Source organism: Bradyrhizobium sp. USDA3516 (assembly GCF_057651995.1).
Genome location: NZ_JBYGYN010000015.1, coordinates 1 through 57671 on the forward strand (window position 1 = coordinate 1; position 57671 = coordinate 57671).

General features: G+C 64.1%; 49 protein-coding genes, 1 tRNA gene and 1 pseudogene (1 of these 51 running past the window's edge). 36 read left to right on the forward strand and 15 right to left on the reverse strand.

Annotation, left to right across the window (positions count from 1 at the left end; genetic code table 11):
- The 3 genes and pseudogenes from AC24YW_RS34050 to AC24YW_RS34060 all read right to left on the reverse strand — a co-directional run.
- Positions 1-422 (reverse strand): annotated as a pseudogene (locus tag AC24YW_RS34050) (DUF2147 domain-containing protein); the annotation flags it as partial.
- Positions 423-621: 199 nt separating this feature from the next.
- Entirely contained in the window at positions 622-1122 is a 501-nt protein-coding gene (locus tag AC24YW_RS34055; RefSeq protein ID WP_487486800.1) for a hypothetical protein, read from the reverse strand.
- A 1-nt stretch (position 1123) separates the two neighbouring features.
- Positions 1124-1915: a transporter substrate-binding domain-containing protein gene (locus AC24YW_RS34060; RefSeq protein ID WP_487486801.1), complete on the reverse strand. Its 792-nt coding sequence runs from the start codon at positions 1913-1915 to the stop codon at positions 1124-1126.
- A 116-nt stretch (positions 1916-2031) separates the two neighbouring features.
- Here AC24YW_RS34060 and AC24YW_RS34065 point away from each other — a divergent pair, with 116 nt between their 5' ends.
- Positions 2032-2529, forward strand: a complete 498-nt coding sequence (locus AC24YW_RS34065; RefSeq protein ID WP_487486918.1) for a DUF1993 domain-containing protein — start codon at positions 2032-2034, stop codon at positions 2527-2529.
- 228 nt (positions 2530-2757) lie between these two features.
- Here the strand turns inward: AC24YW_RS34065 and AC24YW_RS34070 are convergent, their stop codons facing one another.
- From AC24YW_RS34070 to AC24YW_RS34095, 6 genes are all read right to left on the reverse strand, one after another.
- Positions 2758-3264 carry a hypothetical protein gene (locus tag AC24YW_RS34070; protein WP_487486802.1) on the reverse strand — a complete coding sequence of 169 codons (507 nt, stop codon included), beginning with the start codon at positions 3262-3264 and terminating at the stop codon, positions 2758-2760.
- Between the two features lie 169 nt (positions 3265-3433).
- Complete coding sequence (locus tag AC24YW_RS34075) at positions 3434-4423, reverse strand: hydroxyacid dehydrogenase (protein WP_487486803.1); 990 nt, start codon at positions 4421-4423, stop codon at positions 3434-3436.
- Between the two features lie 37 nt (positions 4424-4460).
- A complete protein-coding gene (locus tag AC24YW_RS34080; protein ID WP_487486804.1) occupies positions 4461-5561 on the reverse strand; it encodes an ABC transporter ATP-binding protein in 1101 nt (366 codons plus the stop codon).
- Positions 5562-5581: 20 nt separating this feature from the next.
- Positions 5582-6493 (reverse strand): carbohydrate ABC transporter permease, encoded by a 912-nt coding sequence (locus AC24YW_RS34085; RefSeq protein WP_157287623.1) that lies wholly within the window; start codon positions 6491-6493, stop codon positions 5582-5584.
- Positions 6493-7431: a carbohydrate ABC transporter permease gene (locus AC24YW_RS34090; protein ID WP_487486805.1), complete on the reverse strand. Its 939-nt coding sequence runs from the start codon at positions 7429-7431 to the stop codon at positions 6493-6495. Before AC24YW_RS34090 ends, AC24YW_RS34085 begins: the two co-directional genes overlap by 1 nt.
- 98 nt (positions 7432-7529) lie before the next feature.
- A complete protein-coding gene (locus AC24YW_RS34095; protein WP_487486806.1) occupies positions 7530-8870 on the reverse strand; it encodes an ABC transporter substrate-binding protein in 1341 nt (446 codons plus the stop codon).
- A 460-nt stretch (positions 8871-9330) separates the two neighbouring features.
- On the opposite strand from AC24YW_RS34095, the gene AC24YW_RS34100 reads away from it, so the two are divergent.
- Entirely contained in the window at positions 9331-10143 is an 813-nt protein-coding gene (locus AC24YW_RS34100) for a Spy/CpxP family protein refolding chaperone (protein ID WP_487486807.1), read from the forward strand.
- A 112-nt stretch (positions 10144-10255) separates the two neighbouring features.
- On the forward strand, positions 10256-10633 hold the full coding sequence (locus AC24YW_RS34105; protein ID WP_487486808.1) for a response regulator: 378 nt from the start codon (positions 10256-10258) through the stop codon (positions 10631-10633).
- A gap of 33 nt (positions 10634-10666) precedes the next feature.
- Here the strand turns inward: AC24YW_RS34105 and AC24YW_RS34110 are convergent, their stop codons facing one another.
- Together AC24YW_RS34110 and glk are read right to left on the reverse strand one after the other, a co-directional pair.
- Entirely contained in the window at positions 10667-10879 is a 213-nt protein-coding gene (locus AC24YW_RS34110) for a hypothetical protein (protein WP_487486809.1), read from the reverse strand.
- A 133-nt stretch (positions 10880-11012) separates the two neighbouring features.
- Positions 11013-11984, reverse strand: coding sequence for a glucokinase (gene glk / locus AC24YW_RS34115; protein ID WP_487486810.1), 972 nt, complete (start codon positions 11982-11984; stop codon positions 11013-11015).
- Positions 11985-12246: 262 nt separating this feature from the next.
- Between glk and pncA the strand changes: the two genes are divergently transcribed.
- The 23 genes from pncA to AC24YW_RS34230 all read left to right on the forward strand — a co-directional run bounded on the left by pncA (position 12247) and on the right by AC24YW_RS34230 (position 45688).
- The gene (gene pncA, locus AC24YW_RS34120) at positions 12247-12873 is read left to right on the forward strand and encodes a bifunctional nicotinamidase/pyrazinamidase (RefSeq protein WP_487486811.1); all 627 of its coding nucleotides are present in this window, start codon (positions 12247-12249) and stop codon (positions 12871-12873) included.
- A 16-nt stretch (positions 12874-12889) separates the two neighbouring features.
- A complete protein-coding gene (locus AC24YW_RS34125; protein ID WP_487486812.1) occupies positions 12890-14005 on the forward strand; it encodes an alpha/beta fold hydrolase in 1116 nt (371 codons plus the stop codon).
- Positions 14006-14147: 142 nt separating this feature from the next.
- The gene (locus AC24YW_RS34130; RefSeq protein WP_487486813.1) at positions 14148-16181 is read left to right on the forward strand and encodes an NAD(+) synthase; all 2034 of its coding nucleotides are present in this window, start codon (positions 14148-14150) and stop codon (positions 16179-16181) included.
- 31 nt (positions 16182-16212) lie between these two features.
- A complete protein-coding gene (locus AC24YW_RS34135) occupies positions 16213-16596 on the forward strand; it encodes a GrlR family regulatory protein (protein WP_487486814.1) in 384 nt (127 codons plus the stop codon).
- 104 nt (positions 16597-16700) lie between these two features.
- Positions 16701-17951: a DUF1236 domain-containing protein gene (locus AC24YW_RS34140; protein ID WP_487486815.1), complete on the forward strand. Its 1251-nt coding sequence runs from the start codon at positions 16701-16703 to the stop codon at positions 17949-17951.
- Between the two features lie 456 nt (positions 17952-18407).
- Entirely contained in the window at positions 18408-19223 is an 816-nt protein-coding gene (locus tag AC24YW_RS34145) for a sugar phosphate isomerase/epimerase family protein (RefSeq protein WP_487486816.1), read from the forward strand.
- A 29-nt stretch (positions 19224-19252) separates the two neighbouring features.
- Complete coding sequence (locus tag AC24YW_RS34150; protein ID WP_487486817.1) at positions 19253-20890, forward strand: ABC transporter substrate-binding protein; 1638 nt, start codon at positions 19253-19255, stop codon at positions 20888-20890.
- A gap of 2 nt (positions 20891-20892) precedes the next feature.
- A complete protein-coding gene (locus AC24YW_RS34155; RefSeq protein ID WP_487486818.1) occupies positions 20893-21876 on the forward strand; it encodes an ABC transporter ATP-binding protein in 984 nt (327 codons plus the stop codon).
- Positions 21873-22859 (forward strand): ABC transporter ATP-binding protein, encoded by a 987-nt coding sequence (locus tag AC24YW_RS34160; protein ID WP_487486819.1) that lies wholly within the window; start codon positions 21873-21875, stop codon positions 22857-22859. The genes AC24YW_RS34155 and AC24YW_RS34160 overlap by 4 nt, the downstream gene beginning before the upstream one ends.
- The gene (locus AC24YW_RS34165; RefSeq protein ID WP_487486820.1) at positions 22859-23788 is read left to right on the forward strand and encodes an ABC transporter permease; all 930 of its coding nucleotides are present in this window, start codon (positions 22859-22861) and stop codon (positions 23786-23788) included. Before AC24YW_RS34160 ends, AC24YW_RS34165 begins: the two co-directional genes overlap by 1 nt.
- On the forward strand, positions 23785-24648 hold the full coding sequence (locus tag AC24YW_RS34170) for an ABC transporter permease (protein ID WP_487486821.1): 864 nt from the start codon (positions 23785-23787) through the stop codon (positions 24646-24648). The genes AC24YW_RS34165 and AC24YW_RS34170 overlap by 4 nt, the downstream gene beginning before the upstream one ends.
- A 276-nt stretch (positions 24649-24924) precedes the next feature.
- The gene (gene ilvD / locus AC24YW_RS34175; protein ID WP_487486822.1) at positions 24925-26775 is read left to right on the forward strand and encodes a dihydroxy-acid dehydratase; all 1851 of its coding nucleotides are present in this window, start codon (positions 24925-24927) and stop codon (positions 26773-26775) included.
- Between the two features lie 220 nt (positions 26776-26995).
- Entirely contained in the window at positions 26996-27319 is a 324-nt protein-coding gene (locus AC24YW_RS34180; RefSeq protein WP_487486823.1) for a hypothetical protein, read from the forward strand.
- Positions 27320-27597: 278 nt separating this feature from the next.
- Positions 27598-27687 (forward strand) — tRNA-Ser (locus tag AC24YW_RS34185).
- Positions 27688-27848: 161 nt separating this feature from the next.
- Positions 27849-28070: an Arm DNA-binding domain-containing protein gene (locus AC24YW_RS34190; protein WP_487486824.1), complete on the forward strand. Its 222-nt coding sequence runs from the start codon at positions 27849-27851 to the stop codon at positions 28068-28070.
- Complete coding sequence (locus AC24YW_RS34195) at positions 28067-28498, forward strand: tyrosine-type recombinase/integrase (RefSeq protein ID WP_487486825.1); 432 nt, start codon at positions 28067-28069, stop codon at positions 28496-28498. Before AC24YW_RS34190 ends, AC24YW_RS34195 begins: the two co-directional genes overlap by 4 nt.
- A 642-nt stretch (positions 28499-29140) precedes the next feature.
- Positions 29141-29806: a LuxR C-terminal-related transcriptional regulator gene (locus AC24YW_RS34200; protein ID WP_487486826.1), complete on the forward strand. Its 666-nt coding sequence runs from the start codon at positions 29141-29143 to the stop codon at positions 29804-29806.
- 14 nt (positions 29807-29820) lie between these two features.
- Positions 29821-30135, forward strand: coding sequence for a hypothetical protein (locus AC24YW_RS34205; RefSeq protein WP_487486827.1), 315 nt, complete (start codon positions 29821-29823; stop codon positions 30133-30135).
- 520 nt (positions 30136-30655) lie between these two features.
- Positions 30656-38971 (forward strand): peroxidase family protein, encoded by an 8316-nt coding sequence (locus tag AC24YW_RS34210; protein WP_487486828.1) that lies wholly within the window; start codon positions 30656-30658, stop codon positions 38969-38971.
- A gap of 82 nt (positions 38972-39053) precedes the next feature.
- The gene (locus AC24YW_RS34215) at positions 39054-40823 is read left to right on the forward strand and encodes a type I secretion system permease/ATPase (protein ID WP_370157855.1); all 1770 of its coding nucleotides are present in this window, start codon (positions 39054-39056) and stop codon (positions 40821-40823) included.
- A complete protein-coding gene (locus tag AC24YW_RS34220; protein WP_487486829.1) occupies positions 40820-43279 on the forward strand; it encodes a calcium-binding protein in 2460 nt (819 codons plus the stop codon). Before AC24YW_RS34215 ends, AC24YW_RS34220 begins: the two co-directional genes overlap by 4 nt.
- A 10-nt stretch (positions 43280-43289) precedes the next feature.
- Complete coding sequence (locus AC24YW_RS34225; protein ID WP_487486830.1) at positions 43290-44642, forward strand: HlyD family type I secretion periplasmic adaptor subunit; 1353 nt, start codon at positions 43290-43292, stop codon at positions 44640-44642.
- Positions 44643-45475: 833 nt separating this feature from the next.
- Positions 45476-45688: a hypothetical protein gene (locus AC24YW_RS34230; protein WP_487486831.1), complete on the forward strand. Its 213-nt coding sequence runs from the start codon at positions 45476-45478 to the stop codon at positions 45686-45688.
- A gap of 146 nt (positions 45689-45834) precedes the next feature.
- Here AC24YW_RS34230 and AC24YW_RS34235 read toward each other — a convergent pair whose 3' ends face one another.
- Positions 45835-46068 (reverse strand): hypothetical protein, encoded by a 234-nt coding sequence (locus AC24YW_RS34235; protein ID WP_487486832.1) that lies wholly within the window; start codon positions 46066-46068, stop codon positions 45835-45837.
- A 749-nt stretch (positions 46069-46817) separates the two neighbouring features.
- On the opposite strand from AC24YW_RS34235, the gene AC24YW_RS34240 reads away from it, so the two are divergent.
- Entirely contained in the window at positions 46818-47558 is a 741-nt protein-coding gene (locus tag AC24YW_RS34240) for a DUF7168 domain-containing protein (protein WP_487486833.1), read from the forward strand.
- A 65-nt stretch (positions 47559-47623) separates the two neighbouring features.
- Here AC24YW_RS34240 and AC24YW_RS34245 read toward each other — a convergent pair whose 3' ends face one another.
- Positions 47624-48232: a sll1863 family stress response protein gene (locus AC24YW_RS34245; protein ID WP_487486834.1), complete on the reverse strand. Its 609-nt coding sequence runs from the start codon at positions 48230-48232 to the stop codon at positions 47624-47626.
- 189 nt (positions 48233-48421) lie between these two features.
- On the opposite strand from AC24YW_RS34245, the gene AC24YW_RS34250 reads away from it, so the two are divergent.
- The 6 genes from AC24YW_RS34250 (at position 48422) to AC24YW_RS34275 (ending at position 52887) form a co-directional block, all read left to right on the forward strand.
- Positions 48422-48718: a hypothetical protein gene (locus AC24YW_RS34250; RefSeq protein WP_487486835.1), complete on the forward strand. Its 297-nt coding sequence runs from the start codon at positions 48422-48424 to the stop codon at positions 48716-48718.
- Between the two features lie 190 nt (positions 48719-48908).
- Positions 48909-50942 (forward strand): VTT domain-containing protein, encoded by a 2034-nt coding sequence (locus AC24YW_RS34255; RefSeq protein ID WP_487486836.1) that lies wholly within the window; start codon positions 48909-48911, stop codon positions 50940-50942.
- On the forward strand, positions 50942-51616 hold the full coding sequence (locus AC24YW_RS34260; protein ID WP_487486837.1) for an endonuclease/exonuclease/phosphatase family protein: 675 nt from the start codon (positions 50942-50944) through the stop codon (positions 51614-51616). The genes AC24YW_RS34255 and AC24YW_RS34260 overlap by 1 nt, the downstream gene beginning before the upstream one ends.
- Positions 51617-51762: 146 nt before the next feature.
- Positions 51763-51954 (forward strand): hypothetical protein, encoded by a 192-nt coding sequence (locus AC24YW_RS34265; RefSeq protein WP_035999201.1) that lies wholly within the window; start codon positions 51763-51765, stop codon positions 51952-51954.
- 217 nt (positions 51955-52171) lie between these two features.
- Positions 52172-52492, forward strand: a complete 321-nt coding sequence (locus AC24YW_RS34270; RefSeq protein ID WP_487486838.1) for a DUF1476 domain-containing protein — start codon at positions 52172-52174, stop codon at positions 52490-52492.
- 104 nt (positions 52493-52596) lie between these two features.
- Positions 52597-52887, forward strand: coding sequence for a hypothetical protein (locus AC24YW_RS34275; protein ID WP_487486839.1), 291 nt, complete (start codon positions 52597-52599; stop codon positions 52885-52887).
- Positions 52888-52913: 26 nt separating this feature from the next.
- On the opposite strand, the gene AC24YW_RS34280 is transcribed toward AC24YW_RS34275, so the two are convergent.
- Positions 52914-53042: a hypothetical protein gene (locus AC24YW_RS34280; protein ID WP_487486840.1), complete on the reverse strand. Its 129-nt coding sequence runs from the start codon at positions 53040-53042 to the stop codon at positions 52914-52916.
- 791 nt (positions 53043-53833) lie between these two features.
- Here AC24YW_RS34280 and AC24YW_RS34285 point away from each other — a divergent pair.
- Positions 53834-54772: a septal ring lytic transglycosylase RlpA family protein gene (locus tag AC24YW_RS34285; RefSeq protein WP_487486841.1), complete on the forward strand. Its 939-nt coding sequence runs from the start codon at positions 53834-53836 to the stop codon at positions 54770-54772.
- Here AC24YW_RS34285 and AC24YW_RS34290 read toward each other — a convergent pair.
- Entirely contained in the window at positions 54769-55722 is a 954-nt protein-coding gene (locus AC24YW_RS34290) for an alpha/beta fold hydrolase (protein ID WP_487486842.1), read from the reverse strand. The genes AC24YW_RS34285 and AC24YW_RS34290 overlap by 4 nt on opposite strands.
- Positions 55723-55876: 154 nt before the next feature.
- On the opposite strand from AC24YW_RS34290, the gene AC24YW_RS34295 reads away from it, so the two are divergent.
- Together AC24YW_RS34295 and tmk are read left to right on the forward strand one after the other, a co-directional pair.
- Entirely contained in the window at positions 55877-57139 is a 1263-nt protein-coding gene (locus AC24YW_RS34295; protein ID WP_487486843.1) for a D-alanyl-D-alanine carboxypeptidase family protein, read from the forward strand.
- 2 nt (positions 57140-57141) lie between these two features.
- Positions 57142-57671 carry the 5' portion of a dTMP kinase gene (gene tmk, locus AC24YW_RS34300; RefSeq protein ID WP_487486844.1) on the forward strand. 157 nt of this gene lie beyond the right edge of the window, so 530 of the gene's 687 nt are visible here — the first part of the coding sequence; the start codon lies at positions 57142-57144; the stop codon falls past the right edge of the window.

The window sequence follows — 57671 nt, forward strand, 5'->3', positions numbered from 1 at the left end:
GGCGCGGCTTGCTGCTCGGCCGGAGCGGGGGCCGGAGGCGGTGCAGGCGGCGGTGCCACGGCCGTTTGGGCCGGCGTGTTGGTCGCGGTCGTGGCTGCGGGGGGAGCCGGCGGCGGCACAGGAGCCGGCGCGACGGCGGCAGCCGCAGGTGCCTGCACGGCTGCGGGCGGCGCGGTAGGAGCGGGGGCTGGGGCCGGAGCAGACGGCGCTTGCGGATCGACCGTGGCCTGCTGCGGCGCCGTCTCGTTCTTTTTGGCCTTCTTGGGCTTGCCTTGGCCTGTGTTGTCGTAGACGCCGGGGATCTGCACCGTGCCGCGGTCCGGATCGATGCGGATGGTGCGCCCGCCATATTCGAAGGTGTACTGCGCCTGCGCGGCGGTGCTCGCCAAAAGGAATGCGGCCGTGGCCAACAGCTTCCTCATTTCCGTCTCCTGAACAGGTTGTCCCCGTACCGACGCTTACGCGCCGGCTCGGTTGCAAAAAGTGATCTAGATCACTGTTCTCGGTATGTGTCGTGCTCGCACGGACCTTGGTTCAATAACGCCGAACTCGGTCCAGAGTTGGACGGCGACGCGCCCTGTCCAATTCGGTGCAGACTGGCATCGGATCAGCGCGCCGCGTCTACTTCTTCGGACATCCCTCGCTCGCCGCCCTTTGGGCGCGGGCCAGCGCTGCATCGTTCGCCTTGTCGGCATGGATATCGACCGAACCCACGAGGCAGGCATTTGCGCCATTGATCGCGAACACGGAGAGCTCCTGGAGTTCCTTCTCATCCTCGTCGACTGCTCGCCAGGTGCGGATCACGGCGGCCCTCGGAACTCCGGCACGCATGATCCATTGCACCTTCTCGCCAAACGACTTGCCGGCACCACGCCATTGCGCGGTCGGCCCGGACACCTTCTCGATTTCGCGCCGAGGCGCAATCGTGAGCGATACGATGTTGCCTTCGTCGGCAAAGCGCACGACGTAGCCGGCCGGCCCCGGGCAGGTCCAAAGACCGAGCTCCTCTGTCGACTCGTCCTTGCATGTCGGCCCGGTCGCGGGTGTGAACTTCGTCTGCGCGAGCGCGCCGTGGACCCCGCTGATCCCGAGCACAATTGCGACCGCTAATTCCCTTCGCATGTCAGTCGAACCAGGCCGCGTAGATCTTCTTGTAGGTGCCGTCTTCCATCGCAATGTGCAGCCACTGGTCGACGAAGGCCTTCAGCGCCACGTCGCGCTGGATCCAATAGGCCTTCTCCGAAAAATCGAACGGCTTTTCCGGATGCACCGCGCAGAGCACGCCAGCGTGCTGCTTCTGCTGGTAGCGCGTCTCGGAGGCGTCCGTCATCATCAGATCGGCATTGCCCTTGGCGATCTCGTCGAAGATCAAGGTATTGTCGGGGAAGACGGTGATCTCGGCCTCCTTGATGTTGGCGCGGGCGAAGCGCTCATTGGTGCCGCCGGGATTGACGATGATGCGGGTGCCTTTCTTGTCGATCTCGGGCAGCGTCTGGTACTTGCCGACATCGGCGCAGCGCGCGATCGGCGTCTTGCCCTCGCGCATGATCGGTGTGGAGAAGAGGCCCTTCTTCTGCCGATCGAGCGTCACCGACACGCCGCCCATGGCGATGTCGAACTGGTCGGCTTCGAAATCCTTCATCAGCTTCGGCCAGGCCGTCGGCACGAATTCGACCTTGACCCCGAGCGCCTTGCCGAGCGCTTCCGCCATGTCGACGTCGAAGCCGGAGAATCGCTGCGTGGTCTTGTCGAGATAGGTGAAGGGCTTGTAGTCGCCGGTCATGCCGACGCGCAAGCTGCCGCGCTTCATGATCTCGTCGAGACGCGAGGGCGCCTGCTGCGCTTGGGCCGAAAGGCTCGCCAGCAACACCACGGTCAAAGCCGCCAAGACTCGAACGGATATTCGGACCATCATCTCTTTTCCACCCCTGCGCGAGCTGTCATTGTACAGCCGTTCGGACGTGGATTTAGACCAGATGCCCGTCGCTGGCGAGGCAGAAATCGAAGGGAATTCTCGAGGTGACGATCCCGATATACGAGGCCTCGGTCGGCCTGTTCGTGCCCTATTTGCGCAACCTGTCGGCGCTGCTCGACAAGGGCGTCGCTTATGCGCAGGCCCGGAAATTCGACCCGACGATTCTGCTCGGCATGCGCCTTGCGCCGAACATGTACGACCTCGCCCAGCAGGTCGGCGAAGCCTGCCGCCATGCCACGGTCGCGCCGGCCCTGCTGGCGCCGTGCGAGCCGGTGGCGCTGCCGGCGCTGGAGCACGACATGGCCGGGCTGCAGGCGCGCATCGCAACGTCCATCGAGTTCATCGAGAGCCTGCCGCGCGCGGAGATCGATGCGGCGGCGGAACGAAATGTCTTCTTCAGATTGAAGAACGGCACCGAGCTGCCCTTCACCGGGCGGACGTTGCTGCTGACGTTCAGCGTCCCGCAATTCTTCTTCCACGTCACCACCGCGTACGACTTGCTCCGGCACGCCGGGGTCGAGCTGGTGAAGAAGGACTTTTTGGGAAGGAAGTAGGAGCTCGCGGTTTACCTCTCCCCAAGCGGAGGAGAGGTCGGATTGCGCACGCAATCCGGGTCAGAGGCCGCAACGCGCGGTAAAACCTCAGCCCCTCACCCGGATCGCATCTTCGATGCGCCATAGCCGAAGCTCCGCTTCGGCGTCCTTGTGAACGGCCGCCGAAGGCGGCCTATGCCTCTCCCTACGGGAGAGGTGGAGAGAGACCAGGTGTGAAAGCCCGCTGCCTTAAGCTTCGCCCTTGCGTTCGTAGTCGGCAAGCGAGCTGCGGCCGGCGATCTCGCTGCGCAGCTCTTCGAAGCGCCTGTTCGCCTCATCTTGCTGGGTGTCGACGAAACGCACCGCGGCCTCGCTCGTCATGGGACCGCTGACCACGGGCGCGGATTGCTCGCCGATGGTCTCGTGGACGTAGTACTGGCCTTCATCGCCGCGGTGGACCGTCCATTTCAGGCGGATCGCGACCATGGGTCCGGGACCGACCTTGCTGTAGCCATCGGCATCGGTGTGCTCCGGTGCCAGCGGCTGCTCCTCGACCACGGGATGCTCTTCGACCGAGGGATGCGCATCGATCGCCGGATGCTCGTCCACGATCGGCTCGTCAGAGGCGATGTGCTCACGCTCTCCGGCGACCACGATTTCGGTCTCGGTCTGGCGAATGACGAGAACGGGCTCGGGGTGCTCCAGGATGCTGGCGATGGTCGCCAACGCGTGGTCGGTCGGGTCGATCTCTGACAAGGGGTCCATCCTCCAGCTCGCCGCGCCGGCCAGTCTGTCCCACCGCCGCCGCGTTTCAAGCCCATTACGCGCGTTTGATTAAGGCTGAGTTGGGGCCCGATCTGCACCAAAATGGGACGCTTTCTGGCGTCCCGAAGGCGGGCGGGTTGAGCCGCCGACCTTCGTGACCTCAGCCCAGCACGTCCTGGTTGATGATGTTCTGCCTGATGGGATCGCCGTCCAGCACGCTCAAAATATTGCGCGCCGTCTGCTCGCTCATGCGGCTCACCGCCTCGACCGTGACGCCGGCGACGTGCGGGGCCATGATGACGTTGGACAGCGCGAACAGCGCGTTGCTGACTGGCGGCGGCTCCACCTCGAACACGTCGATTCCGGCGCCGGCGAGCTTTCCGGACGTCAGCGCGTCATAGAGCGCCGCTTCCTTCACGATGCCGCCGCGCGCGGTGTTGATGAGGTAGGACCTATCCTTCATGCAGCCGATCCGCATCGTATCGAACAGGCCGACGGTCTCCGGCGTCTTCGGGCAGTGGATGGTGACGAAGTCGGCGTGAGGCAGCGCGGCGTCGAGGTCGGTGACCGGCTCGCATCCGGCCGCCTTGATGTCGGCGGCATCCTTGTAGGGATCGTAGACCTGCACCTTCATCTCGAACGCCAGGCAGCGCTTGGCGGTGCGGCTGCCGATGCGGCCGAAGCCGACGATCAGCACGGTCTTGCCGTAGAGGTCGAACGGCAGCATGCCGAGCCGGTCGGCCCAGGTGCCCTCCTTGACGCAGGAATGCAGCTCCTGCGCGCGCTTGGCCAGTGTCAGCATCATGAACAGCGCAGCTTCCGCAACCGAGGGCGAGTTGGCGCTGCCGGCGACCATCAGCGGCACTTTGCGGCGGGAGAGGGCGGGCACGTCGACGGCGTCGTAGCCGACGCCGATGCGGGTCACCACCTTCATATCGCGCGCGGCCTCGAGCTCGGTCTCGCCGAAGGCGGTGGCGCCCAGCGCCACGCCGTGGACCGGCGCATGGCTCTTCAACAAGGCCTCGAAATCCCTCGCCGAGATCAGGTTCGGAAACTCGACGAGCTCGATATCGTCCCGCTGGGTGAGGAGGGCGCGAGCCCCTTGCGACAAGGTTTGCGTAACGAAAATCTTCTTCTTGTTGGTCGCCATTGCTCCCCTGCCTGCTCGCTTTTCTTGGATCGCGGCGTCACAGCACGACGCCGGTCTCCTCATTTAGCAGGTGCATGTTGTTGAGGTCCATCGCCAGGCGCATGGGTGCCCCGTCCTTGGCGCCGGCATTGGGATCGACGCGGCCGCAGACCGGCGTGCCCTCGAGCCCGAAATAGACCAGCGTCTCCATGCCCATCGGCTCGGTGACGTCGAGCACGGTGTCGAAGGTCTCGACGCCGGGGGCCAGATGCGCATGCGACTCCGTGAGATGCTCGGGACGGATGCCGAGCAGCAGCTTCTCGGTGCGCGGCAGCGCGTTATAGCGCGCGGCGCGGGCCGGCGGCAGCGCGAAGGCGATGCGGTCGGTGAGGCGGATCTGGAGCGTGCCGCCGACATCCTCGAGCCGGCAGGGGATGAAGTTCATCGCGGGCGAGCCGATGAAGCCGGCAACGAAGCGCGTTGCCGGCTTGTGGTAGAGCTCGTTCGGCGTGCCGATCTGCTCGATGCGGCCCTTGTTCATCACCACCACGCGGTCGGCCAGCGTCATCGCCTCGACCTGGTCGTGGGTGACGTAGACCGTGGTGGTGCGCACCTTCTGGTGCACCTTCTTGATCTCGATCCGCATCTGCACGCGGAGCTTGGCGTCGAGATTTGACAGCGGCTCGTCGAACAGGAAGACCTTGGGATTGCGCACGATGGCGCGGCCCATGGCGACGCGCTGACGCTGGCCGCCGGAGAGTTGCTTCGGCTTGCGGTCGATCAGGTCGGTGATGTCGAGGAGGCGGGCGGCTTCCGTCACCCGCGCCTTGATCTCGGCCTTGGGATAATGCTTCAGGCGCAGCCCGAACGACATGTTCTCAGCGACTGTCATGTGCGGATAGAGCGCGTAATTCTGGAACACCATGGCGATGTCGCGGTCCTTCGGCGGCACGTCGTTGACGACGTCGCCGCCGATCATGATGTCGCCGTCGCTGATGTCCTCGAGGCCCGCGATCATGCGCAGCGTGGTCGACTTGCCGCAGCCGGAGGGGCCGACCAGCACGATGAACTCGTGGTCGGCGATGTCGAGGTCGATGCCGCGCACGGCTTCGACATCGTCGTAACGCTTGACTACCTTCCGCAAGGAAACGTCGGCCATCGAACTTCAGCTCCTCGTCATCAACCCTTTGTCGCACCGGCAGTCAGGCCGGCAATATAGTAATCCATCAGGAAGGCGTAGATGATCAGCGGCGGTGCCGCGCCGAGCAGCGCGCCGGTCATGATCTGTCCCCAGTTGAAGACGTCGCCCTTGATCAGGGTGGTGATAATGCCGACGGGCATCACGAGCTGATCGGTCGAGGTGGTGAACACGAGCGGATAGAGGAATTGCGCCCAGGAGACGGTAAAGGCGAAGATGGTGGCGGCGATCAGCCCCGGCAGCGCCACCGGAATGAAGATCCGGGTCAGCGTCTGGAACCAGGACGCTCCATCGATGATCGCAGCCTCGTCGAGCTCCTTGGGGATCGAGGCGAAGTAGCCGATCATGATCCAGGTGCAGAACGGGACCGTCAGTGTCGGATAGAGGATCAGCAGCACGTACCATTTGTTGATGAGCTGGATGCCGGTGAAGTCGCCGATCACCGCGAACATCTTGAACAGCGGAATGAACAGCAGTGTCTCCGGAACGAGGTAAGTAAGAAATACGCCGGTGGCGAGCGTCGCCGAGCCCCAGAACCGCATCCGCGACAGCGCAAAGGCGGCCGGCACCGATATCAGCATGGTGATGGTGACGACGAAGATCGAGACGATCGCCGAATTCCAGAAGAAGCGCAGGAACTGGTTCGACGTCAGGAGCGAAGTGTAGTTTTCCAGCGTCGGATGAAACACCCACCACGGATTGGTCGCCGCCGAAATCTCAGCGCTGCTCTTCAAGGACGTGATTAGCATGTAGACCGGCGGCGTCAGGAAGAAGATCGCGAAGATCACCAGGAAGAAATACGACCAGCGCAGCGCCCAGGCGCGGTCGCGGCTCATGCTGCCGTACTTGACCTTGGGGGTCCGCGCGGCCTTGTCGATGGTTACCGTGGTCATCAGGCTTCATTCCCGCGTTTGTTGACGTCGCGCAGGATGAAGATTGCCGCGACCGCCAGGATCGGCACCATGAAGAGGGAAACGCTGGCGCCGAGCGGTATGTCGCTGCCCTCGATACCAACGCGGAACGCCCAGGTTGCGAAGATGTGGGTGTGATCGAGCGGACCGCCGGCGGTCAGGATTCGCACGATGTCGAAATTGGCGAAGGTGACGATCAGCGAAAACAGTGTCGTGATCGCGATGATGTTCCGCATCATCGGCAGCGTCACATACCAGATGCGCTGCCACCAATTGGCGCCGTCGATTGCGGCGGCCTCATAGAGCTGCTCGGGAACGGATTTCAGTGCGGCCAGATACATGATCATGAAGAACGGTGCGCCGACCCAGATGTTGACGAGAATAACCGAGAAGCGCGCCCATAGCGCATCGCCGGTCCACGGGATCGGCCCGATACCGAAGAACGACAGCGTATAGTTGAACGCGCTATAGGAAGGATCGAACAGCCACAGCCAGGCGAGCGTGCTCATCGCCGGCGGTATCACCCATGGCACCAGCAGCATGCCGCGCCATTTGCGCTGGCCCTTGGCGGGTATGTTGTGAACGAAATGCGCAATGATGAATCCGAGCACCGCTTTGAAGAGGACGGCCGTGATGGCGAAGATGCAGGATTGCTTGACGACCAGCCAGAATGTTTCGCGCTTGAACAGGAACTCGAAGTTGCTCAGTCCGATGAACCGCTGCATCGACTTGTTCAGGGTCGCCAGATGCATCGCATAGAATGCCGGATAGATCACGAGCAGCGCGATCAGCAGGATCAGCGGCAGCGTCATCAGGAACGCTACGGTCGATTTGCGCCTCAGCGCGTTATGGAGGCTGAAGCGCTTTCGCGCAGCTTTTGCGGTAGCGGCACGGTTCGGCTGCAATACGACATCAGCCATGGTGCGTTTTCATCCCTTTAAAGTCTTTATTGGCCGGCGTCGTGACGGATGCAGAAATGGCGGCCTGCGATCGGCCGGCCGCCATCGTGTCCGGTCCGTCAGCTTCGCATGAAGCCTTCGCACTCGCCTTCGGCCCAGGCGAGCGTCTTTTCCATCGCCTCGCCCTGTGCATGGCGCAGGCACATCTTGGTTAGCGTGGCCTGCGTGTAGATCTGCTGTGCGATCTTCGGTGGAGCCGGCGCCGCGGCGATCGAAAGCGTCTGATGGTTGTGGGGGTTGGGGTAGTGGTAGAGCGTACCCTTCGGTGGCCCTTCCTCCTGCCACACCTTGAGCGTCGTCAGCTTCTCGTAGCAGGGCAGGTCGTAGCCGCCGCTCGCCACCACCATCTTCTCGATCGCTTCGGGTTGCGAAAGCGCCCTGAGCAGGCTCTTGGCCGCCTCCTTGTTCTTGGAAAACGACCACGTGCCCCAGAAGTAGCCCAGGTAAGGCGCGAAGCGGCCCTTCGGCCCGGCCGGGAAGCCGTGGGTCCAGCACTGCTCGGCGACCTGAGGCGCGTCGCGCTTGGCGACAGCCCAGGCACTCGGCGGATTCATGATCAGGGCGCCCCTGCCGGAGACGAGCCACTTGTTATTGGAGGCGTCATCCCAGGCACCAGCATCTGGCGGCAGGAACGCGATCAGCTTCTTGTAGTAGTCCAGAGCCTGACGCACCGCGTCGGTCTTCACCGTGAGGTTGCCCTTCTCGTCGACAAGGGCTGCGCCGAAAGACTGGAAGATCGCGCCGGCCGTATCGACATTGTCGGTGGTCTCGCCGAGACCGATACCAAAGGGAACGCCGCCCTTGTGGCAGGCTTCAGCGGCCTTGAGGAACGTGTCCAGGGTCCAGTTGTCAGCCTTCGGCGCAGCGCCCGCCGGATACATCGCCTGCACGTCGATGCCCGCATGCTTCTTCATCAGATCGATGCGCGAGCAGGGCCCCTTGATCTGGCTGCCGACGCTCGCGGGAACCGCAAGCCATTTGCCCCCGGCCTGGCCGAGATACTTCACGGTGCCGTTCGGCTCGCCGTTCTGCTTGATGAGGTCTCCCATCAACTCGTTCATGGGCTCAAGCTGTTCGGAATGCGCATGCGGAAACCAAGTCTGCATCGCAATGATGTCGTGGCCGGACTTGGCCTGCGCCTCGGCGGCGACGGTCAAGATGAGCTTGTTACCCTGACTTGGGATGTAGTCGATCGAAACCTCGACCTTCTCCTTCGCCGCCCATTCGTTGACGATGTCGGTCGAGGCTTTGTTTGCGCCGGGGACCCAATGGTCCCAGAAGCCAATCGAGAGCTTGCCGGCGGCGTAGGCGCCCCGGACATAGGGCGCGGTGATCAGCGCCGCGGAGGACATTGCAGTGGCAGCCACAAATTGACGTCGCGTCAGTTTCTTGCGTGACATCTCGTTTCCTCGCTTGGGTGTTGTTGGAGTTTCCTCTGAGACTTTCTTTCTTGAGTTCTTGTTGCTCGATTTTCTTGTTGGTGCCGTCGGCTCGCGTGGGCAATTCACGCTGTCGCAGCAAAATTGGTAGCGCGATCAGATCATGATTGATCGCGTCTGTCGAGAAAGCCGAACGGCTCTGCGTCTAAAACTAATGGTGTGTCGGGAAGCGTGGCGATGCGGCACGGCGCAGGCGCAGGGCACGGTTTTTTGCGACGCACACTTTGCGGCAGGCGGATTGAAACGCTGCGTGCGCATTTACGCCTCAGTTCCGCATAAGCCTGGATAACCGCTTCGCGCGAAAGACTTTTCGGGGGTGGACAGCAACTGGCCGCGTCTGGACCTCGAAGCGGCGGAAACGATAGAATTGCGCCTGGCGGCTGACTCCCGCTGCTAGGCCAGATTGATGATGGAGACGAGAATGATCAAACAGGCGCCACCCGCGCGGCTTCACCTGCGGCGATGCCTGGCGCTGGGGTCTGTGCTCGCGCTGTTGCTCGCCGCCACCCAGGGGGCGAATGCCCAGGGTCTGGTCAAGGGCGTTCAGGAAGGCGCTGCGGCCGGCAACAAGGCGGCAGGTCCGGTCGGAGGCGTGCTCGGCGGCGCCATCGGCGGCGTGGTCGGCGTCTTCACCGGCGTGCTCGGTGTCGGCAACACCAACACCGGCAATCAGGCGCCGCCGCCCAAGGAGGCCGGCAAGGACGCGGCGAAGGAGCCCAAGCAGCAGGGCGCGGCCAAAGACAAGGATGCCAAGGACGGCAAGAGCGCCAAGGGCAAGGGCGCCAAGGCGACCAAGGAGGCGAAGAACGCGCCGCAGGACACCAAGGGTAAAGACAACAAGGAAGTCACGGTTCTGACCCAGCCCGGTGCGCCGCAGCTGACCGCCGAGCAGATCGTCGCCAACAGCGATTCCTACATCGAGCGGATCAAGAGCGAGCTGAACCTCACGCCGGATCAGGAGAAGCACTGGTACGGTTTCTCGAGCGCGATGCACTACCTCGGGCATAATGGCGCAGAGCGGCTCAACCTGCGGATTGCGCGCGCCAAGCGCGATCCGCCCGACGACATCATCGAGCAGATGCGTAACGAGGCCCAGTTCCTGATCGATCGCGCCGGCGATCAGCGCAACGTCGCCGACGCCGCCGAGCCGCTGTTTTCGAGCCTCGACGACAAGCAGAAGCAGGTGTTCATCCAGGCAATGGTGCGCCTTAGCCACGAGCGCGGACTGGATTGATCAAGTTGAGCAGGTTCGGGCGCGTGTCAATTAACGGCGCCTGCCACGAATTCGTGTATCTACAGCGCAATTCGGTTATGCTTAGCTTCGCAAGGCTGATTGCGGGGTTGATATGGCGGACGGACTCTCCGTTTTCCTGGTCGAAGACGAGGCGTTGATCCGGATGATGATGGCCGACATGGTGGAGGAACTCGGCCACCATGTCGTTGCGGAAGCAGACAATGTGCGCGACGCCAGCGCCTTTGCCATGACCGCGCAGTACGATCTGGCCATCCTCGACATCAACCTGATGGGCGTCTATGTCGACCCCGTCGCCGACCTGATCGAACGTCGTGGCAAGCCGTTCCTGTTCGCCACGGGCTATGGTCCGGAACTGCTGCCGTCCTTGCTCCGGCGCCGGCCGATCCTGCGCAAGCCGATCGCGCTGGACCAGCTCAAGGCGATGATCGATTCGATGTTTCCGGAGCCGTCGGCCACTATCCCGGGCTGACCGATCGCGCTTTTGCCACCTGGTGGGAAGAACTCAACCGGCAGGGTTGCGGCCGTTCTTCAGCACCGTGGCGATGGTGTGAGCCGTCATGGCCGCGCGATCCGAAGCGCGCTGGGCAGCCAGCTGGTCGCGGGCCTTTTCCTCGATCAGGATCTCGATGAGCGCCAGCCGCTTGTCCTCGCTGTCCGCTTCGCGCAGCAGGCGGTGATAGCGGTGATAGTCGAAACCCGAATCCTGTTTACGCATGTCACGCCCCCGCAACTACGCCACACACCGGTAGATTGTTTCTCATCGGGAACATGCAGGCAAGCAGGAACCTGCGTGGAACCGCAGGTGTGCCGCAATCAGCTGTGCATGACGGGAACTCGCCGCCTGGAACTCAGCCGGGATTGTGCTCAGCGAACATCGTCAGGCCGAGGAAGCTCGCATCGGGCTTGATCACGAGCCTGGTCGGGATGTCGCGCAGATAGTCCTGGAATCGTCCCTTGGCTTCGAAGCGTGCCCGGAATGCAGAGGCTGCGAGGAACTCGCGGAAGCGCGGCACGATTCCGCCGGCGACATAAACGCCGCCGCGAGCGCCGAAGGTCACTGCGAGATTGCCGGCGACCGAGCCGAGGATGGCGCAAAACATCTCCAGCGTCGCGCGGCTGACCGGACAGCTGTTCTCCAGCGCAGCCTTGGTGATCCCTGCGGCATCGCGATGCGGCACCTGAACGCCGTCGATCTCGGCCAACGCCTCGTACAGGTTTTGCAGCCCGGAGCCAGAGAGGGCGCCGCGCTCGATCGAGACATGGCCGAGGCGCCGGCGCAAGCAGGCGATTACGCGCTCCTCGCGCTCGTTCTCCGCCGGCAGGGTCGCGTGTCCAGCCTCCGTGACGACGGCCAGTCGCGAACCATGGCGGTCGACCAGGCAGGAGACACCAAATCCGGTTCCGGGTCCAACGACCAGCAATGGCTCCCCAAGCAGGCCGTCGCCGCCGCCGAGCGGGACCAGGTCAGAAGGCTCCAAGGCGGGCAGGGACCAAGCCACCACCTCGAAATCGTTCAGCACATGGACGCTGTCGAAGCCGAGCGCGGGCTGCAGCTCGTTGCCGTCGATGACCCAGGGACTGTTGGTCATGACACAGCGATTGTTGGTGACGGGACCTGCCACCGCCAGCACCGCGCGATGGGGCTGCTCGCCGTTCGACCGGCGCGCCAGAACGTCCGCGATGGCTTCGCGGACGGTCGGGAAGTCCGCGACCTTGACATAGTCGATCGGTCCGGTCTGACCGCTCGGGCTCAGCGCGAAGCGCGCATTGGTGCCGCCGATATCGGCGAGAAGAATATTTCCGGACTTGCCGATATTCATGACTTCACCGCCGCCACGACCTTCAGGTCCTGGCAGCCCTGTCCTCCGCTGCTTCGACCCGATCCGCCTGGGGCGGGCGGTGCGAGACTCTGCCCTTGGGTGCGCCTAGTCAACACGGACGAGGTCAATCCGTTGCATCGTGGCCTACGGTAACCAATTCGCGCAGCTCGCACGCGCCAGGTGGTTGCGAAGCAGCGCATGAAGGCCGACACTGGGGTGGCTCGCCTGGCGACCTCGCGCCGGCAAATCGAATGGGACGGCGATGAAGATTTCCGACCGCGACGTGCTGCTGGTGATCGACGTGCAGAACGACTTCTGCACCGGCGGGGCGCTGGCGGTGCCAGGGGGCGAGAAAGTCGTGCCCGCCATCAATCGCATCGCCCAAAAATTCGCCAATGTGGTGCTGACCCAGGACTGGCATCCGGCTGATCATGTCTCCTTCGCGCCCAACCATGCGGGCAAGCAGCCGTTCCAGGCCATCGAGCTCGACTACGGACCGCAGGTGCTCTGGCCGCCGCATTGCGTGCAAGGCACGGCTGGCGCGGCATTTCATCGCGATCTCGACGTGACGCAAGCGAGTCTCGTGGTGCGGAAGGGCTTTCGCCGCGGCATCGATTCCTATTCGGCGCTGTTCGAGAACGACCATCGGACACCGACCGGATTGCTCGGTTATTTGCGCGAACGGGAGCTGAAGACCATCTTTGTCGCGGGTCTTGCGCTGGATTTCTGCGTCCGCTTCTCGGCGGAGGATGCGCGCAAGGCCGGACTGGAGGTCGCCGTCATCGAGGATGCCTGTCGCGGCATCGATCTCGACGGCTCGGTCGCGGCGACCCATCGGAGTTTTCGGGACCTCGGCATTGCCGTCGTGAGTCTCGAGGCATTTCTGTGAGGATGTCGAGCTAGCCATGGTGGACAAGACCGCCAAACCGCCGCGCGGGCCAGGGCAGGCTCCTGACGATCCTCGGCTCTGGCCGTTTGCGGCGGCGCAGCTCGCCATGGATGCCTGCTTTTGGTGGCTGGAGCGGGCACCCGAGAAACAGGGTGACGGCAGCTTGCCATGGACGGCGCCGGGCAGCGTTGCGCTGGAGCTCGCAACGATGGACTTGCGCGATTGCTCGCAGACCCGGTCCGGGCAGCCGGCGCTGGTCTGCGCGCCCTATGCGCTGCACCGCGCCCTGATCGCCGATTTCGCCCCGGGCCACAGCGTGGTGCAGTCTCTGCAAAACGGCGGCATCGACCGGGTCTACCTCACCGACTGGCGGTCGGCGACGCCGGACATGCGCTATCTCTCGATCGACAGCTATCTTGGCGATCTCAATGTCGCGATCGATGAGATCGGTGCGCCGGTTGATCTCGTCGGGCTGTGCCAGGGCGGATGGCTGTCGCTGCTCTATGCCGCGCGCTTTCCAGCCAAGGTGCGGCGGCTGGTTCTGGTCGGTGCTCCCGTGGACCTGTCGATCGAATCCACGCTGTCCCGGCTTGCCCGCAACGCGCCCGGGCTGGTGTATGACCAGCTCGTCGCGCGCGGTGGCGGCAATGTCAGCGGCGAGGAGATGCTGCGCTTCTGGTCCAAAGCCCCTGACCACGACGATATCGCGGCGGCATTGCAGCGGGATCTCTCGGACGAGCAGGGTACCGAGCTGCTCGCGCGGTTTGACCGCTGGAATGCCGAGACGCTCAACCTGCCGGGCACTTATTATCTCGAGATCGTCAACGCGATCTTCCGGGAGAACCGCATCGCCGAGGGCCGTTTCGTCGCGCTCGGCCGCCCGATCGACCTGAAGGACGTCAAGGCGCCGATCTTCCTGCTCGCCGGGCTCGACGACGATGTGGTGCCGGCGACGCAGGCGCTGGCCACCGCGGGGCTCGTCGGCACGCCGCCTGCCTTCGTCGCGGCGGCATCCGAGCCCAGCAACCATCTCGGCCTGTTCATGGGCGCGCGGACCCATGCGCATGCCTGGCCCCGGATCGCCGGGTGGCTGCGCGGCGATCTGCCCGGCGTGCTGGCCCGCAGCGCCTGAGTTCGCCGGCACTGGACCGGACGGGGCGCAAATCCGTTATGGATGATGGCGGATGGCCTGCACGGGGCCAGACCAATGGGCTACATATGATCAGAGCTGACGGCGGTGGCCGCCGGCAAGAGACTTGAGGGTACTGCGCTCGATGACATTCCACTCGATTTACGCCCACGGATTTGCGCGCGTGGCGGCCTGCGTGACCACCTCCCACGTCGCCGATCCCAGCGCCAACGTGAAGGCCGTGCTGGCGGCGGCCAATGCCTGCCACGAGCAGTCGGTCGCGGTCGCGGTGTTTCCCGAGCTGTGCCTGTCCGGTTATGCGATCGAGGACCTGGTGAAGCAGGATCCGCTGCTCGATGCGGTCGAGCGCGGGCTCGGAGCGATCGTTGAAGCCTCCGCCGGGCTGATGACGGTGCTGATCGTGGGGGCGCCGCTGCGCTTTGGCAATCGCATCTACAATTCTGCCGTCGTCATTCATCGCGGCAACGTCCTCGGCGTCGTGCCGAAATCCTACCTACCAACCTATCGCGAGTTCTATGAGGGGCGGCATTTCGCCTCCGGCGCCGGCATCGCCGGCGAGACCATCGCCTTTGGCGGCCTGCATGCGCCGTTCGGCGTGGATCTCCTGTTCGCGGCCGAGGACGTTCCGGGCCTCACCATTGGCGTCGAGATCTGCGAGGACATGTGGATCCCGGTGACGCCGGCCTCGGAGCTCGCGCTTGCGGGCGCGAGCGTGCTGATCAACCTCTCGGGAAGTCCGATCACGATCGGCCGGGCGCGCTCGCGCGCGTTGCTGTGCCAATCGACCTCGGCGCGCTGCCTCGCGGCTTACGTCTATTCCGCAGCCGGGGCCGGGGAATCCACCACCGATCTCGCCTGGGACGGCCAGACCTCGATCTACGAGAACGGCGTGCTGCTGGCTGAGGGCGAGCGGTTCCGCCAGGGCGGCCAGATCACGCTGGCCGACGTCGACCTCGACCTGCTCAGGCAGGAGCGCGCGCTGATGGGCACGTTCGACGACAACCGGCGGCAGCGCGAGGCGTTTTTCCGCAAGGTGACATTTGCCCTGAAACCGCCGGCGGCCGATATCGGCTTCCTGCGCAAGGTCGAGCGCTTTCCGTTCGTGCCGAGCGATGAGAACCTGCTCGAGCAGGACTGCTACGAGGCCTACAACATCCAGGTCGCCGGGCTGGTGCAGCGCATGCGCGCCACCGGTACCAAGCGGGTGGTGATCGGCGTGTCGGGCGGTCTCGATTCCACCCACGCCCTGATCGTCGCCGCCAAGGCGGTCGATCTGCTCGGCCTGCCGCGCGAGAACATCCTGGCCTACACCATGCCGGGCTTTGCCACCGGCAGCGAGAGCAAGACCAACGCGCTCGCACTGATGAAGGCGTTGCAGACGAGCTGGCAGGAGCTCGACATCCGCCCCACGGGGGCGCAGATGCTGAAGGATATCGGCCATCCCTTCGGCAAGGGCGAGAAGGTCTACGACGTCACCTTCGAGAACGTGCAGGCGGGCCTGCGCACGGATTATCTGTTTCGCCTCGCCAACCATCACGGCGGCATCGTGATCGGAACCGGCGATCTCTCCGAGCTTGCGCTCGGCTGGTGCACCTATGGTGTCGGCGACCAGATGGCGCATTACAACGTCAACGCCGGCGTGCCCAAGACGCTGATCCAGCATTTGATCCGCTGGGTGATCTCCTCGAAGCAGTTCAGTGACGAGGTCAATCGGACGCTCGGCTCGATCCTCGTGGCCGAGATCTCGCCGGAACTCGTGCCGGTCGAGGCCGGCCAGAAGCCGCAGAGCACGGAAGCGTCCGTCGGACCTTACGAGCTGCAGGATTTCAACCTGTTCTATACGCTGCGGTTCGGCATGCGGCCGTCCAAGATCGCCTTCATGGCGCTTCAGGCCTGGAAGGATGTTGCCAAGGGCGAATGGCCGCCGGCATTCCCGAGCGACCGGCGCAGGGCCTATGACCTCAAGGAGATCCGCCGCTGGCTCGAGGTGTTCCTGCGCCGCTTCTTCGCCTTCAGTCAGTTCAAGCGCTCGGCCATGCCGAACGGGCCGAAGGTCTCGGCCGGCGGTTCGCTGTCGCCGCGCGGCGACTGGCGCGCGCCCTCGGATTCGAGTGCAGCGGCATGGCTCGAGGATCTCGAGCGGAACGTGCCGAACTGATCGGGGCAGCGGATCGGCGGGGGAAAATCGGATGTCGGCTGGCGATGAGGCGGAAGCGGGTGACGAGGCCAGGGTCGTCAACGGCCTCTACGTCTTCGACATCGAGATGCGGGACGGCAAGCGTGGGCAGGCCAGGGGCGTGGTCGTGCTCTGCGACGGCCGCATCATGGGCGGCGACAGCTACTTCTATTACACCGGCAGCTACACCTTCCGGAGCGGCAAGTGGAGGGGCGACATGATCGTCAATCAGCACACCGAGGCGGTCGGCAGGACGCTCGCATTCGGCGGCAGGGAGGTCACCTGCGGCTTTTCCGGCGACTATTTCCCCGGCGGTGCGGAAGTCGAAGGCATGGCGCTGGTCGGCAAGACCAGCGTGACGTTCACGGCACGACTGACGCTGAAGGATGCGATGTAATGGCGGCCTGATCGGCCCACTTCCACGACTGCGTTCCTGCTCAGGAACCTTCGCACAGACAGAACGTTCGCGTCTGTTGTTGCGAATTGTCGAGGAGAGGGACCATGCGTCAACATTTGCTGTTATCGACTGCGGCCGTCGGGCTCATGCTCGCATCCGGCCTTGCCTATGCCCAGGCGCCCAGTGAGCGCAGGGACGAGCCGAAACGGACCGAGGAACCGGCCAAGGGCGCTGCCCCGCTGCGCGGTGGTGCGGCTCAAGAACGCGTTCAAGAGCGCGCGCAGGGCGCCCAGGAGCGACTCCAGGGCGCTGGCCGCGAGGATCGAGGCGGCGCTGTCAAGAACGAGGCAAATGACGACAAGCGCCAGCCGGCGACGGCCTCGGACCGCAACCAACCGAAAGCCAGGGATCAGGCACAAGACTCTCGCGAGCCTTCGCGCGATCGCAACCGGGAGGCCGAGAGCGCCAAGCCCGGACGCGATGCGGGCAAGAGCAGTGCGGAAACCAAGCAGGACAAGGCCGCGCCACAGAAATCAACCGCCGAATCCGAGAAATCCAAGACCGGTCCGACGACTGGCCCGGCTGGCCAGCAGAACGAGCGCACGGGAGCTGCGGCCAACCAGAACGAGCGCAACCAGGCCCAGCCGCCGCGCAGTGCCGCCGAGCAGCAGCCACCGGCCACCGCGACGGATACCAACCGCGCGGCTCCGACCAACAATGCGCAGACCGCGCCCGGCGCCACGGGCACGCAGACCAACCAGACCACGCAGACCAACACGCAGGTCAACCAGCAGGCTCAGGTGACGACCGAGAGGCAGGTGCGGATCTCCGAAACCGTGAGCCGCGCGCGTCTGGCGCAGCCAGAGCGCAATCTGAACATCTCGATCCGGGTTGGCGAGACGATTCCCTCGCGCGTGCGTTTGCATCGGCTGCCGCCCGAGATCATCTCGATCGAGCCGCAATATCGCGGCTATGAGTATTTCACGACCGAAGACGAGGTCATTATCGTGGAGCCGCGCTCGCATCGCATTGTCAGCCAGGTCCCCCGCGATCCGTCGCGCGCCCGGGCCCAAATGGGCAGCAGCGCCTCCTCGTCGTCAAGCATGGCGGCGGCCGGCGGAAACAACATGGTGAACTGCCAGATCATGCGACGTGATGCCTCCGGCAACGTCGCCCAGGCCGAGCCGACGACCGTGGGTTCGACCGCGCGGACCGATTCCCTGAGCGTGATCGTCCAGATGCCTGGCGGCGGCTCGTCCGCGCCGATCGCCCTCGGCGCTCCCGCGGGCAACATCGTGGTCGCGACGCAAGGGCAGGGCGATTGCACGGTGACGCTGGAGCCGCAGACGCGCTGAGCGCCGAAGCAAAAAGGCGCTGAAACGACAACGCGCCGCCCGGATGCCCCACCGGACGGCGCGTTGCTGCGTTCAATCTAAAAAGTTTCGAGGTCCGGAGTGCCTAGGAGTCCGGACCTCGTCACCTTGCCCCAGCCTTCAATCCCCCGCCCCATGTGGTCCCCCAACCCCATGTAGCGCGATCAGAGGGTGATGCCCGTGGAAGTGGCCGCCGATCGATGTCCCGCGATGTACGCGAAGGTCGGCTAGGATTCCATTCCGGATCACTACGGGCACGATAGCGCTTGCCATGTGCCCATTCGGCATCGCTCGCAGCGATCGCTTTTGCCTGAGCCGCAGCACGCCCGGGCAGGATGTCCACATCTCGTCCACGCTGCGGAAGACGCATTTCACCGGCCTGTCATTGAACTGGTCTAGCGCTGCTCCCCGTCATCGCTGACGACGAAGGAGCATGCCATGTCGAAGCCGGTTTTGGGCGCCGCATTGTCCATCAAGTCAATTCCTGCGCATCGCGACTGGCTTTTGGAACGGCAGCGCGATCTCGAGATCCAGGACTTCTTCCGCGCCGATCTGCTCGATAGCGACTGGCGCGCAACCGCCGGCGAGATCAAGCAGATGCTCGCAGGCCACACCGGCCGACTCGGCATCCACGGACCGTTCTGGGGCTTCAAGATCGACAGCCATGATCCCATGATCCGTCAGGCCGTGACCAAGCGCCTGCTCCAGGGCCTTGAGGCCGCCGAGTTCCTCGGCGCGACGCAGATGGTGATCCATTCGCCGTTCACGACCTGGGACCACAACAATCTCGATCTCTATCCCGACAATCGCGCCAATATCGTCGAGCGCGTCAAGGCGACGCTCGCCGAGGTGATCGCGCGCGCCGAGACGATCGGCTGCGAGATCGTGATCGAGAACATCGAGGACAAGGATCCGCGCGATCGCGTGCGCCTCGCCAGGGCGCTGGAAAGCAGCAAGGTCCGCGTCTCGCTCGACACCGGGCACGCCAATTACGCCCACATCTCGACCGGCGCGCCGCCGGTCGACTATTATGTCGAGACCGCCGGCGACATGCTGACGCATGTGCACCTGCAGGACACCGACGGCTTCGCCGATCGGCACTGGGCGCCGGGCGAGGGCAATATTCCCTGGGTCGCCGTATTCCGCGCGCTCGGCCGGCTGACGTCGAATCCGCGGCTGATCCTCGAACTCCGCAATCACGACGACGTCCGCAAGGGCGCGGCGCATCTCGCCGCGCTCGGTCTCGCCGAATAACCGACATCACAAAGGGCAGGGTCACCATCATGAGCAAGCTCACCCGTCGCACCATCCTGAAATCCGGCAGCGCCGCCGCAAGCACCTTGCTGCTGCCGCGCTTTGCCATCGCGCAAGGCGACAACCGTCCGTCGGTCACGATCGCCGTGCAGAAGGTCACCAATTCGAACGTGCTCGACGTGCTGCGCGAGCAGTCCAACGTCGGCGAGCGGGTGTTCTTCTCCTCGATCTGGGAAGGCCTGATCTCGAAGAACTGGCGCGGCAAGCTCGAAGCCGTGCCGGGCCTTGCCACCGAATGGCGCCGCATCGACGACCAGACCGTCGAGGTGAAGCTGCGCCAGGGCGTCAAGTTCCACAATGGCGACGAGCTCACGGCGGAAGACGTCGTCTTCACCTTCAGCCGCGAGCGCATGTTCGGCGAGACCGAGGCCAAGAACCGCTCCACCATCAAGGCGTTCGAGAAGATCCCGACGCCGCGCCCGGGCAAGGAGCTGCCGCCCGATGTCCCCGCGGTCGCCCGCCGTATCTGGCCCGACCTCGCGCGCGTCGATGCCGTCGACAAGTACACGGTGCGCTTCTACAACGCGACGCCGGACGTCACGATCGAAGGCCGGCTGTCGCGCTACGGCTCCGACATCATGAACCGCCGCGCCTGGGAAGAGGCGGCGAGCTATCTCGACTGGGCCCGCAAGCCGGTGACGACCGGCCCCTACAAGGTCGTCGAGCTCAAGCCCGACGTGTCGCTGACGCTGGAAGCGCACGACGAATATTGGGGCGGCCGGCCGCCGCTCAAGCGCATCCGCTTTCTCGAAGTGCCGGAGGTCGCGAGCCGCATCAACGGACTGCTCTCGGGCGAATACCAGTTCGCCTGCGACATCCCGCCGGACCAGATCGCCGGCATCGAGAAGAATTCCGCGTTCGAGGTGCAGGGCGGCACGATTCAGAATCACCGCCTGACCGTGTTCGACAAGAACCACGCCGTGCTCGCCAATCCGCTCGTGCGGCGTGCCTTCACCCACGCGATCGATCGCCAGGCGATCGTCGACAGCCTTTGGTCCGGCCGCACCCGCGTGCCGAAGGGCCTGCAATGGGAGTTCTACGGCGACATGTTCAACGCCGACTGGAACGTGCCGGCCTATGATCCCAAGCTGGCGCAGGATCTGCTCAAGCAGGCCAATTACAAGGGCGATCCGATCCCGTATCGCCTGCTCAACAATTACTACACCAACCAGGTCGCGACTGCGCAGATCCTGGTCGAGATGTGGAAGTCGGTCGGCCTCAACGTGCAGATCGAGACCAAGGAGAACTGGTCGCAGATCATGGAGCGTAGCCCAACCCGCGCGGTGCGCGACTGGTCGAACTCGGCCGCCTTCAACGATCCGGTGTCCTCGCTGGTCGCCCAGCACGGCCCCAACGGCCAGCAGCAGCAGATCGGCGAATGGACCAATGCCGAGCTGAACAAACTCTCGGAGTTCCTGGAAACCTCGACCGACCGGCCTGCGCGCAAGAAGGCGTTCCAGCGCATGCTGGAGATCGCCGAGCGCGAAGATCCCGCCTACACGGTGCTGCACCAGAACGCGACCTTCACGGCCAAGCCGAAATCGATCAAGTGGAAGGCGGCGCCCGCCTTCGCGATGGATTTCCGCGCCGGCAATTTCGAGGTCTGACGGTGCCGCCGCTGGTCAGCATCGAGGACTTGCGCGTCGCCTTCAATGGCATGCCGGTCCTGCGCGGCGTCGATATTGCCTTGCAGAAGGGCGAGGCCGTCGGCCTCGTCGGCGAGTCCGGTTCCGGCAAGTCGGTGACGTGGCTCGCCGCGCTGGGGCTGCTGCCGCGCCATGCGCAAGTCTCTGGCTCGGTGCGGCTCGACGGGCGCCAGATTCTCGGCGCGCCGGCCACCGAGCTCGACCAGGTCAGGGGCGGGCGCATCGCCATGATCTTCCAGGACCCGGCCAGCGCGCTCAATCCGGTGCTGACCATCCGCAAGCAGCTCTGCGAAGCGCTGGCGTTGCATCGCAATCTCGAAGGCAACGCCGTGAAGGCGGAGGCGCGGCGGCTGCTCGATCTCGTCGGCATTCCCGACGCGGGCCGGCGGCTCGAGGCCTATCCGCACGAATTCTCGGGCGGCCAGGTCCAGCGCATCATGATCGCGATGGCGCTGGCGGGGAATCCCGATCTGTTGATCGCGGACGAGCCGACCACGGCGCTCGATGCCACCATCCAGGCGCAGATCCTGGAGTTGCTCTCGACCGTCCGCCGCGAGCTCGGCATGGCGATGGTGCTGATCAGCCACGACCTCGGCGTCGTCGCGGAGAATTGCGACCGTGTCGCGGTGATGTATGCCGGCTGCATCGTCGAGCAGGCCCCGAGCAACCAGCTGTTCGCCGATCCCGTGCATCCCTACGCGCAAGGATTGATCGGCGCGCTGCCGCCGCTCGATGGTCCGCGGCGGCGCCTCACCGCCATTCCCGGCACGGTGCCCGATCCCGCGCACATGCCCGGCGGCTGTGCCTTCGCGCCGCGCTGCGCGCTGGTTGCGGAAGCATGCGGCCTCGCGGCGCCGACCCTCGCGCCGATCGCCGACGACCGCAGCGTCGCCTGCGTTCGCGCCGAGGCCTCGCGCCGCGCGCTGCTCGGGATGGCCGCCGAATGAGTCCGCCGCTGGTCGAGGTCTCCGCGATCTCGCGCACCTATGCGATGCGCTCCGGAATGTTCGGGCGAGCTGCGGCCGTGCATGCCGTCGACGGCGTGTCGCTCGCGATTGCCAGGGGCCAGACGCTCGGTCTCGTCGGCGAATCCGGTTCGGGCAAGTCCACCACGGGCCGCATCGTGCTCGGCCTCGAGCCGCCTGATAGCGGCGAGGTGCGGTTTGCCGGCAAACCGATGGCCGCGCCGGGGACGACGGCGTGGCGTGCGCAGCGCGCGCGGATGCAGATGATCTTCCAGGACCCGCTCGGCGCGCTCGACCGGCGTCTGCCGGTCGCAACGCAGATCCGCGAGCCGCTCGACATTCACGGCCTCGGCACGCCCGCGGAGCGCGACGATCGCGTCCGCGAGCTCTTGCGTGCCGTCGAACTGACGCCGGCGCATGGCGCGCGCTATCCCGGCGCGCTCTCCGGCGGCCAGCGGCAGCGCATCGTGCTGGCGCGGGCGCTGGCCACCAAGCCGGAATTCCTGGTCTGCGACGAGCCGGTCAGCGCGCTCGACGTCTCGATCCAGGCGCAGGTGGTGAACCTGTTCTGCGATCTCCAGGCGCAGCTGTCGCTGACGCTGCTCTTCATCAGCCACGATCTGCGCGTCGTCAGGCAGATCAGCAACGTCGTCGCCGTGATGTATCTCGGCCGCATCGTCGAGATCGGCAGCGCCGACGATCTGTTCGCGCGGCCCGAGCACGCCTACACCCAGGCGCTGGTCTCGGCCTCGCCCGCGCCGGGCCGCCGCAGCGCCGGCCGCATCGTGCTGTCAGGCGATCCGCCGAACCCGGCCGCGCGTCCCACCGGCTGCGCCTTCCATCCGCGCTGCCCGCGCGCCATTGCGCGCTGCGCGCGCGAGGTGCCGGCACTCGAAGCCGTCGGCGGCGACAGGCAGGTCGCCTGCCATCTCGTCACCGGCGCTGCGACACGGGACGCCGCCTGATGGGACGCTATTTCGCCATCCGGATCGGACGCGCCGCGCTGACGATCGTGCTCGTCGTCACCTTCGCCTTCATCGTGTTGCGGCTGTCAGGCGATCCCGCGCTGATGATCCTGGGGCCGGAGGCGCCGCCGGAGGTGCTCGCGGCATTCCGCAAGGCGTGGGGCCTCGATGATCCCATTTGGGCGCAATATTTCGACTATTTCGGCGCCATCGCCAAGGGTGAGCTCGGCCGCTCCATGCGCGACGGCCGGCCCGCGATCGAGCTGGTGCTGGAGCGCATCCCGGCGACGCTGGCGCTGACCCTGCCGGCGTTCTTCTTCAAGGTCGCGCTCGGCGTTCCCGCAGGGATCTACGCCGCGCTGCATCGCGGCTCGGGAATCGACCGCGCCGTCATGATGACGGCGGTCGCCGGCTTCACCGTCCCGAGCTTCGTGCTCGCGCTGATCCTGGTGCTCGTCTTCGCCGTGCAGCTCGGCTGGCTGCCCTCGGGCGGGCAGGACAGCTGGCGCCACGCGATTCTGCCGATCGCAACGCTCAGCCTCGGCGGCGCGGCGGTGCTGGCGCGCTTCACCCGCAGCGCCATGCTGGAGGTGCTCGGCCAGCCCTATATCCGCACCGCATCCGCAAAGGGCGTGCCCTGGCGCAGGGTGGTGACCTCACATGCGCTGCCGAACGCGGCGATCCCGACCGTCACCATTCTCGGCTTCATGGTCGGCACGCTGATCGCAGGCGCCGTCGTGGTCGAGAGCGTGTTCGCCTGGCCGGGAGTAGGGCGGCTTCTCGTCGTTGCGGTTGCCAATCGCGATCTCGCCGTCGTGCAATGCATCCTGCTGCTGGTTGCGATGACCATGGTGACGTCCAATTTGATCGTCGACTTCCTTTACGGCTTCCTCGACCCGCGCCTGCGCAGCAAGGGAGCGCATGCATGACTGACGCCACGCTGAAGGACACCAAAGCGTATTCACGCCGCTTCAGCCTGCCGGCGATTCCGGTCTCTGTCGCGCTGGCGATCAGCTGGATCGTCGCGATGCTGCTGATCGCGGCTTTCGCCGACAAGATCGCGCCATACGGCTTCACCCAGCTCGACCTGCGCAACCGGCTCGCTGCGCCCGGCAATGCCGCGCACTGGCTCGGCACCGACGAGCTCGGCCGGGACGTGCTGTCGCGGCTGCTCGTTTCCATTCGCATCTCGCTGCTGATCGCCTTCGGCGCCACGGCGATCTCGGCCGTAGCAGGCACCATGCTCGGCTTCCTCGCCGCGCACTTCCGTGGGGCCGTCGAGCAGCTCGTGCTGATGCTGACCGATTTCCAGGCCAGTATGCCGTTCCTGATCATGGCGCTGGCGGTGCTGGCCTTTTTCGGCAACTCGCTGCCGCTCTTGATCGGCCTGATGGGCCTGTTCGGCTGGGAACGCTATGCTCGCATCGCGCGGGGCCTTGCCATCTCCGCCAATGCGCAGGGCTATGCCGCCGCCGTCCGCCAGTTAGGGGCGACACCATCGCGGATCTATCTCCGGCACATCCTGCCCAACATCGCCTCGACCCTGATCGTCTCGACCACGCTGGTGTTCCCCGAGGTGATCCTGATGGAGTCGGGCCTGTCCTTCCTCGGCCTTGGCGTGCAGCCGCCGATGACCAGCCTCGGCAACATGGTCGGCTACGGCCGCGAATATCTGACTCGCGCGCCCTGGATCATGCTGGCGCCGGCGACCACCATCGTGGTCACCACGCTGGCGGTCTCCGTGATCGGCGACTGGCTACGCGACCGGCTCGATCCGACGCTGCAGTAGGGTGCAGGTCTCGTGTCCCGGACGCGCAAAGCGCGAGCCGGGACCCAGCAGACCAAGCACGTGCTGCCACATGGGCCCCGGCTCGGCAGCGCATCGTCAAAGAGACGCTGCGCTGCGTCCGGGGCACGAGCGCCCCCCGCGCCGGGAGCAGGGGAGCCCTGTCATGCCCAAGTTCCCGTTGCGCCCGCCGGGTCCGTGCGCTATCCGGCCGGAAAGGCCCTGAGGCGGCTCCATATTTTCCCGCTCAGGCCACCAAACCCGAGGACGGAAACCGCCATGCCAGCCTATCGCTCCCGCACCACCACCCACGGCCGCAACATGGCGGGCGCCCGCGGCCTCTGGCGCGCGACGGGCATGAAGGACGCCGATTTCGGCAAGCCGATCATCGCGGTGGTCAACTCCTTCACCCAATTCGTGCCCGGCCACGTCCACCTCAAGGACCTCGGCCAGCTCGTGGCACGCGAGATCGAGCAGGCCGGCGGCGTCGCCAAGGAGTTCAACACCATCGCGGTCGACGACGGCATCGCCATGGGCCATGACGGCATGCTCTACAGCCTGCCGTCGCGCGAGCTGATCGCAGATAGCGTCGAGTACATGGCCAACGCGCATTGCGCCGACGGTCTCGTCTGCATCTCCAACTGCGACAAGATCACGCCCGGCATGCTGATGGCCGCGCTCAGGCTCAACATCCCCGCGGTGTTCGTCTCGGGCGGCCCGATGGAAGCCGGCAAGGTCAAGCTGGCCGGCAAGACCAAGGCCGTCGACCTCATCGACGCCATGGTGGCAGCGGCCGATAGCAAGGTCAGCGACGAGGACGTCAAGGTGATCGAGCGCTCGGCGTGCCCGACCTGCGGCTCCTGCTCGGGCATGTTCACCGCCAATTCCATGAACTGCCTGACCGAGGCGCTGGGCCTCGCGCTGCCCGGCAACGGCTCGGTGGTCGCAACCCATGCCGACCGCAAGCGGCTGTTCGTCGAGGCGGGCCACACCATCGTCGATCTCGTGCGCCGCTATTACGAGCAGGACGACGCGTCCGTGCTCCCGCGCAACATCGCCAACTTCAAGGCGTTCGAGAACGCGATGACGCTCGATATCGCCATGGGCGGCTCGACCAACACGGTGCTGCATCTGCTCGCCGCCGCGCATGAAGGGCAGGTCGCCTTCACGATGAAGGACATCGACCGGCTCTCGCGCCGCGTGCCCGTGCTGTGCAAGGTCGCGCCCTCGGTCGCCGACGTCCATGTCGAGGACGTGCACCGTGCCGGCGGCATCATGGGCATCCTCGGCGAGCTCGATCGCGCCGGCCTGATCGACACATCGGTCTCGACCGTGCACGCGCCGACCATGAACGAGGCGCTGGAGCGCTGGGACATCAAGCGCACCAAGAGCGAGACGGTGCGCACCTTCTATCGCGCCTCGCCCGGCGGCATCCCGACGCAGGTCGCCTTCAGCCAGGAGCGCCGCTACGACGAGCTCGATGCCGACCGCGAGAAGGGCGTGGTGCGCGACCTCGAACACGCCTTCAGCAAGGATGGCGGCCTCGCCGTGCTCTACGGCAACCTCGCGCAGGACGGCTGCATCGTGAAGACCGCCGGTGTCGATGCCTCGATCCTGAAATTCTCCGGCCCCGCGCGCGTGTTCGAGAGCCAGGATGCGGCCGTCGAGGGTATCCTGGGCGGCAAGGTCGTCGCCGGCGAGGTCGTGGTCATCATCTATGAAGGCCCGCGCGGCGGACCCGGCATGCAGGAGATGCTGTATCCGACCAGCTATCTGAAATCGATGGGCTTAGGTAAGGCCTGTGCGCTCGTCACCGACGGCCGCTTCTCCGGCGGCTCGTCCGGCCTGTCGATCGGCCATCTGTCGCCGGAAGCCGCCGAAGGCGGCAACATCGGTCTCGTCCGCACCGGTGACATCATCGCCATCGACATCCCGAACCGCAGCATCAGCCTCGAAGTCTCCGACGAGGAGCTTGCCAAGCGCCGCGCGGCGGAGGAGGCGAAGGGCGATGCAGCGTGGCAGGCGACGGGCCGCAAGCGCAACGTCTCCACTGCGCTGCAGGCTTATGCTGCACTCACCACCAGCGCTGCGCGCGGCGCGGTGCGCGAGGTCAAGCGGCGCGGAAAGTGAGCACGCGCGCCGTTCGCCCGACGTAGATGGTCAACAAGTTCTGAACGGCCGGCGCAAGCCGGCTGTTCGTGTTAAGGATGCCCCGACGAAGTTCGGCAAGGCAGCGCTTTGCGGCGTATACTGCGGCTACCTTCGCAAATCCATTTCGGGCAACTGGGGCACCACCGCAATGTCTCGTACTCTCGCTGTCGTTTTCTCGACCGCCGTCGCCGCGATTTCCATGACGAGCGCAGCCTCCGCCGGCTGCTACAATTGCTACACGCCGCCGCCGTGCACGACCTGCTATCAGCAGCAATATGTGCCGCCGCAATACCGCACCGTCGACGAGACCGTGATGGTCTCGCCCGGCGCCGTGGTCGCGCACCGCACGCCGGCGCAGTACCGCACCGTGATGGTGCCGCAGACCGTGATGGTGGCGCCGCCGAGCGTGCAGTACCAGCAAATCCCGCCGCAATACGCCACCCGCCAGCGCGTCGAGATGGTCTCGCCCGGCTATTCCTATTACGCCCCGGTGCAGATGAACTGCGCGTCCTGCGGCTACTGACGCCACGCAAGAGAACGCTTCGAGCGGCGCTCTCTAGCGGGAGCGCCGTTTGCTTTTGGGGCAAACGCAAACGAGGCCCGGGTATGGAGACCAATCCAGCCGGGCCTCGCAACCGGCGACGCCCTGGGAGAGGTCGCCAGTGTCCCGCGGATTTGCGGAGGGCGCAGCCTAAGCGCACAGGCTGACGCTTGCCTGACAACAGGCTGAAGGCGAGGGTAGGCGAACTTCGCGTTGCCTTGGGCGGGCGACTGGGTTAAGCGACAGCCATTCCAGGCTCAGGAAGGGTGGCCGAGTGGTTTAAGGCACCGGTCTTGAAAACCGGCGTGCCCGCAAGGGTACCGTGGGTTCGAATCCCACCCCTTCCGCCAGTATATTGTTCTCCACTGTTCGCAGTCGTTCGAACTCCACAACAAAATCAGTGGCTTGCGCCGAAGAGCTGTACTTTGCAGTTCGCCGGTGTTTCCCCTAATCGGGGCACTGACCGTAGCATTAGCCCGTGGGTTCGGAGGACGGTTTTCCTGGAGGAACAATGGCTGGAAGGCTCAAACCGCTCGACGTAGAGCGCCAAAGCAAGCCCGGTAAATACGCCGATGGTGATGGGCTCTACTTGATCATCACCGGACCAACGTCGAAGAGCTGGTCATACAGATATTGGAAAGACGGCAAAGAGCGCTGGCACGGCCTGGGCTCCTTGAAGGAAGTGTCGCTAAAAGATGCACGGCTGGCACGGGAGCGGCGAGGCTGCGCGTGAAAGGCGATCGCAGCAGCGCCGGCGAGGACATAGTGCAGGAGAGGCGAAAGGCGCGTGAAGAAGCGAAAGCCGTCGAGGCCCAGGTTGTGTTGCCAACGTTCGAGGAATGCGCGGAAGCCTACATCCGGACGAATTGGTCGACCTGGAGCGAGAAGCATCGCGATCAGTGGCCATCGTCCCTCAAGCGTTACGCCTATCCCACAATCGGCAAACTGACCATCCCGGAGATCAAGCCGAGCCACGTTCACGATCTGCTCAAGCCGATCTGGGTGGAGAAGCGCGAGACTGCAAACCGGGTTCGCGGCCGGATTGAAACGATCATTGCGAAGAACGTTGATATCCACTCCTCCAAACTACTACAGCCAAGCCATTGGTTATTCGCCAGTCTTTCGAAAGCGAGCTTGAAGTGTTCCGGGGAGCTACGGTGAGGAGCTACGAAATCGGCGCATTTTGCTTTGGCACTCTCAATGCCGCCACGACGATCATGGGCTTCATGGGTAGCATGGGAAGTATCCTCTTCTGTTTGCACGACGTGCCGTGCGCTGAGTTCACCCCCCCGATAACCTCGCGCCGCCTACAGCCCCTCTCTGCGTGAATCGGTCGGCTTGCGTTGGCACCGTCCTTGCGGATCAAGCCACATCTCCGTCGGTCTGGCAGGGAGCCGTTTCGCGATGAAGCAGAAATCTCGAGTTCCAAAGCCGCGCAAGCCCACTTTGGCACATATGGTCTCCGATCTGGTGAGATTGCTTAAAGCAATGGAGAACCTAGAGAGGCTGAGAGAGAAAGTCCGCCTAGCTGAGAGCAATCAGCGGCCCCGTTTACCCGATGCAGTCTCGGCATCGCGCCAGGGGACCGACACAATTGCAAAGATCCTTCCGCTGTAGTGTTCACGTCATCAACCGGGCCAAAGTCTTCGCAGTTTTTACGCACTTGCGAGATAAGGCGAATCCCATCTTCATTATCTCTTCCTCCATGCCTACTGCCGGTACCGGACCGTTTACATTATATTTAAAATCATTTATCTCTGCGCTTGGTTTAATATTTATCTCGCTTTTAAATGGAGGGGGTTGATGCGTCGCATTTCGGTGGCCATCGTTGATCATCATCCGATTACACAAGAAGCGCTTGTCAGCGTCATTGGCCGCAACGCCGACTTGGAGCTGCTGGGGACCGGATCGGGCGTCCCCGATATTCTCCAACTCGCGACTGACTGCAGACCTGACATTTTGATTGTTGAAGTCGGTATGCCAGGCAATGCTTTCGAGGCAATCACCAACGTAGTCAGCAGCGTACCTACCGTAAAAGTTGTGGCCTTCACAGGAGTGGTCGGGGTTGCAAGTGCGATTCGAGCGCTTGACGCAGGCGCTGTTGGATTCGTCTTGAAGGCAGGTCAGTCCTGCGAGCTGATCGAAGCCATCCAAGCCGTTGCACGGGGTGAAAACTACATCACCCGGAGCTTTGCCAGCCAAGTCATTGCGGGGTTGCGGGATGAAACGCTTCGGCGGAAGGCTGCAGCCATCATCAACCTTACCATCCGTGAAGAGCAAATCGTCAAGCTTCTGGTCCGTGGCAATACGAACAAGGAAATCGCAGCGCGCCTTAAGCTGAGCGATAAAACGGTGAAACATTATATGACGATCCTCATGCAAAAGATGAATGCTCGCAATCGCTTGGAGGTCGTTGTCGCCGCTCAGAAGATGCAAGATTCCAATTTCGGCGCGCACACGCTCAATTGAGAAACTCCACATCGATGCTGCCGATCAACTTCGGAATGATCCCAATGATCAAGCAAGAAAACGAAACAACCAAACGAAATGGCTCAACGAGAGAGCATTTGTTCTGGGCACGTGAGTTCATCCAGCTCGCCAAAACTCAAGCGCGAAACAAGGGCGTCTCCGACCAGGTCCTTGCACAAGCCATGTTGGTTCATGCATGGATGGTGTTCACGGGACAGAACGAAGAAGCGTCGAGAAGATCTGTCAGTGCGCTCTTTGCGTCGAGCATGGCCAAGAAGTTGGCAGCAGGCTCATTGAACCACAGCAATTCAAGGCCGATGGACTCCTAGGCAGGAGCTCGCGCCTCTGGTTGGTAGCAGCAGAAAGCTTGCCGCATGTTGGGATAGCCGACGCGGTGACCACGAATATCCGACTTCGGGACCTTGTATCATCGCAAGTGGCGTTCGCATCGAAAACAGTTCATCCCACCCTCTACCCACTGGATGAGCCGAGTTTGCGAGGTGCTCGTCCTGACATTTGCCCGGGACGCTCTTGCCGCTCCGCAGCCCATGCGCACACTTCAGCTATATGAGACCGGTTCCCCTCGCCAAGGCTTGGCGCAGAAGCCACCTATAGCACCGAAGGGTTTTATAGCGCTGAAGGTTCTTAAACTTCAAATTGGCTGTGGCCAGTCTCTTCCTTCGGACCAAGGTCTGAAGATCATTCCGACCTTTGTCTGAAATGCGGTCGGACCTTCCTCCATTCCGCACACGGCTTCCAAGCCTCAAAGTTGCTAAAGAGTTCACGGCTGCACCTTCAGGACACCTCACTCCTTTAGGCGGCGTCTGTGCCCAACATCGGGAGCGCGTCATGGTTTCCTACATCAAGAGCGATCTGGAATTCATCCTGGAGCAGATCAAGATTTCTGAGGCGCACGCGAGCGGTCAGCCGCTGTTTGGCGTTGGTGGGCTTGTGCCGGCTTACAACCTCTCTTTGGGTCTTCGTACGGTTGATGGCACCTACAACAATCTGCTGCCGGGGCAGGAGCGGTGGGGTGCTGCTGACATCCAATTCCCCGAAGGGCTCGGGACGGACTTCCGGCCGGCGAGCGGCACGCCGTTGGACTTCGACGGCCCGGGAGGAATGCCCCCGATCCCGACTCAGTCGACCTACGCGCCCTCCAACGATCCGAACTCCTTTGTCGTCGACGGCAGCATCCGTACGATCTCTAACCTTATCGTCGACCAGACGCTGAACAATCCAGCGGCGATCGTGACGGCGCTTGAGCGCGCCGGTTCGGCAGATCCGTTTGCGGACCTGGTGATTGTCCAGAACGCAGCCGAGCTGATCATCACGACAACCGCTGCCGCTACCGCTGCACAGGCTGCCGAGCTTGCCGCCGAAGCAGCCGTCGCGGCGGCAACGGCAACTCAGGTTGCGGCGCAGGCCGCCTATGACGCTGCCCTTGCGAATAACGGCGCGGCTGTCGCAGCGCTGGCCGCCACGTCCGACGATGCGGCCGCGGCCGCCGATGCTGCGACAGAAGCTGCCGCGATTGCACTGTTCGTCGGTGGCAACATCAGCGCTGCGGACATCGCCGCGGTCGAGGCCGCAGTCACAGCGGCGCTCGCCGCCTCCAACGCTGCCGCCGCCGTTGTGACTGGGCTATCTGTGGGCCATGCCGAATTCGCCGACGCGCAGGCCGTCCAGTCGAACGCGCTGACGTTGCACTCGCAGTTGGTGGCGATCCGGGGAGCGTTGATCGAAGGTCAGTCTGCAGCACCGCATTTTGCAACGATCGCTGCTGCGGCGACGTTGGCGGATGAGAATGTTGCGCCTGCCGAGAGTCTCACGGCCGATCTGACTGCGTTGGTTGATCCCGATGCTGTCGCGGAAGCTCTTGCCGCTCTGACAGCCGCCAACGACACGCTGGCGACGGCAGTGGCAAACGAGGCGACAGCCGAAGCCGCCAGCGATGCGGCAGACGCGGCGGCAGCGGCGGCTATCGCAGGACTGGCAACAACCCTGGCTGAATTCGGCATCGAATTCGACGGCGAGAACATCAGCCTGCCCAACATCGCGCCGGACGGCGGCCTGTCAGCATCCTTCAACTCGTGGTTCACTCTGTTCGGCCAATTCTTCGACCACGGCCTCGACCTGGTGGGGAAGGGCGGCAGCGGTACGGTCTATATTCCCCTGCAGCCCGACGATCCGCTGTATGTCCCGGGCAGCCACACCAACTTCATGGTGCTGACTCGCGCGACCGTTACGCCTGGAGCCGATGGCATCATGGGTACGGCAGACGATGTTAGACCCATCAACACGACGACATCGTTTGTCGATCAGAACCAGACCTACACCTCCCATTCTTCGCATCAGGTGTTCCTGCGGCAATACGTGCTGAACGCGGATGGAGAGCCGGTCGCTACCGGCAGGCTGATCGAAGGCGCCAACGGCGGCATGGCGACCTGGGGCGAGCTAAAGGCTCAGGCTCGCGATATGCTGGGGATCATCCTGACCGACTCCGACGTCGGCAATGTGCCCCTGCTGAGAACCGACCAGTACGGCAACTTCATCCCCGGAGCGAATGGCACACCGCAGGTCATCATCGGCATCGGCCCAGATGGCATCCCGAATACCGCCGACGATGTGACGATTTCCGGGACGCCGGATGCTCCTGTCGGCATTGCCGGTGCCATCCGCATTGGCCACGCTTTCCTCGCTGACATCGCTCACGATGCAGTTCCGACCGGCCTGGCGGATGGCGACATCGAGATCGGGCTCGGCAATCCAGGAAATCAACCGGCAGATCCCGGCGCATATGACAACGAGCTGCTCGACGCGCATTTCATCGCGGGCGACGGCCGTGTGAACGAGAACATCGGCCTGACCGCGGTCCATCATGTCTTCCACGCCGAGCACAACCGCTTGGTGGAGCACACCAAGGCGGTCATTCTGGCCACCGGCGATAACGCGTTCATCCAGGAATGGCTGGTGCCAGGTGCCGTGATCGGTGACGGCGTCAGCGACTTGGAATGGAACGGGGAACGACTGTTCCAAGCCGCCAAGTTCGGCACCGAAATGCAGTACCAGCATCTCGTGTTCGAGGAATTCGCACGCAAGGTTCAGCCCCAGATCAACCCGTTTGTTGTTCCCGACGGCTACGACGTCACGATCAATCCGTCGATTGTCGCCGAGTTCGCTCACGTCGTCTACCGCTTCGGTCACTCGATGCTGACCGAGACGATTGACCGGTTCGATCCGTCGTTCAACGCCGGCCATATCGGCCTTATCGAGGGCTTCCTTAATCCATTCGAGTTCGACGAAGTGGGCGGTACCGCGCACGGCGTCACCGACGAAGTCGCGGCCGGCGCGATCATCCGGGGTATGACCCGCCAGGTCGGCAACGAGATCGACGAGTTCGTGACCAGCGCGTTGCGCAACAACCTGCTCGGCCTGCCGCTCGATCTCGCCACCATCAATCTGGCGCGTGGCCGCGATACCGGCGTGCCGTCGCTCAACGCCGCGCGGCGCGAGTTCTACGAGGTGACCAACAGCGCGGCCGAGCTCAAGCCCTACGAGAGCTGGGTTGAGTTCGCTGCCAACCTCAAGCACGAGGCGTCGATCATCAACTTCATCGCGGCGTACGGAAACCACGCGCTGATCACCGGCCAGACGACCATCGAGGGCAAGCGTGACGCGGCGCTGACCATCATCACCGGGCAATCGATCGGCGGCCTGTTGGTTCCCGCGGATGCCGAGGACTTCCTCAACGGCATCGGTGCCTACGGGGTCGACAACGCCCTGGGGGGCCTGGAGAATGTCGATCTTTGGATCGGCGGCCTCGCCGAAAAGATCTTGCCGTTCGGCGGCATGCTGGGTTCAACCTTCAACTTCGTTTTCGAGGTGTCGCTGGAGCAGCTTCAGAACGGCGACCGCTTCTACTACTTGCAGCGGCTCGACGGCCTGCATCTGTTCGGGGAGATGGAGGCGAACTCCTTCGCCGCCATGATCATGCGCAACACGGACGCCACCCATCTGCCATCGGACGTGTTCTCGGTCCCCGGCCTGATTCTCGAGATCGACCGAACCAAGCAATACAATCCGGGACTAGGTGAGACGGCCGGTGCGGATGGCATCCTGGCGGATGATCCGCTGACCGTTGGAGTCGATGAGAGCGCCGACAATCTCGGCAACGATCCGGTTGGCGGCGGAATCCTCACTCCGTTGGTCATCCGCAACAATCCGGCCACGCCGGGTGCGGATACCAACTACCTACGATACACGGGCGATCAGCACGTCGTGCTCGGCGGCACCGCCGGAAACGATATCCTTATCGCCAGCGAAGGCGACGACACGCTCCATGGCGATGCCGGCAACGACTTCCTTGAGGGTGGCGCCGGCAACGACGTCCACAATGGCGGGGACGGCGACGACATCATCAAGGACCTCGGCGGCGACGACAACATCAAGGGCGGCGCCGGCAACGACGTCATCAACTCGGGACCGGGGCTGGATCTCGTTCTCGGCGGTGCAGGCAAGGACTTTGTCTTCTTGGGCAACGACGCCGGCGGCGAGGTGTTCGGCGGTGAAGGCGATGACTTCATCTACGGAAACAAGAACGCCGAACGCCTTCTGGGCAATGAGGGCAACGACTGGATTGAGACCGGCACTTTCGACGGTGCGCCGGGCGACAACTTCGATGAGCTCTTTGCGCGCGATGGCGTCGTCGGACACGATGTGTTCCTCGGCGACGGCGGTTTCGACGAGTTCATTGCCGAAGGCGGCGACGACGTCATGGTTGGCAGTCCAGGCCGTGGAAAGCTGGCCGGTATGTCGGGCTGGGACTGGGTGACGTACAAGGACAACACCTTCGGCGTCGACGCGGACCTGACGCGCGGTATTGTGTTCGATGAGTTCCCCAACCCGCCCGTGAACGGCACGCTCGATGCCTACGAGTCGGTCGAGGGCGTGTCGGGCTCGAGGTTCAACGATATCCTCACCGGCTCCGATACCCTGGCCGCTGATCGTCTGCCGTCATCTCTCGGCGGTTCGGAAGGCTACACCGGCAGCACCGTCACGGCCGAGAGCCTTGCGCTGATCAACGGCCTCGACGCCGTCCTGGGCACCGGCGTTACGTCCTACTCCGCGGGTGACATCATCCTCGGTGGCGACGGCAGCGACAGGATCACGGGCCGCGCGGGCGATGACATCATCGATGGCGACAAGTGGCTGAACGTCCGAATCAGCGTCCGTCAAAACTCGGACGGAACCGGTCCTGAAATCGACTCGCACAGCAGCATGACGACGCTCGCTGCCGCCATGTTTGCCGGCACGTACAATCCGGGTCAGCTCGTGATCGTGCGCGAGATCCTGGCTAGTGGAGACGCGGTCGTCGACACTGATACCGCGGTGTTCTCGGGCGCTGCCAGCGAGTACATCTTCGCCGGCAATGCCGACGGCACCATACAGGTGACACACACCGTTGCGGATGGCGACGGATTCGACAAGCTGCGCGGCATCGAGCGTGTCGAGTTCGCGGGCGGCGAGTCATTTAACATCATCATGGGAACGCCGGGCAACGATCCGGCTCTCAATGGCACCAATCCGGGCGCCCCTGTGGGCAACAACGGCAACGATCTGATCGTCGGGCTCGGCGGAAACGACGTGCTCAATGGTCTGGGTGGCAACGACATCCTGATTGGCGGCGACGGAACCGACACGCTCAACGGCGGCGACGGTAATGATGCGCTCGACGGCGGCCTCGGTAACGATGCGCTGAACGGCGGCCTCGGCAATGACACCTACAACGTCCGCCTGGGCGACGGGAACGACACGCTCACCGAACTCGACAACGGCGGCTCGGCAGATCGGCTCGTGATCCAGACGGGCAGCACAGAGGACCTGCCGGTTGCGCTCACGGCGCTGAATGCCGCAGACAATGATACTGGCACGGCCAATGGCGACCTTGTCGTCGCCGTGAACGGGCAGACGGTGACTGCCATCAATCACTTCGACGGTGGCAATCCGCAGCGGGGTATCGAGAGCATCAACTTTACCGGCGCCACATACAATGGTTATCTGCTCGGTTTCGAGGATTACGTCGTCAACCGTGCCGATCCGACCGGTTTCAGCCGCACGATCAACCTCGCGGTATCGACGGCTAACAACTTCATCGCCGGCGAGAACCTTACCAATGACGAGATCATCGGCGGCAGCGGAAACGACCTGATCTTCGGCGGCACCGGAGACAACGAGCTGCAAGGCGGAGCCGGCGAAGACCTTCTGGTCGGCGGTTCGGGAGCCGGTGATGGCGACCTTCTTGACGGCGGGCTCGATGCCGACGTGATGGTCGGCCTGAACGGCAACGACACCTACGTCGTCGACGATATCGCAGACCTCGTGGTCGAAACCTTGAACCAAGGCACCGACACGATCGAGACCGAAATGGCCGTGTTGTCGATCGAAGCGGTGGCCAACGTGGAGAACCTGGCGTACACGGGCATCGATGCCGATCCGTTCGTCGGTACTGGCAACGATCTCAATAACGTCATCACCGGTGGCGACCTCGCCGACACCCTGAGCGGACTCTTTGGCAATGACACGCTGAACGGCGGGCTCGGCGCCGACAGCCTGCTCGGCGGCGACGGCAACGATACGCTGAACGGCGGCGACGATAGCGATACGCTGAACGGCGGCATCGGCACCGACACGCTCAATGGCGGTGTCGGCGCCGACACCATGGCGGGCGGCGCCGACAACGATATCTACGTCGTTGAAGATGTCGGCGACGTGGTCAATGAGGTCGCCGCGGGTTCGGGCGGTATTGACCGGGTCGACTCGTCCATCAGCTACACTCTTGGCACCAACGTCGAGAACCTGAACCTGATCGGAGGCAGTACGATCAACGGAACCGGCAACGCTCTCGACAACACGATCGTCGGAAACAACGCCACCAATCAATTGTTCGGTGGCGGCGGTGTCGACGTCCTGACGGGCAATGGCGGTAACGATCTGCTCGACGGTGGTACCGGCAACGATACCCTGTCCGGCGGCGACAATAACGACGTGATCATAGGTGGCGAAGGCAACGACCTCATCGATGTCGGCACCGGCTTCAACACGATCGTCTACAACGCGAGCGGCTTCGGCAACGATACCATCAGCAGCTTCGATGCAGACGGGGGCACCGCGGCCACCCAGGACAAGATCGATCTCTCGGGTCTTGGAGTCACGGCGGCCAATTTTGCCACCCGTGTCTTCGAGAGCGCGTCCGGTGGCAACACCGTGCTCACGATCAGGGAGGGCGGTGCGGCCTCGCCGATCCAAGGCACGATCACGATCAATGGCATCGGCAATGCCTCCATCGACATCAACGATTTCACCCTGGCGACGACGCCGGCCTCGACGATCAACGGAACGGCAGGCAACAACGTCCCGCTGAACGGGACCGTCAATGCCGATACGATCAATGCCCTTGCTGGCAACGATTCGGTCAATGCCGGTGGTGGAAACGACATCGTGAATGGCGGCACCGGCAACGACACGCTGAATGGCGATGATGGCGACGACACTTTCAACTGGAACGCCAACACCGCGACCGCGACGTCGCTGACCAACTCCGACGGTCGCGATATCGTCAACGGCGGAGCCGAGGGAGCTCTGGGCGATACCTTCGTGATCACCGGCAACGCCGCCGTCGCGGAGGCCTACCGCATCTACACCCGTGCCGCCTGGGATGCGCTGCCCGGCAACATCGGGGCCAACCTCAATGGGGCCACGGAGATTGTCGTCACGCGCGGCGCGAATACCGATTTTGCCAATTCGGTCATCGCCGAGTTGCGCGAGATCGAGGAGATCCGAATCAACAACTCGGAACCCGTCGGCAGCGGCAGCGCAGGCGGCGACACGATCCAGGTGATCGGCGACTTCTCCGGCACCAGCCTGCGCCTCAACACCATCACCATCGATGGTGAGGAAGGTGACGACACGATCGACATCTCGGCCCTGACTTCGGCCCATCGCATCGTGTTCAAGTCCAACGGCGGCAACGATACCATCATAGGCGCCCTGCAGGCCGAAGATGTGATCGAGCTTCCGGAAGGAGCGGATCTCACGACCTACCACTTGGTCGAGAACCAGAATGGCACCCGAACCATCTCGAACGGGACCCATTCGGTCACCTTCACCGGCGTCGTGCCCACCCAGTTCCGGACAGACGAACCGGACGAAGACGAGAACGAAACGCCGCACGATGATGGCGACGACGAGGAGACCACGGCAACCGGTGTAGTCCGGACCGGGACCGCGCAGACCGACACGCTCGTCGGCACCGCGGCCGACGACAACATCGTCGCCTTCGCCGGAGATGACATCGCCATCGGAGGTGCCGGGGCAGATGCGATCGTGGCAGGCGAGGGTGCCGACTTTGTCAACGCAGGCAGCGGCCGCGACGTGATCTCCGCCGGCGCGGGCGACGACCACGTGTTGGCCGGGTCGGATGCAGACATCGTCTACGGTGATGACGGAGCGGACCGCATCTTCGGCGAGGAGGGCAACGACCTGATCAATGCCGGCAAGGGCGACGATACGGTGTTCGGCGGTGCTGGCAACGACCTGATCGTGACCGAGATCGGAGACGGCAACGACGCCTATTTCGGCGACGAAGGCACCGGCGGCTCCGGCAACGATACGCTGGACATGTCGGCGGCGAGTGTAGCCGTCACCGTCAATCTGAGCTCCGGACCTCTGATGAACGGTAGCGCCTCGAGCTCCCAGACCGGCAATGACACGCTATGGGGCATCGAGAACGTCACGACGGGCTCCGGCAACGACGTCATCGTCGCCGGCACCGGCGTCAACGTGATGAAAGGAGGACTCGGGGACGACACCTTCCGCTTCAACTCGGTGGAAGCGGCGAAGGGCGACACCATCGTCGACTTCGAGCCGGGCGACCGGATCGACCTCAGCGGCATCGATGCGAACTACGCCGCAGACGGCAACCAGAGCTTTACGCTGGTTTCGGACGCCGCCTTCACCGCGGCGGGGCAGCTCGCCGTGACCTTCGAGACGCGCGACGGCCAGGAATTTACCGTCGTCCAGGGCAATGTCGACGGCAACGCCGCCGCTGACTTCAAGATCGAGATCGCGGGCCACCAGAACCTCGGCTCCAACGTCACGCTCTAGCCCACGAGTCGTCGGAACGGGAGGCGCGCTGCCTCCCGTTCCTGCCCGTGTCAGCTCCCTCGTACCACATGGCTCCTGTCAAATGCCGAAGTCAAAAGAGCTTACCCCCGCCAAGCGGCGGCGCCTGGCCGAACTGACGCGCGGTTTCCGCGGCATTGTCCTGTTCCTCTTCGTAATCTCCGGCATGATCAACGTGCTGGCGCTCACCGGCTCCGTCTACATGATGCAAATCTACGATCGCGCTCTGACCAGCGGCAGCATTCCGACCCTGCTGGTGCTGTCGGCGCTCGCGATTGGGCTCTATCTGTGTCAGGGCGGATTCGACGTCGTCCGCTCCCAGGTGCTGGTGCGGGTCGGTGCCCGGATCGACCGCAAGATCGCGCCCCTGGCGCACCGTGTTGCCATCGACATGCCGCGCTTCGGGTTCTCTACTTCCGAAGCGCTGGAGCGCGGGCGCGACGTCGACACCGTACGCGGTTTTCTCGGCAGCCAGGGCCCTTCGGCGCTGTTCGACCTACCGTGGATGCCGATTTACCTCGCCTTCATCTACTTCCTCCATCCGCTGCTCGGCGCACTCACTTTCGCCGGCGCTCTGGTTCTCGTCGTGCTGACCGTCGTCAGCGAGGTCATGACTCGGCGCCTCATCCTGGCCGCCCGCAAGGCGGCGATGGAACGCAACGGCATCGCGGACTGCAACGCCCGCAACGCCGAAGTCCTCAAGGCGATGGGCTTCGCCGGCCGCGCCGTCGGCCGCTTCAACGAGGCAAATGCCGAGCATCTCGACTTGCAGACCCGGGCCAACGACATCACCGGTACCTTCGCTGCGATCTCGCGCGTGCTCCGCATGATACTGCAGTCGGCTCTGCTCGGGCTCGGCGCCTACCTCGCCATCAAGGGGGAGCTTTCGGCCGGCGCCATCATCGCCGTCTCGGTCGCTTCTGCCCGCGCGCTGGCGCCCGTCGATCTGGCAATTGGCAATTGGAAAGCCTTCATCGCTGCGCGTATGGCTTATCATCGCCTGCGCGACACTGTAATCGCACTCGCCGCTGCCGACGAGCCGATGCAGCTGCCCGACCCGGTTGCACGCCTCTCCGTCGAAAAGATCACCATCGCCGTCCCGGGATCCGGTCAGGTGGTGCTGAGCGAGGTCGGCTTCGAACTCGAGGCTGGACAGGCCCTCGGCATCATCGGCCCCAGCGCCGGCGGCAAGACTACGCTGGTGAGGGCGCTGACTGGCATCTGGCCAACGGTGCGCGGCAGCGTCCGGCTCGACGGCGCCGACCTCACCCAGTGGCGCGAGGAAGACCTCGGCAGACACATCGGCTACCTCCCCCAGGAGGTCGCCCTGATGGACGCCACCATAGAGGAGAACATCTGTCGTCTCCAACCCGATCCCGACTACCGTAAAGTGATCGAGGCCGCCAAGTCCGCAGGCGTTCACGAAATGATCGTCAAGATGCCGGAAGGTTACCGGACGAGGTTGGGGCCGCAGGGCAGCGCGCTCTCTGCCGGGCAACGCCAACGCATCGCGCTGGCGCGAGCGCTCTATGGCGCCCCCTTCGTGGTAGTGATGGACGAGCCGAACTCGAACCTCGACGGCGAGGGCGAAGCGGCGCTGACCGCGGCCATCGAGGGCATCCGTGCCCGCGGCGGCATTGCGATTGTGATCGCGCACCGGCCGAGCGCGCTGGTGGCGGTCGATCTCGTCGCCATCGTCCAGGCCGGCCGCATGATCGCCTTCGGCAAGAAGCAGGACATCATGACCCCGGCCCTGCAGCCTGCGCCGACGGCGCCGGCCGACATGCTTCCTGATCCCAAAATGCCCGAGCCGAAGATCCGGAGACCTGCATGACAATCAACGTCCAGGCCACCCGGCAGAGTACCAAGGCGGCCGTGCCTGGTCGTGAGGACTATCAGGAGAAGGAGGATCGCGGCCGCCGCTTCGTGCCGCTGATCTTCCTGCTGATCGTTGGCTCGTTCTCGGCCTATCTCAAGAGCTTCCTGCCCGCGACGCTGGACGGCGGCGAGGCCCGCGGCCAGCCCCGCGGCTCGGGCGCCGAGGAGGGGACCTTGAGGGAGGAAGCGCTGGCGACCGCCGAGGAGCCGGGACCTGGAGAGGAGCCCGCGCCCGCCGAAGCGTCCGGGCGAAGCGACAAGGTCAGGATCTCGGCCCCTACCGACGAGCAACCCGGCTCGTCCGGAGCAACCGATTTCAGTGCTCGGGCTCGCACTGATAGACCCATGCTGGAAAGAGGGTCGGGTGAAAGCCCGAAGATCGCCAATGACAACCGACCGCTGCCGCGCCAGGAGAACCCTTCTGTAGGAGGAGCTGGCGGTGGCGGTGGGGGTGGCGGAGGGGGCGACGACAGGCGCCCAAATCCGCGCACTGAGCGCGAGCCTCCGTCACCTGATCACCGCAACCGCGCTCCGCGCGTCTCGGGCGCCGTGCACCTTCCTGACGCCGTGGCTTGCAACGGGCTGGCGATATCGCTAGCGGCGCTCTTGGCCGGCACCATCGACCCGGACGGCGACACCCTAACCGTGGTCGGCATCTATTCGTCCTCCGGCACGCTCACCCCGGCCGAGGACGGCTGGGAATTCGACCGCGACCAAGGCATGCTCGGTGAGGTCAAGCTGACTTATGCGATCAGCGACGGCACCCACGTCGTAATGCAGACGGCCTACTTCAACGTCGTCGAGGCGCTGCCGATCACAGGAACCGATGCGGACGAAAACCTACTCGGCACCCAATGCGCCGAAACCATTGTGGCGCTCGGCGGCGCCGACAACATCGACGCCAGAGGTGGCGACGACCGCATCTCGGGCGGCGCCGGCGACGACCATATTTTGGCGGGCGCTGGCCACGATGTGGTCTATGCCGGCGACGGCAACGATATCGTATTTGCGGGCGCTGGTGACGACGTGGTGTTCGGTGGCGCCGGCAACGACCGCTTGTTCGGCGAGGACGGCGACGACACTTTGATCGGTGACGCCGGCAACGACCATCTCGATGGCGGCGCGGGCCGCGACATCCTGTTGTCCGGAGCCGGGAACGACACTCTCGACGGCGGCGCCGGCAATGACACCCTCGATGGCGGCGGCGGCGCGGACCGAATAGCGGGCGGTGCAGGTAACGACATCCTGTCCGACGGGGCGGGCCCTGACCAGGTTCACGGCGGTGATGGCGACGACCATCTGCTGGCGTCGGCAGACGCCGCGGACGACAACTTCAGCGGCGGGACGGGCAACGACATGCTGGACTATTCAGCAGCGAGCTCACCCATGACCGTGAATCTCGCCGCGGGCCGGGCCTTTGGCGCCGACATCGGCAACGATGTGATTTCGGACATCGAGGCCGTCATCGGCGGCGGGGCGAACGACGAACTGACGGCCGGGGCGACCGCGGCTTCGATCGACGGTGGCGGTGGCGACGACGTCGTGACCGGCGGCGCGGGCAACGACACGCTGAAGGGCGGAGCCGGGACGGATACGTTGAGCTATGCTTCGGCTACCTCCGCCGTAACCGTCAATCTCGCCGCGCAGCGGGCCTCCGGCGCGGGTATCGGCGCGGACCACATTGTCGAACTCGAGATCGTCATCGGCGGTGCGAGCGATGATGGGTTGACCGGCGGCGCCGGGGACGACGTGCTGGTAGGCGGCGCCGGCAACGACACCATCGCCGACGGCGCGGGCTCGGACAAGGTCGAGGGCGGTTGCGGCGACGACGTCGTGCTGGCGTCCGCCGACGGCGTCGACGACCAATACGAGGGCAATTCGGGCAACGACGTCCTAGACTATTCGGAGACCACGATTACCGTCACCATTGACCTGCGCAATGGCACCGCGCAAGGGGTCGAAATCGGCAAGGATCTGATCAACGGCTTCGAGGAGATCATCGCAGGCTCGGGCAACGACATGATTTACGCCGGAAATGGACCGGTGGTTTTGACCGGCGGCGCAGGTGACGACTGCTTCACGTTCCAGTGCGACGACGACGGAGTTTCGGAACTGAACACCGTGAAGAAGATCACCGACTTCACCGTCGGCGACAAAATCGTGGCGGCTACCTATCAGATCACCATCAAGGACGGCGACGATGCCGAGGAAAAGGTCGCCGACTTGTTCGAGCAAATCTACCTCGACGAAAAGGATGGCAGCCAGCAAAACCGGTCCGTGCGCTTCCGTTTTGAGGAACTCGCCGATAGCAAATACACCGCGATCGACGTCGCGCGCAGCGATGACGAGGACGTCATGACCATCGAGGTCGCGGGCCACCACAATCTACAATTCACTCCACTCCACTTCTGAGAGCGAAACCATGAAGCACGTCGATGCATCCGAATTCGTGCAGCCGGTCCCGCGGCGGGACGCGGTCCGCCAACGGCCGCTGCGACTGTGGCCGCGCATTCTGGCTGGTCTTGTGCTGACTGCGTTGCTGGTGGCCGGGTGCGGCGGCTGGGCGGCCTGGGCGATGCTGGAAGGCGCTGTGGTCGCGGCCGGCACCGTGAAGGTCGACCAGAACCTCAAGGAGGTGCAGCATCGCGATGGCGGCATCGTCAAGACTTTGGCGGTGCGCCAGGGCGACCAGGTGCGGGAAGGTCAGGTGCTGGCAACCTTGGACGACGTCCAGATCAAGGCCGAGCATCTGATCGTGCGTGCGCAGATGGTCGAGGCGCTCGGACGCCGCGCCCGCTTGGTGGCCGAGCGCGACAACTTGCCGTCGATCGAATTCCCCTCGGACATGCACACGCTGTTTCCATCGACTGCCGGGGCGGTGATCCACGGGGAGACGAGGCTATTCACCGGTAACAAGACTGCGCGCGACAGCCAGAAGGAGCAGCTCGAGCTCAGCATCGCCCAGACAGGCGAAGAAATTAGAGGCATGGAAGCCCGCCTCGCCGCCAAGGAGGAGGAAGGCAGGCTTGTCGGCGCCGAACGCGAGAAGCTGCAGTCATTGTTCGACCGCAAGATCGTTGAGTATCAGCGTGTCTACACTTCCCAGCGTGATTATGCACGCATCATGGGTGAGCAGGGCGAGATCCAGGCGAGCATCGCGCGCGCCAGGGTGCGGACCAGCGAAATCCGTGTGCAAATCATCGCCGTGGACCAGAACGCTTCGACCGAGGCCCAGAAGGATCTTCGCACGGTGGAGGCACGCATCGCTGAACTCCAGGAACGCAAGCTCGCTGTCGAGGACCGCCTGTCCCGCACCGAGATACGCTCTCCGGTGTCGGGGTATATCAATGAATTGTTTGCTTACACCGTCGGCGGCGTCATCACGCCCGCGGCCAAGATCGCCACTGTAGTGCCAGAGGACGCCGACCTCAAGTTCGAGATCCGGATCTCGCCTGCGGATATCGACCAAGTTAGAGTTGGACAGCCGGCACGCATCCGCCTGTCCGCCTTCAACCGCACCACCACGCCGGAACTCAAGGGCAGGGTCGCGATGGTGTCGCCGGCCTCGGCCCGCGATCCCTCCAACGGCCAAGAGCACTACATCGCGCACGTTCAGCTGCTTCCGACCGAGGATGCGGTAGTTCAACTAAATGGCATGAAGCTGGTGCCCGGCATGCCAGCCGAGGTATTTGTTTCGACCCTGGAGAGAACCGCGGCCTCGTATCTGGCGAAACCATTCACTGATCAGATGAATCGTGCCTTCCGAGAACGCTGACAGCTGATATTGACAAGAGCGAGCCGAGGATCATCGGTTTGGTGGTCTCTTCTTGCACGATCCGAGGGATGGCGAAGCTATCTCTGGGCGATATGGCGGAGCAGGGCGCAAGTTCTGGGGGTATTCGGATCCATAGGCGGGTGTCACCGCGCGGAAGGCAGCTCAGCGCATCATGGCCGTCATGGAAGTCGCGTCGCATCCTGTTCTGTAGCTATGCGGCGTCTGAGCACGGGGTGCGAACGAGCCGGTGGATCTTTCAGCCGACTTGGCGCCTAACGCTCCGAATATGGAGGTTGCCTCGGGGCTGGGCCGCTTCCCATCCCTGATTGAAACAGTTCGGTTGCAACCGAAGCAGTCTAACGAAAGCTCATCATCTTGAGCCTAAGCGCGCCCATCCTGTTCAGGCGAGTTTGGCTCGGTGGAGAGGGATCGGACGAGGTGTAGAAAGCCTTCGCGCTCATCCGGCGTCGATTACCCGGCCCGTCTGTTCACTCCAAACTATGGCACTGTGGGTCAGGGGGATTCATGGAACAGAAGCCATCCAAGAGCATGCCGCTTGAAGAGCTGTGGCAACTCCACAGGCTCGTCAACGATATCCTCGCCGCTAGGCTTCTGGCGGAGAAGGACTGGTTGGAACGACGACTGGAGCTGCTTAGCCATCTCCTCCGACGCGCTACCGCGATATCAGCAGTCGGACGACATCCGAAGATAGCTACGAAGATGGGCCGCGCCTACCCCGATAATCACCAACAAGCTTTGTGTCCATGGCCGCAAGTTCTACATTTTTCTGTACCGACAATTTGCGGAATCCAAGTTGCCGTTGGAGGACGTTTATGCCCAAGGAGAGCTGCCTGATTGTTCGTGCCGCCGGGAAACGACTGGACCTGTTACGAGGCGAAGCTGCCCGCATCGCCAAGGGAGCTAATGCCGGCTGGTGGACCGACCGAGCGGAGATCGGCACCAGGTTCTGCTTTGAAGATTCAAAATTAAAAGATCTATTCGCACTCACTTGCGACAGCCTCGGCATCACATGTCAGGACGGCTAATCCATTACCCGCGGCCTTGGAGCCGGAGGAGTTTGGACCGTAGACCAGACCGGACGGACTGTGAGCAGTTGCAGCATGGAACGCTCGCCAGCTGTGAACGAGGCGCCGCGAGTTGAGGCGGCGGCCCACGAAGGAAGCGGATTGTATCAGCGACGATCTGGACGCGCCTGGAGGGGCACGACGTTGTCCATGTCGCTGTGACTGGCGCGCCGGCTTTGCAGCTTCACCACCTGCTCGAGTTCGAGAGCCTCTATGGCGAGCTTATCTGCCAAGCTTTGAAAAAGTGCGCGCTTTTGCGAGTCGCTCGTTCGTCTGCTCATAAGGGACAAATCCGCGGCGTCGGCACGGAGTTTGTCCAATTTTTCGCGGAGGTCCGCCATGGTATCGGCCCCGTCCTGGACCTACCTCGTCATGCGGTGACGGGATGCAGGTCAACGGCGGAACATGCTACGAGTTCTTCTTTAACCGATTGTTAGGCCGATTTTCATTAGGGCCGAGATGTGTGAACGAGCGCCCGATGCTTTACCGAGCGAGCTGCGGCTATTCCGCTCGGTGCTTCAGTGCACACGTGGTCACGAGCAGCATGGTCCGGCTGCATTGCCAATCGGATCCCAACATTGGTTCATGGACTCCACGAGGAGTACCGATGGCCAAAGTAGTGACAGCCGCCACCAGAACAGCGGTGGTCAGCGCGAGCGTTCGATAGGTTGCCAAGTTCCACTTCATTGCGCTCCCCTTCAGTGGAGGCGCCCATGCTACGCGCAGAGATACCTCCCGCTTGTGAACTACTTCACACGGCATTTCTCAACAGTCATCACATTGGCGTCCAGCAAGCCCGCGGCGTGAACCGGCGGCACTGGAGAGGGCTCGCGGGGCTCAGCGGTCCGCTCTCTTGCACACTTTGCCGTAGAGACAGCGAATTGCACTTCACCCGTTTTGCCAGGGAAGGGCCCACCTCTGTGTCAAAAACTGCGGTTACGGTAGTGCTGACACGACCGTTGCAAACACCGTAGTATTCATTCGCACCTGCGCAGAAAAGCGTGCACAATCAACAGAGTTGACAAGACACCCCTTCCGCCAATCTGTCCGAACCGGGTCTCTCGGTCGGGCTTTCCAGAGCAGGTGATCGGTGGATCAGGCGTTAAATCCGGACGGGCTCGACAAGCTCAAGCTCCGCATCCAGGCGTTGCGCGCCAAGACGATCGCCAATGGCTGCACCGAGGACGAGGCGCTGTCGGCCGCCGCCAAGGTGGCCGAGCTGCTGGATCGCCACGATCTGTCGCTCTCCGACGTCGAGCTGCGCGCCTCGCCGTGTGAACGGAGGGTGTTTGAGACCCATCGCAAGAAACGAATTCCCCTGGACGACTGCATCGGCGCGATCGCTCATTTCTGCGATTGCCGGGTCTGGCGCGAGAAGAACGCGGCCGGCGAGAACGTCTACGTGTTCTTCGGTCTGGCTGCGGATGTCGAGGTCGCGCATTACCTGGCCGAATTGATCGACGGCGCCGTGCGCGCCGAGCTTGGCCGCTTCAAGACCTCGGTCGACTACAGCAGGTTCCGGCACCAGGAGCGGCATCTGGCCAACGCCTCCTTCGCGCTCGGGATGGTGGCGTCCATCGCGCAAAGGCTGGTGGCGATCAAGGCCGGGCGCGATCAGGTCAACGAAAGCACCGGCCGCGGGCTGGTCGTCCTCAAGACCTCGGTCGTCGATGCCGAATTGAAAAAGCTTGACCTCAAGCTCCGGGCCGCGCGCAGTACCAGCCGGATGGTGTCGATGACGGCCTATGAAGCCGGCGGCGCTGCTGGAGCGTCGCTGGCCATCAATCCCGGCCTCGGCGGCACGCGGTCAGGGACCGCCGCAAAAGAATGATCAGGGCATCGGGCGAGGGGGCCGGCTCGGGCGTTTAGGATGCCGGGACGAGCCCCCAGCCAAAATCAACTCTTCGTATCAGCCCCCTTCAGCGCGTCCCACGCCGCCTTGTTCGCCTGATCGAATGCCTTGCGGGATTCGGCGAGTGCGGCGCTCATCACCGACCAGGACTCGCTGCCGGCCTGCTTCAGCTTCTGCAGGCGTGCTTCGGCTTCGGAGGCGTCGGACTTCATCTGCTTGAGCGCGGCGTCGATGTCCACGGTGCGGGCAGCAGTGACCTTGGCCGCGGCCTCGCGGAATTTCTCTGCGGCTTCGCCCCAGGCCTTGGCCTGTGCAGCGGCAAGATCCTTGAACGTGGCCTGCTGCTGCTCCAGCTGTTTGCCGGCGCTTTCGAAGTAGGTCTTCATCTGGGCTTCGAATCCGTTCCATTGCTGCTCCAGCTCGGCCTTGGCCTCCATCCACGCCGCTTCGCCCGCCTGCGCCTTGGCCTTGAGCAGCGCCTGAAACTCGTCGCGGCGCTGCGTCAGATCGGCCAGGAGCTGATCGGTCTTCACCTTGGACTCAGCCTTGGCCTGGCCGGCCTTGACCTCGAACGAGGCCAACGCCGCGTCCATCTCGTCGATCCGCTCCTTGGCCCAGTTGAGGTAGAAATGCATGCTGCTCTGCTGTGACATGGCCGTCTCCGTTGATCTGCCGACGTCAGATTTCCAGAGCTTCGGCTTGCCCGTATTGACCTGTCTCAATGACGCATTGGACGGAGCGCTGCGCAGCCGAGCCAAGGGCCTGGTCACGGTGGCGCCCCCTCAGGAACTTGGCCGCAGCTCGCCTGTTGTTTCGCAGTCTCGACCACACGGAGAGCAGCCTTGGAAAGTACCATCATTGGAGAATTCGACACGCGCCGCCGCGCCGAGCTTGCGGTGGAGCATGTCGTGCAGGAATGCGGCGTGCCGCGAGCCGACGTCTTCGTCCAGCCCGCCGGCGATGCGAATACGGTGGGAATACGCGCGGCAGGTCCTGACGTCAAGACCGCGCCCACGCCGGAGGGGCGGCAGAAGCTGGAAGGCCTGATCGAGGTTTCCGTCGATTTTCACGGCGATGCCCCTGAGAAGATTGTGGATGTGTTGAGGAGCGCCGGTGCGAAGTTTGTGCGCACCAAATGACGAATGGTGACGAGCCCTTTGGGCGCCGCACATCCGGCATTCGCATCGAAATGCGGCCGTTGACGGCGTGGAACCCCTTGAGCCTCCAGCGCGTTTAGACGCAAACGCGAATTGCGAGGTCCACCTGCTTCAGAGCGCATCGACACTCACTCCCGGCGACACCGTCTGGCAGCGGTGCAAGGCGCGGCGCGTGGCGGTTCTGAACGATGGCGCCGCCTATTTCGCAGCCCTGCGGGAGGCCCTGCTGGAGGCGCAGGATCTCGTCTACATCGTCGGATGGGACATCCATAGCAGGACCCGCCTGGTCGGAGCTTCCGGGCACGCGGATGATGGCCTGCCTGAGGAGCTTGGTCCCTTCCTGCGCGCCCTGGTGCAGCGCCGGCCCGCCTTGCGCATCAACATCCTCGTCTGGGACTTCGTCTCGTTTTACGCTTCCGAGCGAGAGTGGAATTCCGCGGCGAAATTCACTGCCGGCACCGATGGCCGCGTCCGGTTTCATCTGGACGCCACGCTTCCGTTTGGTTCGGCGCAACACCAGAAGATCGTCTGCGTCGACGGCTCACTGGCGTTTGTCGGCGGCCTCGATCTGACGATCCGGCGCTGGGACACGAGTGACCACCGCGTCGACAATGCCATGCGCTGCGACCCCCAGCGCAAGCCGTATCCGCCGTTTCACGACGTTCAGTGCCTGGTCGACGGCGACGCCGCGGAGCAGCTGTTCGCGCTCGTCGAGCAACGCTGGCGCGCGGCAGGCCAACAGGCCGATGAACGGCGCGCGCGCAAGGCTGGTCGCTGGCCCGCGAACGTGCCTGTCGAGGCCGAGCACTTGCCGGTCGGGATCGCCAGGACCGAGGTGGTCTGTCCCGCAGGATCGACAATCAAGGAGGTCGAACGCTCCTTCATCGCAGCGATCCGGTCGGCAACGAGCTTCGTGTACATCGAAAATCAATTCACCAGCGCAACCAGGATGGCGCACGAACTCGCGGAGCAGATGCGTCGCGTGCCGTCGCTTCGGGTTCTGGTGGTCGCTCCGAAACTACATTCCTCGTGGTTTGAGTCCCAAGCCATGCAGAACGGCCGTGGCGCCTTCATCGACTGCTTCAGCACGGCTGGCGTGGCCGATCGCATCCGCTTCGTCTATCCAGTCTCCCGCAGCGGCAACAAGGAAGCGGCGGTGATGGTGCACAGCAAGCTCATGGTCGTCGACGACCGGATCTTGCGGATCGGCTCGGCCAATCTGAACAATCGTTCCATGGGCGCCGACAGCGAATGCGACCTCATCTTTGAAGCCGAATCCGAGCAGCATCGGGATTTCATCGCCTCGGTCCGCCGGCGCCTCATCGCTCACTTCTGCGATCTCGACGAAGAGGCCGTCGCGCAAAACGAGCATCGGCTGTTTGCCCTGCTTGACGAGGTGTCGAAAACGGGTGGAGCGAAGGCCTTGCGACATGTGGAGGCCTCGGTTCTGACCAGCACGCTCGCCACCCTGGTTCAGCCGGTGGCGGACCCTGAGCTGCCGCTTCATCTGGAGCGCGCGGCATCGCGCATGTGGAGCACGAAGACGATCATCGGAATCGCCTCGATCGCGCTGGCCCTTCTTGGACTGGCGCTGGCCTGGTCGTACACGTCCCTGAGCGATTACGCCGACGCAAGCCGTCTCTCGTCGTTCCTGTCCGCCCATTCGCAGTCCGGCTGGGGACCGCCATTGGCGATCGCAGCCTTCGTCGTCGGCGGGCTGGTCATCTTTCCCGTTCTCGTGCTCATTGCTGCGACAGCTGCCGCACTGGGGCCATGGCTGGGTTTCGTCACCGCAATGACGGGCGTCTCGCTGAGCGCGCTCCTCCTTTTTGCGATCGGGCGGTTCATGGGCCGAGAGCGCCTTCAGCGCTTGCTGGGACGCCGTGCCGCGCGCATCCAGGAACGCGTCGTCGGCAAGGGGATTCTGGCCGTCGTGGTCATCCGAATGATTCCGATCGCACCATTCTCGCTGGTGAACGTCGCGGCCGGTGCGAGCACGTTGCCGCTCCGTGATTTCCTGGTTGGAACGCTGCTGGGCATGACGCCCGGCATTCTCGCCATGGCCGTTCTTGGCGCCCAGATCGCAGATCTGGCCAGGAACGCGTCATGGAGCAACGTATTGCTGCTCACGCTGGCATTTCTCGGCTGGCTCGGCGTCTGCGCGGGCGCTCAATTCCTCGCGACGTGGCTCGCCGGGAGGCGCTGATGGCGCCGATGCGCTTCATGACGTGGAATGTGCACGGCACGTTCAATCTCAATCCGACGTTCGATCTGGAGGGCGTTTGCTCCATCATCCGCAAATGGTCGCCGGATGTCGTCGCGCTTCAGGAGGTTGATTCCCGATCGCGGTCGGACGATCCGTTTGCGAAGCTGGCGCGCGTGGTCGGCGATCACCGCGTTCATGCCAAGTCGATCGTCACGGAGGACGGTGACTACGGCCAGATGCTCATGAGCCGGTTTCCGTTCTCCAGCGTGCCCGAAATCGTCGACGTGTCGTATCGGGAGCGGGAGCCGCGCAGGGCGATCGCGGCGGGATTGCTGACGCCTTTCGGCGATGTCCGGGTGGTCGCAACGCATCTCGGCCTCAGCATCCACGAGCGTTATGCGCAGGCTCAGGCCGTGGTGAGCCTTGTGAAGCCGAAAAGGACCGTCGTCCTCGGCGATTTCAACGACTGGTTCTGGGTGAAATCGGTGCGGGGCGTGCTCGCGCAGGTCTGCCCGAACCGGACGCGGCTGCGGACCTTTCCGGCGCCTCTGCCCTTGCTTCGGCTCGACCGCATCTATGCAACGCGGGACAGCCGCTTCGACAAGGTCTGGACCGACCAGGCGGCGCGAGCCTATTCGGACCATTTGCCCGTGATTGCGGACATCACGATCTGATGGTTTGGCGAGCATTGAGAAAATCGTTGTGGTAAAGGGACTTAGCTACTGTGCATGGGGTTGTTTTCGCACAACTTCATGCCATGGCCGACGGGTCTCGAACGGGATCATGCGGAACTTTTTCCTCACGGCCACGTTTATTCGGCATGACTGAAGACCTTTCCTTCCGACGCAAACCCCTGACCCCCGAACAACGCCACGCCCGCGACGCGGCTCGCCGGATCGAGGCCGAGAAGGCCATGCGCGATCACGAAGCGGCGCAGAAGGCGTTCTACGCCAACAAGGAACGGCTGAAGGCCGAACGGCTGGCGCGTGAAGCGGCGGCGGCGAAGGGCTGAACGAATACGCTCCGCCGCGCAATCTCCAAAAATCGCATCTGCTGGCGGCCTGCATTTGATTGCGGCCGCCACTGCCGCTTGGGTGTCCGCTTCCCACCGGCAGGCTTGACGGCGCTCGGCTTCCGGGAGGAAGCTTCAATTGATCCGAAACTGACGTGAACCACGGAGACGTTCGCTCCCAGCCGATCCTCATCAGCGACGCAGAATGGAGCTGACCATGACCACGTTCGACAAGCGCGAGCAGGGCTTCGAAGCCAAATTCGCCCACGACGAGGAATTCATGTTCAAGGCCACGGCGCGATCCAACAAGCTGCTCGGGCTGTGGGCCGCAGGCCAGCTCGGGCTCAGCGGGGATGCCGCGGCAAGCTACGCAAAGGCGCTGGTGACGGACCATCTGGAGAGCCGGACGATGGACGATGTGGTCGGCAAGGTGGCGGGCGATCTCGCAGGCACGGGGATCGCGCGCGAGCAGGTCGCCGCCAGGCTTCAGGAATGTCTGCACCAGGCTCTGGCGCAGCTCGAAGCGGACCGGTCCTGAACCGCAGCAGCGCTTCATTCGGCGCGCGTGCCGCCTTCCGCGGGCTATGCCGTTTCGTGCTACCGTGCCAGCCGTCGGAGACGGCGGCGAGCGGGAGGTGGAGCATGTCTCGGAGCGGCCTTGGCGAATGGTTCGGCGCCATAGCATGCGCTGGCGCCATGCTGGTCGCTGCAGGTGGCGCCGAGGTCTCGGCGACGCCGCTGACGCCCTTTCGCTACGAGGCGCAGGCCCAGCGTCATTGCCCGCGCGACAGGGTGGTCTGGCTCGACTTCAGCAAGGGCGTCTATTACCGCAAGGGGCAGAAGCGCTACGGCCAGGGCTTCGACGGCAGCTTCGTCTGCCAGAACGAGGCCCGCGGCAGCTTCTACCGCCGCTCGCTGTTGGGCCTACGCTGAGCGGCGGGCTTCGGCGGACGCGCCAGCTATTTCGCTGACGGCAGCCTGACCGGCACATGCGGGGAGGTGCTGATCACCCGGGGGCTTCCATCCGGATAGGTGCGGTCGCCGCGGATCAGGGATTCCAGGACCAGGAAGAACTTCTCGGCAAGCATTTGCGTCACCCTCGTTGGTGATGGCCTCTTGCAATTGGTCGAGGCGTCGAACGCAACAATTCAATCAACTGAATGGGAGCGGGGAGAGCTGCACCTGCTGCGCCGCAACGGAGAAAAGGTATTGGACAGGAGGACGTGCGGTTCAGGCAAACGCCAGCGCGACGAGACTCGAGCAGAGCAGCACCAAGCCGCCGGCGGTCAAGGCCAGGAAGCCATCGGATACGAGGTCATGATTACGCATGGGACACCTGCCGCTCTCGTTTTCGATGCGCGACCGGATCGACCAAGACCGTCCGAACGCGCCGCTTTGAAAGAGGTGATGCTTGCCGTCCGCGCGAGTGCCTTCAGGCTCTCGTGCGGTAACCCTCGAACGCATGGGCCAGGAAGATCCCCGCGCTTACCAGACCCATCAGTGCCGAAACCGTCTCGATCATCGTTAAATTCCAAATCCCGCCCTCGCGTCCGAGAGAACGCGTGCGGCCTTGCACAGTCAAAAGAATTTCGGTGAGCGGCGCGACAATGGGGTTGGAGTGAGGATTTGGCGCAACAGAATGTCCGGCACTGGCACAGTGCAGGAGCCATCGACCCGTAGAACAACGGAAAAATGCGAACGTCTCGTTTACCATCCCAGCGTGATCGCCGTGGGCTCCCCATTTCCGCCGCGTTCGGGTTGCGTTATCGTTACCGCTTCCGAGACGGTGGTGGGCCGCCCTCGGATGAGATGACCGGACAGCGCTCCCCGTAGCCAAAGCGGGTTGGGTACGCCTCCGGCGAAGTGGTATTTGGGGCGCATGGGGATCCGTCGGTCAGATTCGGTTTTGCGGGCCGCGCGCGGTATGGCGGCGGTCGCGACCTGCCTTGCACTCGCCAATTGCGCCTCCTCGAACAAGTTCGCCAGCCGCGTCGACCCGAAATACGGCGTGTCCTCGAGCCCGCGGGTGGTGGCCTTCGGCGATCCGGTCCCGAAGGGCGGCGGCACCTACCGCGTCGGCAAGCCCTATGTCGTGGCGGGCAAGACCTACGTTCCGGAGGAGGACGTCGACTACCGCGCCGAGGGCATGGCGTCCTGGTACGGTCACGATTTCCACGGCCGCCTGACGGCCAACGGCGAGGTGTTCGACATGACCTCGCTGACCGCGGCGCACCCAACCCTGCCGATGCCGTCCTACGCCCGGGTCACCAACATCTCGAACGGCAAGTCGCTGATCGTCCGCGTCAACGACCGCGGGCCCTATCACGGCAACCGACTCATCGATGTCTCGAACAAGGCCGCCGAACTCCTCGAATTCAAAGGCAATGGCGTCGCCAAGGTCCGGGTCGAATATGTCGGCCGGGCGCCGCTCGAAGGCTCCGACGACCGTCAGCTTCTGGCGACCCTGCGGACCGGCGTTCCGGCGCCGTCGCCCTCGATGGTCCGGGTCGCCTCGGCCAAGCCGTTCGTGCCGGAGCTGCTGCCGCCCTCGACCCGCGGCGCCATTCGCGGCGACGTGCCGATGCCGGAGGGGCGGCCCTACAATCTCGGCAGCACCTCGGCCGATATGGCTTCGCTCAACGCCACCTCGGAAATGTCGGCTTCGACCCGCAGCCGGGGCCGGGCGCTCCAGAACGCCCGCGCGGTGTCCTACGGCGAGGACGGCCGCTACGCGAGCGAAAATGCTCCGTCCGCCGGCGATGCCTCGGACGGCGCAGCCGAAGCCCGCAGCATCCTCAGCGGCCGCGGCCTCTACTAGGCCGCGCTCTCCTTCAGGAACGCCAGCAGCGCCGCGTTCACCTCTTCGGGCCGCTCCTGCTGCACCCAATGGCCGGCGCCCTCGACGATCAGCTTGCGCTTCAGATTGGGCAGCACGCGCTCGAGCTCGTTGACGCGCTTGGCGCCGATCAGGCCGGTGATCACCGCGTCCTTTGAGCCGGCGATGAAGAGAGAAGGCTGGTGGATCTGCGCGTCCTGCCAGGGCGCGGTCAGCTCCCAATTGCGGTCGATGTTGCGGTACCAGTTCAGCCCGCCGCGAAAGCCGGACTTGCGGAAGGCCTCGGTGAAATAGGCCAGATCTGCCTCACTGAGCCAGCCAGGCAGCGGCTCGTCGGCGCCGGCATGGCCGAGAAAGCCCTTGCCCTCCTGCACGAACATGGCGGCGGTGGGATCGGCGAGGCCCCGCCCGCCGAGGACGATGCGCATGGTGCGTGCGACGTCACGCTCGAGCTCCGCCTCGGCGACGCCGGGCGTCTGGAAATACTGCCAGTAGAAATTGGTGACGCCGCCCTGGCGCAGCAGGTCGAGCGGCTTGCCGCGGCCACGGAACGGCGGCGGCACGCTCAGGCCAGCGACCGCCGTGAAGATGTCGGGCCGGAACAGCGCCGCGTGCCAGGCGACCGGTGCACCCCAATCGTGGCCGATCACCGTCGCCTTGGTCTCGCCGAGGGCCTGGACCAGCCCGACCACGTCGCCGACCGTGTCGAAGATCGAGTAGGCGTTCACATCCAGCGGGGCCGCGCTCTGACCATAGCCGCGCATGTCGGGGGCGACGACGTGAAACCCGGCTTCGGCGAGCGCCGGGATCTGGTGGCGCCAGGAATAGGACAGTTCCGGCCAGCCGTGGCACAGCACCACCAGCGGTCCCTGGCCGGCCTCGCGGACGAACAGCTCGACCCCGTTGGCCTTGATCATGCGGGTTGAGGACATTCGCTTTTCCGCCTTGTTTCAGGGGTTTGCTCGAAAAACATGAGGCACTACGATAGGGGCGCAGCGAGAATCGTGCAATCTCGGCGACAAGCGTCCAACCGCGTGTTGTTCGCATCTGTTCCAGCTGTTAGAACGCCTCTCTCAGGGCTTTGCCATGGCACTTCGTCTTCCTTTGCTTCGTCGCAACCGGCTCACCGCCGGAGCGCTGGCGCGCGGGCTGATCGCGACGGTTTTGGCGGCGGCCATCGGCTGGGGCGGGGCGCTCCATGCGGCCAACCAGAGCGTCCAGGGCGCCAAGAAGGCGGATGATGCCGGCTTCGACGGCGACGCCCCGACCGCGATCCTGATCGAAGCCTCCTCGGGCAGCGTGCTGTTCGAGAAGAACGCCGACGAGCTGCGCGCGCCTTCGAGCATGATGAAGCTGATGACCGCTGAGGTCGTCTTCAATGCCATCAAGAAAGGCGACATCAAGCTGAACGACGAGTATCGGATCAGTGAGAATGCCTGGCGCAGAGGCGGGGCCCCCTCGGGCGGCTCGACCATGTTCGCCGCCATCAACAGCAAGGTCTCGGTCGACGATCTCCTGCGCGGCGCGATCATCCAGAGCGGCAACGACGCCTGCATCGCGCTGGCCGAAGCCATGGCGGGCAACGAGCGGATCTTTGCCGCCGATTTCATGACCAAGCGCGCCCGCGAGCTTGGCATGACGAGGTCGACCTTCGCCAATTCCAGCGGTCTGCCCGATCCCGGCAACAAGATGACGGTGCGCGAGCTCGGCGTGCTCGCCCGGCACATCATCCTGGACTTCCCCGAATTCTATAAATTGTTCGGCGAGAAGGAATTCACCTGGAACAAGATCCGCCAGCCCAACCGCAATCCGCTGCTCAATTCGATGGAAGGCGCTGACGGTCTGAAGACCGGCTTCACCAAGGAAGGTGGCTACGGCATGGTCGGCTCCGCCGTGCAGAACGGCACGCGGCTGATCGTCGTCGTCAACGGACTTGACGATCCCGAGGACCGCGCCACGGAAGCCAAGAAGATGCTGGAATGGGGGTTTCGCAATTTCGAGACCCGCACCCTGATCGCGGCCGAGCAGCCCGTCGGCTACGCCAAGGTGTTCGGCGGCGAGAGCCGTTCGGTCAAGCTCGTGGCCAAGACGCCCGTGAAGGTGATGGTGCACAAGAACGGCAGCGACAAGCTGATCGCGCGCATCGTCTATAGCGGCCCGGTGCGTGCGCCGGTCGAGGCCGGCCAGCGGGTCGGCGTGGTCAGGGTCTGGCGCAGCGGCAACATCGCGGTCGAGATGCCGGTCTATGCTGCCGAGGCTGTTGGCACCGGCTCGACGATGCGCCGCGCCATCGACGGCGCCAGCGAGCTCGTGATCGGCATGTTCCGCGCAGGTGCCGAGAAGCTCTGATCATGAGTGAGAGCGCGGCACAGCGGCCGTCCGGACGGGGACGCTTCATCACCTTTGAAGGCGGTGAGGGCACGGGCAAGTCGACCCAGATCAAGAGGCTCGCCGACCGCCTCACGGCGGCAAAGCTGCGCATCCGCGTCACGCGGGAGCCGGGCGGCTCGCCGGGCGCCGAGATCATGCGCCATCTGGTGCTGTCGGGTATGGGCAAGCTGCTCGGCCCCGAGGCCGAGACGCTGCTGTTTGCCGCCGCGCGCGATGACCATGTCCGCACCGTGATTCAGCCGGCATTGAGCCAGGGCGTGTGGGTGCTGTGTGACCGCTTCGCGGACTCAACGCGGGCCTATCAGGGCAGCCTTGGCCAGGTGTCCGATGGCCTGATCAACGCCATGCAGCGGGTCACGATCGGCGATCTCAAGCCGGACCTCACCATCATCCTCGACTTGCCGGTCGAGATTGGCCTGCAACGCGCCGCCGCGCGCCGCGGCAGCGGCACGCCTGACAGGTTCGAGGCCGAGAAGCTCAGCTTCCACCA

Excerpts from the sequence above, each read along its gene's own strand:
- AC24YW_RS34055 (WP_487486800.1), bottom strand. The coding sequence starts at position 1,122 with ATGCGAAGGGAATTAGCGGTCGCAATTGTGCTCGGGATCAGCGGGGTC.
- AC24YW_RS34060 (WP_487486801.1), bottom strand. The coding sequence starts at position 1,915 with ATGATGGTCCGAATATCCGTTCGAGTCTTGGCGGCTTTGACCGTGGTG.
- AC24YW_RS34075 (WP_487486803.1), bottom strand. The coding sequence starts at position 4,423 with ATGGCGACCAACAAGAAGAAGATTTTCGTTACGCAAACCTTGTCGCAA.
- AC24YW_RS34080 (WP_487486804.1), bottom strand. The coding sequence starts at position 5,561 with ATGGCCGACGTTTCCTTGCGGAAGGTAGTCAAGCGTTACGACGATGTC.
- AC24YW_RS34085 (WP_157287623.1), bottom strand. The coding sequence starts at position 6,493 with ATGACCACGGTAACCATCGACAAGGCCGCGCGGACCCCCAAGGTCAAG.
- AC24YW_RS34090 (WP_487486805.1), bottom strand. The coding sequence starts at position 7,431 with ATGGCTGATGTCGTATTGCAGCCGAACCGTGCCGCTACCGCAAAAGCT.
- AC24YW_RS34095 (WP_487486806.1), bottom strand. The coding sequence starts at position 8,870 with ATGTCACGCAAGAAACTGACGCGACGTCAATTTGTGGCTGCCACTGCA.
- AC24YW_RS34100 (WP_487486807.1), top strand. The coding sequence starts at position 9,331 with ATGATCAAACAGGCGCCACCCGCGCGGCTTCACCTGCGGCGATGCCTG.
- AC24YW_RS34105 (WP_487486808.1), top strand. The coding sequence starts at position 10,256 with ATGGCGGACGGACTCTCCGTTTTCCTGGTCGAAGACGAGGCGTTGATC.
- AC24YW_RS34110 (WP_487486809.1), bottom strand. The coding sequence starts at position 10,879 with ATGCGTAAACAGGATTCGGGTTTCGACTATCACCGCTATCACCGCCTG.
- glk (WP_487486810.1), bottom strand. The coding sequence starts at position 11,984 with ATGAATATCGGCAAGTCCGGAAATATTCTTCTCGCCGATATCGGCGGC.
- pncA (WP_487486811.1), top strand. The coding sequence starts at position 12,247 with ATGAAGATTTCCGACCGCGACGTGCTGCTGGTGATCGACGTGCAGAAC.
- AC24YW_RS34125 (WP_487486812.1), top strand. The coding sequence starts at position 12,890 with ATGGTGGACAAGACCGCCAAACCGCCGCGCGGGCCAGGGCAGGCTCCT.
- AC24YW_RS34130 (WP_487486813.1), top strand. The coding sequence starts at position 14,148 with ATGACATTCCACTCGATTTACGCCCACGGATTTGCGCGCGTGGCGGCC.
- AC24YW_RS34135 (WP_487486814.1), top strand. The coding sequence starts at position 16,213 with ATGTCGGCTGGCGATGAGGCGGAAGCGGGTGACGAGGCCAGGGTCGTC.
- AC24YW_RS34140 (WP_487486815.1), top strand. The coding sequence starts at position 16,701 with ATGCGTCAACATTTGCTGTTATCGACTGCGGCCGTCGGGCTCATGCTC.
- AC24YW_RS34145 (WP_487486816.1), top strand. The coding sequence starts at position 18,408 with ATGTCGAAGCCGGTTTTGGGCGCCGCATTGTCCATCAAGTCAATTCCT.
- AC24YW_RS34150 (WP_487486817.1), top strand. The coding sequence starts at position 19,253 with ATGAGCAAGCTCACCCGTCGCACCATCCTGAAATCCGGCAGCGCCGCC.
- AC24YW_RS34160 (WP_487486819.1), top strand. The coding sequence starts at position 21,873 with ATGAGTCCGCCGCTGGTCGAGGTCTCCGCGATCTCGCGCACCTATGCG.
- AC24YW_RS34165 (WP_487486820.1), top strand. The coding sequence starts at position 22,859 with ATGGGACGCTATTTCGCCATCCGGATCGGACGCGCCGCGCTGACGATC.
- AC24YW_RS34170 (WP_487486821.1), top strand. The coding sequence starts at position 23,785 with ATGACTGACGCCACGCTGAAGGACACCAAAGCGTATTCACGCCGCTTC.
- ilvD (WP_487486822.1), top strand. The coding sequence starts at position 24,925 with ATGCCAGCCTATCGCTCCCGCACCACCACCCACGGCCGCAACATGGCG.
- AC24YW_RS34180 (WP_487486823.1), top strand. The coding sequence starts at position 26,996 with ATGACGAGCGCAGCCTCCGCCGGCTGCTACAATTGCTACACGCCGCCG.
- AC24YW_RS34190 (WP_487486824.1), top strand. The coding sequence starts at position 27,849 with ATGGCTGGAAGGCTCAAACCGCTCGACGTAGAGCGCCAAAGCAAGCCC.
- AC24YW_RS34200 (WP_487486826.1), top strand. The coding sequence starts at position 29,141 with ATGCGTCGCATTTCGGTGGCCATCGTTGATCATCATCCGATTACACAA.
- AC24YW_RS34205 (WP_487486827.1), top strand. The coding sequence starts at position 29,821 with ATGCTGCCGATCAACTTCGGAATGATCCCAATGATCAAGCAAGAAAAC.
- AC24YW_RS34210 (WP_487486828.1), top strand. The coding sequence starts at position 30,656 with ATGGTTTCCTACATCAAGAGCGATCTGGAATTCATCCTGGAGCAGATC.
- AC24YW_RS34215 (WP_370157855.1), top strand. The coding sequence starts at position 39,054 with ATGCCGAAGTCAAAAGAGCTTACCCCCGCCAAGCGGCGGCGCCTGGCC.
- AC24YW_RS34220 (WP_487486829.1), top strand. The coding sequence starts at position 40,820 with ATGACAATCAACGTCCAGGCCACCCGGCAGAGTACCAAGGCGGCCGTG.
- AC24YW_RS34225 (WP_487486830.1), top strand. The coding sequence starts at position 43,290 with ATGAAGCACGTCGATGCATCCGAATTCGTGCAGCCGGTCCCGCGGCGG.
- AC24YW_RS34230 (WP_487486831.1), top strand. The coding sequence starts at position 45,476 with ATGCCCAAGGAGAGCTGCCTGATTGTTCGTGCCGCCGGGAAACGACTG.
- AC24YW_RS34235 (WP_487486832.1), bottom strand. The coding sequence starts at position 46,068 with ATGGCGGACCTCCGCGAAAAATTGGACAAACTCCGTGCCGACGCCGCG.
- AC24YW_RS34245 (WP_487486834.1), bottom strand. The coding sequence starts at position 48,232 with ATGTCACAGCAGAGCAGCATGCATTTCTACCTCAACTGGGCCAAGGAG.
- AC24YW_RS34260 (WP_487486837.1), top strand. The coding sequence starts at position 50,942 with ATGGCGCCGATGCGCTTCATGACGTGGAATGTGCACGGCACGTTCAAT.
- AC24YW_RS34265 (WP_035999201.1), top strand. The coding sequence starts at position 51,763 with ATGACTGAAGACCTTTCCTTCCGACGCAAACCCCTGACCCCCGAACAA.
- AC24YW_RS34270 (WP_487486838.1), top strand. The coding sequence starts at position 52,172 with ATGACCACGTTCGACAAGCGCGAGCAGGGCTTCGAAGCCAAATTCGCC.
- AC24YW_RS34275 (WP_487486839.1), top strand. The coding sequence starts at position 52,597 with ATGTCTCGGAGCGGCCTTGGCGAATGGTTCGGCGCCATAGCATGCGCT.
- AC24YW_RS34280 (WP_487486840.1), bottom strand. The coding sequence starts at position 53,042 with ATGCTTGCCGAGAAGTTCTTCCTGGTCCTGGAATCCCTGATCCGCGGC.
- AC24YW_RS34285 (WP_487486841.1), top strand. The coding sequence starts at position 53,834 with ATGGGGATCCGTCGGTCAGATTCGGTTTTGCGGGCCGCGCGCGGTATG.
- AC24YW_RS34290 (WP_487486842.1), bottom strand. The coding sequence starts at position 55,722 with ATGTCCTCAACCCGCATGATCAAGGCCAACGGGGTCGAGCTGTTCGTC.
- AC24YW_RS34295 (WP_487486843.1), top strand. The coding sequence starts at position 55,877 with ATGGCACTTCGTCTTCCTTTGCTTCGTCGCAACCGGCTCACCGCCGGA.